This is a genomic window from Streptomyces sp. NPDC020597, from assembly GCF_044335095.1.
GTDB lineage: Bacteria > Actinomycetota > Actinomycetes > Streptomycetales > Streptomycetaceae > Streptomyces.
This window is the reverse complement of sequence record NZ_JBIRUL010000001.1, coordinates 391,751-447,665: the sequence shown is the minus strand read 5'-3', so window position 1 is coordinate 447,665 and position 55,915 is coordinate 391,751. Positions and strand designations below refer to the sequence as shown.

The following is a 55,915-nucleotide window of genomic DNA, read 5'->3' as shown; positions in this document are numbered from 1 at the left end:
GCTGATCTGGGCGTACACGATCTCCTGCCACTCCTGTCGGCACATCGTCGGCGGCAAGCTGAAGCACTTCTCCCGGCACCCCGTGCGCTACCGGGCGTGGCAGTTCGTGGGCAGGCTCAACGCCCGTCACATGCAGCTGGCCTGGGCGTCGCTGGTGAGCGTGGCGCTCGCCGACTTCTACGTGTATCTCGTCGCGTCCGGTGTCTTCGACGATCCGAGGTTTTTCTAGATGCTGCCGAACCTGATGAGTGGGGCCTGCTGATGTCCGTGGTCGACCGCCAGGAGTGGGACGTCGTCGTGGTGGGCGCGGGAGGCGCCGGGCTGCGGGCCGCCATCGAGGCCCGTGAACGCGGCGCCCGTACCGCCGTCATCTGCAAGTCGCTGTTCGGCAAGGCGCACACCGTCATGGCCGAGGGCGGCATCGCGGCGGCGATGGCCAACGCCAACGAGCACGACAACTGGCAGGTCCACTTCCGCGACACCCTGCGCGGCGGCAAGTTCCTCAACCAGTGGCGGATGGCCGAGCTGCACGCCCGGGAGGCCCCGGACCGGGTCTGGGAGCTGGAGACCTGGGGCGCCCTCTTCGACCGCACGAAGGACGGCCGGATCTCCCAGCGCAACTTCGGCGGCCACGAGTACCCGCGCCTCGCCCACGTCGGCGACCGGACGGGCCTGGAGCTGATCCGCACCCTCCAGCAGAAGATCGTCTCGCTGCAGCAGGAGGACCACAGAGAGACCGGCGACCACGAGTCACGGCTGAAGGTCTTCCAGGAGTGCACGGTCACCCGGATCCTCAAGGACGGGTCGCGGGTGAGCGGCGTCTTCGCCTACGAGCGCGAGACCGGCCGCTTCTTCGTCCTTCAGGCGCCCGCCGTGGTCATCGCGACCGGCGGCATCGGCAAGTCCTTCAAGGTGACGTCGAACTCGTGGGAGTACACCGGCGACGGCCACGCACTGGCCCTGCTCGCCGGGGCGCCCCTGCTCAACATGGAGTTCGTGCAGTTCCACCCGACGGGCATGGTCTGGCCGCCGTCGGTGAAGGGCATCCTCGTCACCGAGTCGGTGCGCGGCGACGGCGGGGTGCTGCGCAACTCCGAGGGCAAGCGGTTCATGTTCGACTACGTCCCCGACGTCTTCAAGGAGAAGTACGCCGAGTCCGAGGAGGAGGGCGACCGCTGGTACGAGGACCCGGACCACAACCGGCGTCCGCCGGAGCTGCTCCCCCGTGACGAGGTGGCCCGCGCCATCAACTCCGAGGTGAAGGCGGGCCGCGGCTCCCCCCACGGCGGGGTCTTCCTGGACGTGTCGACGCGGATGCCCGCCGAGGTCATCAAGCGCCGGCTGCCCTCGATGTACCACCAGTTCAAGGAACTCGCGGACGTCGACATCACCGCCGAGGCCATGGAGGTCGGGCCGACCTGCCACTACGTGATGGGCGGCATCGCGGTCGACTCCGACACGGCCGCCGCACGGGGGGTGCCGGGACTGTACGCGTCCGGCGAGGTGGCCGGCGGCATGCACGGCTCCAACCGGCTCGGCGGCAACTCCCTCTCCGACCTGCTGGTGTTCGGCCGGCGGGCGGGCCTGCACGCCGCCGAGTACGCGGCGGCGACGGCGTACGAACGCCCTGCGGTGGACGACGCGCAGGTGGACGCGGCGGCCGCCGAGGCGCTGCGCCCCTTCTCCGCCGAGACGGCCGACGCGGGGCCCGCGAGCGGCCCCGCGGAGAACCCGTACACCCTCCACCAGGAACTCCAGCAGACCATGAACGACCTGGTGGGCATCATCCGCCGGCAGGCCGAGATGGAGGAGGCCCTGAACCGGCTGTCGCAGCTGCGGGTCCGGGCCCGGCGGGCCGGCGTCGAGGGCCATCGCCAGTTCAACCCGGGCTGGCACCTGGCGCTCGACCTGCGGAACATGCTGCTGGTCAGCGAGTGCGTGGCACGGGCGGCCCTGGAGCGCACCGAGTCGCGCGGCGGCCACACCCGCGAGGACTGTCCGGCGATGGAGCGGACGTGGCGCAACGTCAACCTGATCTGCCGGCTCGCCGAGCCCGCCGAGGACGCGGCGTCCGACGACCCGCAGCGCGGCCGGATCCAGCTCGTCCGCGAGACCACCGAACCGGTCCGCCCCGACCTGCTCGCCCTCTTCGAGAAGGAGGAGCTGGTCAAGTACCTCACCGAAGAGGAGCTGTGCGATTGACTTCCTCCACCGCCTGGGGGCGGGGGAGTCCAGCGGTCGCCCGCTGGGGTTCCTGCTTCACCGACGACCGCCCCGTCCGGGAGGACTCCCGTTGAGGTCTTACACCGTCTCCACAGGCAGACGCCGCCAGCCCGGCGGCCAGGATGTTGCGCGCCGCGTTCACGTCGCGGTCGTGCACGGCGCCGCAGACACGGCGCTGCTCGCCGTACCACGCGCGAGTGCGTTCCTCCAGCGCCTTGTTGTAGACGGGCCGGGCGCAGCCGAACGTGCGCGGTCCGCCTTGGCGGCGAAACGGCTCCCCATGCCCTGCTCCGCAGGACCCTCGTTCCTCCCCCGCACGCGGGAGGTACCCCCACCCCTGCCTGAAGGCAGGGGTGTCCACGAAGGAGAGACCCGATGAGCGGCTACGAGGCACGGTTCCGGGTCTGGCGCGGCGACACGGAGGGCGGCGGTCTGGAGGACTTCGCGGTCGAGGTCAACGACGGCGAGGTGGTGCTGGACATCATCCACCGGCTCCAGTCCACCCAGGCGCCCGACCTCGCCGTGCGCTGGAACTGCAAGGCGGGCAAGTGCGGTTCCTGCTCGGCGGAGATCAACGGGCGGCCCCGGCTGATGTGCATGACGCGCATGTCGGTGTTCACCCCGGACGAGACGATCACCGTGACCCCGCTGCGGGCCTTCCCGGTGATCCGCGACCTGGTCACGGACGTCGGGTTCAACTACCGGAAGGCGAGGGAGATCCCGGCGTTCGTGCCGCCCGAAGGGGTCGGGCCGGGCGAGTACCGGATGTTCCAGGAGGACGTGGACCGTTCGCAGGAGTTCCGCAAGTGCATCGAGTGCTTCCTGTGCCAGGACACCTGCCAATGTCGTGCGCGACCACGAGGAGAACAAGGCGGCGTTCGCCGGCCCCCGCTTCCTCATGCGGATCGCCGAGCTGGACATGCACCCGCTGGACGGGGCCGAGGCGAGCGGCCTGGACCGCAAGCGCACGGCCCAGGACGAGCACGGCCTCGGCTACTGCAACATCAACCAAGTGCTGCACGGAGGTCTGCCCCGAAGGCATCAAGATCACGGACAACGCGCTGATCCCGCTGAAGGAACGCGCGGTCGACCGCAAGTACGACCCGCTGGTGTGGCTGGGCTCGAAGATCAGGAAACGGTCGTCGTAGGCGGGGGCAGCCGGGGGACGCGGCCGGGGCGCCGGGCACGGAGCTGGACCAGCAGCCCCGCCATGAACACGACCCACCCGGTCCACGCGACGTAGACCGACGCGCCGTGCGGCGGACCCTTCAGCGGGCCGACGAAAGCCCACACCGTCGCTCCGGCCGCGGTGACCAGCGATCCGTACCCCCACAGCCGCGGCCTGAGAATCCTGGACCTGCCCCACGGCGGGACCCAGCCGGTCGTGACTCCGGCCGCACCGCCCACGGCCAGAACCATGACGGCGAGTGCGGTCGCCCCCACCAGAATCGCGTGCATGGCGCTCATGCTCCCAAGATCTCCGCCGCCCGCAAGAGTCTTGACCCGACCCCTGCCGACCCGTGGCCGGGTCTTGGGACACGTCGCCCCCCGGGTCCGCCCCTACCGGACCCAGCCGTCCTGGTACGACGTCCAGTCGGTCTCCGACGCCGCGAAGTCCACGTACGCCGCCACGCCGAAGTTCTCGCGGTCGGCGTCTGTGCGGGACAGGCCCAGCCGGACGCCCCGGACGGCGGCGGCGACCGTCTCCGCGTGCGCCCAGTGGCCGAAGCGGTTCTCCCGGTAGAAGGGCAGGCCCATCAGCAGGTCGGTGGAGGGCGGAGTGACCTCCAGGGCGAGGGACGTCTGCTGGGCGACGTAACCGCCGTAGGTGCTCTGCAGCGGCTGCATGGTGTCGTACGACATCACGGCGATCTGGTCGACGCGTCGGGCGACCTGGCCGAAGAACCTCTGCGACCACCACTTGGGGTGCCCGGTGGTCGTGCCCCAGAAGGAGTGGAATCCGGGCACCGGGTCGATCTGGTGGGCGGCGACGGAGAGCTGGGCGTGGTGCGCCCGGGTGACGGCGCGCAGGGAGTCGAGCAGGGTGAGGTAGTCGGCGTCGTCGGAGTGGAGGGGTTCGAGGTCGAAGTGGGCGCCCTCGAAACCGGCCGCGAGGATCTCACGGGTCGACCGCACGACGGCGGCACGGGTCTCCGGCCGCTCCAGCCGCATGCCGTCCGGGGTCTCCGTGGCGAGCACGTCGCCGAGCCAGGCCTGGACGCGCAGCTTCGGCGCCTCCCGGTGCACCGCGGCTATGAACCACCGCGCGTTCGCGTAGGCGGACTTCGGCAGCGTGCCGTCGTGCTCCAGGGGCCCCGCGTGCACATAGAGGTCCCGCATGCCGGTGTCGGCGAGGCGGCGGGTCAGGGTCTGGACGTCGGCCTCGGTCTTGCGGCCGTCCACCCATGCGTGGCCCAGCCAGATGGCGTCCTTGCCTCGGGTGTACGTGCCGTCGCCCGGATCGCCCAGGTAGTTCACGCGCAGTGCGGCCTCGGCGACGAGGATCGGCGCCAGGAGCAGCAGGACGAGGACGAGGGCGGCGCGGCGGACCGTGCGCAGCCGGCGTCGGCCCGGCCCGCGGCCGTCGGCGCCGCCCTCCGCGTCGGACGCGGGCGGCTCGGGCGGGGCGTCAGCAGGCTCGGGCTGGGCGTCACCGGGCTCGGCGGCGGTCGCGGGGGGCGCGGGGGGCGCGGGTGCGAGAGCCTGATCGGCGGTCTCCGCGGCGGGGGACGCGGGTTCGACGGCAGCAGCGTCCGTTTCCGTGTCCGTATCTGTTTCTGTGTCCTTGTCGGCGGTGGGGGCAGGACCGGGCCGTTGCCTGGGCGTCGGTTCGGCCCGCAGGGCCCTGTCCTCCGTCGGCTCAGGGCTCGGCTCCGACTCCGGCTCCGTCTTCAGCGGCTCTTGCGGTTGCGGCTCCGTGCGTTCCGGCGATCGGTCCATCCCGGTCGTCCCTCCCGTGTCGTTGCGCCCCACCGCACCCGCCCCGGGTGCATCCCGCTCGCGTGACCGGATACACGGCCATACGCTCCCAAATGTGACCTCTTCCCTGCCTCGAGGCCGGCCGCGGCGTCCCGGGCCGCACATATCCGTGCGGGTGGCGCACGCCCTGCTGGGCTGTGCGATCGGGCTCGTGTGGCTGGTGTTGCCAGGGATGACGTCCGGCGACGACGCTCCGGTTGCGATCAAGGAGCCGGCGTCCGCACCGAGCTCCGTCGCGGCCGCCGTGGAGGAAGAGGACGAGACGTCCGCCGCCGACCTGGTGCTGCCGCTCGTGGCCGTCGCCGCGGTCGGCGCGCTCGCCGGATACGGGTATGTGCGCCGGGTCCGGCGGGCCCGCAGCCGGACCACCCCCGGCGGATCGGCCGCCGGTCCCCCGCCGCCGCGATCGGCGCAGGCCCTCGCGGCCCTCGACGAGCGGGCCTGCGCCGCGCTGGTCGAGGCCGACGACCGCATCCGCGCGACCCGCACCGAACTCGACTACGCCGAAGCCCTGTTCGGCGGGGGGTCCGTGGCGCCCCTCCGCCGGGCCGTCCAGGAGGCCGGTGCCGAACTCGCCGCGGCGTTCCGGATGCGCCGGCGGTACGACGAGGGCACGCCGGCCGAGGAAGCGGCACGGGCGCACGCGCTCGCGGGGATCGTCGGACGGTGCGAGGAGACGACACGGCGGCTGGACTCGGTGGCCGCCGCCCTGGAGCGGCTGCGGGGCCCCGGCCGCGGGACGGACGCGGCGCTGCTCCTCGCCGAGGGCCGGTTCCGGGAGCTGACCGGGCTCGTGGCGGCCTCGGAGACCGTCCTCGCGGGCCTGCGGACACGGTACGCGCCCACCGCCACCGCCTCCGTCATCGGGAACGTCGAACAGGCCAAGGACCGGCTGCTGTTCGCCACCGTACGGCTGAACGAGGCCCGTCAGGCCTCCGATTCGGGACAATCCGGGACGGCGGCGGCGCATCTGCGGGCCGCCGAGGCCGCGGTCGCCCAGGCCGCGGTCCTGCTCGGCGGGGTCGACCGGCTCGCCGCGCTGCTGAAGGCGGCCGAGCAGACGGTGCCGGCCGCCCTGACCGGTGCGGAGGCGGAGCTGTCCGCGGCCCGGGCGGATCCGGCGGCGGCCACGGCCCCCGGCGCGTCGCAGGCGCAGCTGCGGCACGCGGACGCCGTGCTCGCCTCCGTGCGGATGGAGCTGACGGCGGGCCGGCCCGGGGACCCGGCCGACATGCTGCGCCGGATCGTGCGGGCCACGGAGCCGTTCGCCCCCGTACGGGGCGGGGTGCTGCCGGCCGCCGCCCTGATCACCGCCCGCGCCGCCACGGGCATGGCGGCGGACTTCGTCGAGACGCATCGCGGCGCGGTGGGCGCCGCCGCGCGCACCCGGCTGGCCGAGGCGGAACGTCTCCTCGCCGCGGACGATCCCGCCGACCGCCGGGCCGCCGACGACCTCGCCCTGGAGTCCTGGGAGCTGGCCGGGCAGGACGTGCGCACGCACGGCAATCCCGGCCCCGCACCGGAGGAGGCGACCGGTGAGACCGGCGCCGCCGGCGCCGTGCTGGGCGGCATCGTCCCACCCGGACCCGCCGCCGACGCCACGCACTCGGGCCCCGCCGCCCCACCGCCCGACGGCACCGACCCCCCGCCCGACCCCGCCGCCCCGCCCGGCGGCGCATGACCACACGGGCGGCGACGAAGCCCGCCGGAACGCAGGCGACGCGGACCACGCCGGCCACGCACGGGTGGGCGCGGGCCGCACGGGCGCGACGGTGCGACCGGCGGCCGTCCTGCCCGCTCCCCTCGTGTCCGAGCGGGAGTCAGAACAGGCTCAGCAGTGCCTCCGCCGGGTCCGTCAGACCCGTCTCGCCGTCCGGCAGCGGCAGTTCGAACCACACCGTCTTCCCGCGCGGCGTCCGGCGGGATCCCCAGGCCGCCGCCAGCAGACCGACGAGCTGGAGGCCACGGCCCCCCTCGTCGGTGTCCCGGGCGCGGCGCCTGCGCGGCTGGACCAGGCCGGCGTCCCAGACCTCGCACACCAGGGTGCGGTCCAGCAGCAGCCGTAGCCTGATCTCTCCCTCGCCGTACCGCAGCGCGTTGGTGACGAGTTCGCTGACCAGCAGCTCCGTCGTGTCGACGAGGGGTTCGAGGCCCCAGGCCAGCAGTCGGCCGCGGGCGTACTCGCGGGCCCGGCCCACACTGCGCGGCTCGCGGGGCAGGGTCCAGTCGCCGACCGAGTCGGCGGGCAGGCCCTGCACCCGGGCCATGAGCAGCGCGATGTCGTCCTCGCCGTGGTGCGAGTCGAGGGTGCTCAGGACGTGGTCGCAGACGTCCTCGAGGGGAGCGGAGGGATCGGTGAGAGCTCCCACGAACGCGTTGAGGCCCTCGTCCAGCGGATGGTCGCGGGATTCGACCAGGCCGTCCGTGTAGAGCGCCAGCAGCGCGCCCTCGGGCAGTTCGACCTCGACCTCCTCGAAGGGCTCGCCGCCCACGCCGAGCGGCATGCCGGGCGGCACGTCGAGCATCAGCGCCGGCTCACCGGGCTCGACGAGGACCGGAGGCAGATGGCCCGCGTTGGCGAACGTGCAACGGCGGGTCACCGAGTCGTAGACCGCGTAGACGCAGGTCGCGAGGTACACCTCCGACAGGTCGGCCTCGCGGGGGCGGCGGGCGGCCCGGGTCGCCTGCTGGACGCCTCCGGGGGTGCCGAGACCGCGCGCGATCTCGTCCAGCGCGGAGAGCACCTCCGCCGGTTCGAGGTCCAGCAGGGCCAGCGTGCGGACGGCCGTGCGCAGTTCGCCCATCGCGACCGCCGCCCGCAGGCCGCGGCCCATCACGTCCCCCACCACCAACGCGGTGCGGTGACCGGGCAGTTCGATGACGTCGAACCAGTCGCCGCCGACCTCGCTGGGACGGCCGGTGGAGACGTTGCCGGGCAGGTAGCGGCAGGCGATGTCCAGGCCGGACGCCACCGGGTCGCCGGGCGGGAGCAGCGACCGCTGCAGTATCAGCGCCCGTTCGTGCTCGCGCCGGTACAGCCGGGCGTTGTCGATGCAGACCGCCGCCCGCGCCGCGAGCTCCACCGCCAGATCGCGGTCCCGGTCCCCGAACGGCTCGCTGCCCTTGGTCCGCGAGAACTGCGCCAGGCCGACGACGGTGTCGTGGGCGACCATCGGGACGGCGAGCGTGCCCTGCACGAGGCCGCCCTCGTCGCCGGGGATGGTCCGTGGACGGGCGGTGCGCAGGGCGTCGGCGCAGGGCGAGTTGAACGGGAAGTGGTGGACCGCGCCGACCGCGACGGGCGCGCCCGCCCCGGGGAAGGGCGCGTCGGAGACGGCGGACGAGAAGGCGACCCTGCGCAGTTCCGCGCTGCCGTCGGCGAGGCCGGGCGGGGTCTCGTCGCCGGCCAGGAGTCCTTGGTAGAGGTCGACGGTAGCGAGGTCGCAGAAGCCGGGCACGACGACGTCGAGCAGTTCGCGCGCGGTCGTCTCCAGCTCGAGGGAGTTCCCGATGCGGGCTCCCGCGTCGTTCAGCAGGGCGAGATTGCGCCGCGCGGCGGCGGCCTCGCGGGCGGCGGCGCGACGGGCGGTGATGTCGGTGCCCAGCCAGGCGACGCCGATCGGGCGGCCGCTGCCGCTGTGCACGCGGTAGAGGTTGATCGACCAGTGCCGGCGCTCGTCGGAGCCCGGCACGAAGCCGGTGACGTGCATGTCCGTGATGGAGTCGCCGGTCTGCAGCACCCGGCGCAGGGTCGCGCTGACCCGGTCGGCCTCGGACCGGGGCAGATAGTCGTGCACGCCCTTGCCGCGGTGGTCGTCGGGGGTGCCGCCGAAGACGGAGGCGAAGCGCTCGTTGGCGCGGCGGACCCGCAGGTCGGGGTCGATCAGCAGGAAGCCGAAGGGGGATTGGCCGAAAATGGCCTGCGAGGCGGCGAGGTCCGTCTCGATGCTGCGGAGCGTGCGGACGTCGACGACGATGCACACGGCGGCCTTCTCGCCGTCCAGGCTGCGCGTCGGCATGACGTACACCTCGGCCAGGCCCTGCTCGCCGCGCCCTCCGCCGCGCACCGGGTCCGGCATCCGGAACGGGACCACACCGGTCCACTCGCGCCCGTCCAGGATCTCGGCCATCTTGCGCTGGCCGCGCTCGCGCAGGTCCGGGTCGATGAACGCGTCGATGGGGTCCATGCCCACGGCCCGGTCGGCGGGAATGCCGAAGATCTGCTCGGCGCGCAGGCTCCACTGGTCGACGAGACCGTCGGGGCCGATGGAGAACGAGGCGACCTTGATGTAGTCGTAGATCGAGCCGGGCGGGCTGCTCTGCCATATGGCGTCGCCGGGCGCCTCGCCGTCCGGGAGATCGCCGGGCACGGCGGCCTCGGCCCTCGCGCCGCCCGACGGGTCCTCGAACTCCGTGGACTTCGCTGGTATCTCGCTCACGCGAACCGTCCCCTCCAGCTCACCGCGCCCGGCACCGGTCACCGGCGGCGGCTGCCCGCAGTATCCAGCACTACGGGGCCGCACGACACGGTGTTCACGATCACAGCACGGTCCAGGCTTTTTCCGGCCCGTCCTGCGACGACACTTCCCGTCTTCTAACCAGCGGACACGTCGTCGAACCACACGTTCCGGCCCCGGTCGGCGACCGGATCCCGACGGCGACAGCGTCGCCCCCGCTGTACACCGGCTCATCCCCGCACCGGGGCGGGTCAATCCGGCACGACGAGTTCGAACCACACCGTCTTGCCGGTGTCCCCCGGACGGGTACCCCAGCGGCGCGAGGAGGAGGCCACCAGTTGCAGTCCGCGTCCGCTCTCGTCGTCGGGCCGGGCGATCCGCTCGCGGGGCGGATCCGGCAGCGGGTCGGAGACCTCGACCAGGAGCACGCCCTTCAGCCCGGCGGGGCGGACCAGGCGGACGCCGATGGGACCGGTGGCGTGCCGCAGGGCGTTGGTGACGAGTTCGCTGACCAACAGGGCGGCGAGGTCGCCCACACTGTCGACGCCCCAGTCGCGCAGCTGCTCGCGCACGGCGCGGCGGGCGGTGCGCACCGCGCCGGGGTCCGCGGGGAACGTCCACTCGGCGCGGTCGCCTTCGGTGTCGATCACGCCGATCACTTCCCGGGCCAGCGAGTACACCCCTGTCCGATTTCATGGGGTTAATGGGCACATACCCGATATCGGGGAGGCAGTACCGCCGCACGGGGCGTGCTGTGGCGCGAACGGCGTACGACGGCGGCCCCGCCGCCGGTCAGCCGGTCCCCGGAACCCCCGGAGCCCTCAAAGTCCCCGGCACCCTCGAGAGGGTCTCGCGGACCGCGGGCACGTCCTGGTCGAGCCAGTCGACCTGCCAGACCTCGTCCGGGGCGAGCCAGCGCAGCGCGTCGTGGTCCTGGAGGGGCCGGGGGGCGGCGGAGCCGGGGTGCAGCCGGGCGCTCCACACCTGCAGCACATAGGGCGGTCTCAGTGGCCACTCGCCGGGGACGCGCTCGACGACGTCCGCGGCGACGCCGAGTTCCTCGCGCAGTTCACGCGTGAGGGCCGCCTCCGGCGTCTCGCCCCGCTCGACCTTGCCGCCGGGCAGCTCCCAGCGTCCGGCGAGCTCCGGCGGCGCGCTGCGGCGGGCGGCGAGCAGACGACCGCCGTCGAACAGGGCGGCTCCCACCACCACGATCCGTTCCGTCATGCGGCGGAGCCTACGGGAGCCGGGCAACTCGGCCGGAGGGCGGTTCGTTTCCGCGGGGCGGTCCGGGCGCCGGAGGCGGTTCAGTTCCGGGTGCCCTCGCCGTTGTGCGCCTGAACCTGCGGCTGCGCGTGGCCCGACGCCGGGGACTGCGCCGGGACCTGGCCCTGGCTGTGCCCGTGGCCCTGCCCCTGACCGACGCGCTCGACCCAGTACAGCTGCTTGTGGCCGCGACCGTCGAGGCTGTCCGCGATCTTCTGGGCCTCGGCCCTGGTCGCGTACCGGCCCACGCGATAGCGGTTGCCGTTGTCGTCCTGCCGTATCACGTGCCAAGGCAGAGAGATGGTGCTGTCGTTCATCGCGCCGCACGCCCCCTTCCCGCCCCCGACCGCCGCCCGGATCCCGTCCGCGGCACGCCGTGCGCCCCGCCTTCCAAGGAATCCGCAATCCGCATATGCCCGAGCGTACGCCTTACCTTTACTCAGCGAACACGGATTTACACAAAGAGGTACGCAACCAGCCAGGACGCAGGGGGCGCACGAGGCCGGACGCGCCGTGCGCGCACCACGATGTGTCCGGTCGGCGGGGGTCTGGGCACCTAGGGGGCGACCTGCGGGAACGCCCGGAAACGACCGGATTCCGACGGCGCGCGGGCAGGCCCGGGCCGTGGGGTTCCCGGAGGCAACTGCCGGAAGGGTGTGCGCCGTCGATGCGCATGCGCTACCGCCCCGAAGTCGACGCGCATGCGCCACCGCCCCGTCGGCCCGGCGACTACTTCACCGGCAGGTGGTACGCGACCCGGTACCGGTCGGCCGGGATCACCACGTCGGCCGTCTCGACGGGGCGGCCCGAGGCGTAGTACGTGCGCTGCACGACCAGGACGACATGCCCGGGGACGCCGCCGAGGGCGAGCAGCTCCTCCGCGAGACCGGGGCGCGCGCCGACCTCCTCCGTGACGTTGTCGACGATGACGTCGATCGCGCGCATCCGCTCCACGACGCCCATGCCGCCGAGCGGCCCCTCCTCGGGCAGCATGACGGGCGTGCGCCCGGTGAGCGCGAGGGGCTCCCACGAGGTGGAGAGCATCATCGCCTCGCCCGCCTCGCGGAAGACGTAGCGGGTGCGCATCACGCGGTCGCCGGCCTGGATGCCGAGCCGCTCCGCGACGGCGGCCCCCGCCTCGGTCTGCTCGCTGCTGGACTCCCACGTGCCGCGCGTGTGCGCCTCGGCCTGCTCCTGCCGGAAGGGCGTCGCACCGCTGACCGGGCGGTAGCCGGAGCGGGCGATCCGCCGGGGCACGGGCCGCTCGCGCACATACGTGCCCGAGCCGGAACGGCCCTCGACCAGCCCCTCGGCCATCAGCACCTTGCGCGCCTCGAGGGCGACGGTGTCGGAGACGCCGTACTCCTCGCGGATTCTCGCCTGGGAGGGGAGCCGGGTGTGCGGCGGCAGCGACCCGTCGGTGATCTTCTTCCGAAGATCACCCGCGACGCGCAGATACGCCGGCTGCTCACCGAATGTCACTGGCCACTCCCATCAGGTTGTACAGACAGCTACAGCCTGGCAACCGTGGGTTGAGCCGTGCAAGTAAAGGCCAGAGAATCACTCGATGTGATGACATCTGTCGGCGAAACGCTTCACCCAGGCACTTTCTCCCCGCTGACGACGCGATCACACATTGAGGCCGCTGTCGCCGTCGTCCCCGCCCGTGCCGTCGACCGAGCCGCCTGAGTCGTCTTCGTAGTCGGGCGGGGTGGTGGCCAGGCCCAGAGCCTCGCGGGCGGTGACGGTCGTGTCGCCGTCCACCACGCCGTAGGCGATCTCGTAGTGCCGGTAGTAGGCGTCCGCGTCGGAGGCCTTCTCCGCCGCCGCCCACTCCTTGCCGGACCGCCGCATGTCCCTCACCAGGGCGGCCATCGGCGCCCTCGCCGTCACGGACCAGGTGTGGCCGCCCAGCACGGCAGCCTGCGCGACGGTGACGTCGCCGGCGTCGCCGGCCCAGGCCCGGTTGCCCGCCAGATCCTCCTCGGGGAGGTCGTCCGGCTCCTCGAAGAGCGTCTCGTCGACGGCGGCCATGGCCTTGAGGAAGGTCAGTTGGTCGGCGTCGAGGGTGGTCTCGTCGGCGCGCAGCGAGCCGGTGAGGGTGCCCTTCTCGTCCACGTTGCCGAAGACGCACGTGATCTCATGGTCACCCCAGCTCCAGCTCTCGGAGGTGGGCGTGAGGTAGTAGACGTCGACCTCCTCGGTCAGCGCCCAGGGATCCATCGCGTAGGCGTGCTGGAGCGTGAAGCACTTGTCGTCGGCCACCTCCACGACCTCGTCCTCGCCCGGGTAGTCGCGGCCGGACAGCGGGATCGTGGCGAACACCTCGGCGTCGTGCTCGCCGGAGCAGGGCACTTCGTCGACGTCGTGGACGTCGCTGCCGAAGGAGTCGCCGGGCACGTCGAAGCAGTCGCCCTTGGCGAGCGAGAAACTGGAGCCCGGGCCCGCGCCCGCCCTGAACCCCTCCCAGAAGTCGGCGGCTCCGCCGGTGGCCAGCATCAGGACCCACAGCGCCAGCCCGACGGAGGACAGGACGGCGCCCGCGACCGCCATTCCCCTGCCGCGCTCCCCCCGCTTCCTGATCTGCGCCAGCGCGACGATCCCGAGCACCAGACCCACGCCCGGCAGGAAGCAGAGGATGCCGAGCACGAGGGCGGCGATGGCCACGCCGTTGATGACCGAGGGCCGCCCGTAGGGGCTGTACCCCTGCCCCCACGCCGGGTACGACGACGCCCCGTAGGGGGCCTGCGGGTACGGCCCCTGAGCGTACGGGTACGGCTGCCCGCCGTACGGGGAGGGCTGCTGGGGCGGGGCGAACGGGTCCTGGGGAGACGGGCCTTGGAGAGACGGGCCTTGGGGGTGGGGACCCTGCGGGTGGGAACCCTGGGCGTACGGGCCCGGCGGGGGCGGAGGCTGGTACGGGTCCTGGGGCTGGTGGGGCCCCGGGGGCGGAGGTATGGACACGAGTACCGTGCTCCTGCTTCAGACGGGTCGGGCTGTCGGGCTGTCGGGCTGGGTTGTCGGGCGGCGGGTCTGTCGGACGTCGGGGCGGTCGTGCGGTGCGGCGTGCACCCGGGGCGCCGTCGCGGTCGCCGGGGGACGGCCGCCGAGCACGGAACCGACGTGCGACCGGCGCGGTCGCCATACGGCTGGGCGCATCGTAAGCCCGGGACGAGTCCGCGCTACCGGGCGTCCCGCGGCTCACCGGCGAGCCTGCGCTGTTCGTCCTCCACGATCCGGCGGGCGAGGCCGTCGTCGGAGACGTCGACCGCGTCCGGCGTCGCCTCCGCCGTGTCGCTGCGGCGGGCGTAGGCGTCGAAGAGCCGGGTCTTGCTCTCGAGGATGCGCAGCAGCCGGTCGTCCACGCTGTCCGTGACGAGCAGGCGGTGCACCTGGACCGCCCGCACCTGGCCCATGCGGTGCGCCCGCGCCACGGCCTGGTGCTCCAGGGTCGGCTTGGTCTGCGGCTCGCACAGGACGACCACCGACGCGGCCTGGAGGTTGAGCCCGACGCCGCCCGACTCGATCTGGCAGAGCAGCACCGCGGGCCCCTCGGCGGCCGTGAAGTCGTCCACGAGCCGTTGCCGTCGGACGGCCGGGACGTCGCCGGCGATCGGCCCGAACACGGCGTCGCCCAGCGCGTCCCGGACCGTGGTGAGGACGTCGCGGAAGTACGAGAACACGACGGTCTTCAGGCCGTTCTCCGTGGCCTCCCCGACCAGTTCGCGCAGCCGCTGGAGCTTGGCGGACTTCGCCGGATCGGCATAGGCGGCACGGCGCATCGCCATGAAGTTCCCCGCCGCGACCGCCGTCCGGTACGCGTCCTCGTCGGCGGCGCTGAACTCCTCCCACTCGTCGACGTGGATCAGCGCGGGCAGTTCGGTGAGCACGTCCTTCTGGTTGCGGCGCAGATAGGCGGGGGCGACCGCCTTGCGGAAGACCTGCGGGCCGGCGACCGCATAGCTGTCGTAAACCCCTGGGACGAGTTCGGGCTGGAGGAAGCGCACCAGGGCGCGGAACTCCTCGACACGGTTCTCCATCGGCGTGCCGGTGAGGAACAGGACGCGATCGCACAGCCCGGTCCACACCGCGACCGAGCGGGCGCGCCGGGTCGCCGGGTTCTTGACGTAGTGCGCCTCGTCGACGACGAGCAGTCCGGGCGGCGGTCCGCCGTCCGGTTCGGGCAGGGTGTGCAGCACGTCGAAGGTGGTGACCGCGACCCCGCCGCGCTCGCGCCACTCGGCGTACGCGTCCCGCCGGTCCGGTCCGTGCACGGGCACCGCCCTGAGCGTGCTGCGCGCGCGGATCTCCCGGGTCCAGTTGATGAGCACGCCGGCCGGGCACACCACCAGGAAGTGGGCGTGGCCCTCGGCCGCCAGGTGGGCGAGCACGGCGATCGCCTGGACCGTCTTGCCGAGACCCATCTCGTCCCCGAGGACGACCCTCCGCCGGGCCAGCGCGAACCGTGCCCCGAAGGCCTGGTAGCCGCGCAGGGAGACCCGGCGGTGGGTGTCGTCGAGCCGCTGGGCGTGCACCTGCTCGGCCACCTCCGACGGCACGAAGCCCTCGGCGGCCGCGGTGTCCGACGGGTGGGCGCAGATCTCCGCCAGCAGGCTGTAGTACTCGGCCGAGCGCACCTCGAAGTCGACCCACGGCTCGATGTCGGAGGCCGGTTCGCGCAGCAGGTCGGCGGTGGCCTGCGCGAGGTGCAGCGCCACACCGGCCTCGGCGGCCTCCGCCGTCAGCGCGGTCAGTTCGGTGACGGCGGTGCGCGCGGCCTCCCGGCGGGGCCGTCCGGCGAGGGCCAGCCGCAGCCGGCCGGTGGCCGGGCGGACCGCGGGCAGCAGCTCGCCGAGCCGCTTCTCGTACCGCTCGGCGGCGGCCACCGCACGGGGCAGTTCGGGACCCGCCTCGACGAGCCGGTACAGCGCGCCGACCAGGGCCGCGGTACCGGGCTCGGGACGGTCGACGTCGATCCGCACGGAGACGGTCTCCCCGACCGCGCGGGCGATCTGCCGTGCGGCGGCGAGGACTTGGTCGGCGGTCTGCGCACCGACTCCGGGGATCAGCCGGAGCTGGTGGCGGCCGGCCTCGTACACCTCCCGGACGGAGCCGAAGCCGGCCCCTTCGACGGCCGCGAGCCGCAGCCGTCCCTCGGTGACGTCCTTCAGCCGGGTGAGCGCGATGGACCCGAGCTCCGCTGCGACGAGCGCGTCCCTGAGCGGCGCGTGAGCGGCTCGGACGGCGTCCACTGCACGGGCGTGGTCGGTGCGCAGCGCGACAGCGGCGTCGTACAGCCGCGTACCTTGCGCGTACAGCTCCCCCACCCGTGTCACGCCGCCCCCTCACCCACGCACTCGAACACCTCCCATGCTCGCACCGAACGGGAGGTCCCGGACGCGGCGAGGGTCCGGCAGCGGACGACACACGCCCGGCATATCCGCATGTTCGCGCCGACGGCCGCCGGAAGAGGCCGGTCCGCATCCGGTGACGATCTCGTGGCCCGCGCCGCACCGAGTCGCTACCGTTGAGCCATGACCGCACTGCCCGACTGGATGCGCCCACCGCGTGCGGAAGGCTGGTTCGCGGAGGACTTGGACCGCCTCCCCGAGGCGCCACGCCACACCGAGCTCATCGACGGAGCCCTCGTCTTCATGATGTCGCCGCAGCGAGCCTGGCACAGCCGCCTCGTCACCGCTCTCACCACCACGCTCATGGCGCAGGCGCCGGCCGGCATCGAGGTCGAGCGGGAGATGACGATCCGCCTCGATGACCGGAACCGCCCCGAGCCGGACCTCCTGCTGACGAACGTGCCCTACGACCCCGACCGCACCTGGTACGCCCCGGAGGACGTGAAACTCCTCATCGAGGTCGTCTCGCCCGAGTCCGCGCACCGGGATCGCACGGTCAAGCTCCGCAAGTACGCGGAGGCGGGCATCCCGCACTACTGGCGCATCGAGGACGAGGACGGGGATCCCGTCGTACACGTCTACGAACTCGACGAGCCGACCGGTGCCTACGCGCCCGCGGGCATCTTCCGAGGGGCACTCCGGCGGCCGGTGCCCTTCGAGATCAGCCTGGACCTGGACAAGCTCACCCCGCCCCGGCGCGCCTGACTAGAGCGTGTTTCGGGCCGCGGCGGCACGCAGGCGGAACAGGACGGTCCCGATGAGCTTGTCCTCGGGGCAGTAGCCCAGCTGCTTGGAGTCCCTCGAGCCCGGCTGCTCGCCCAGCAGGACGAGCATCCCCGGCGGCACGTGCGTGCCGGGGCACCGGCCTGCCCAGCGCGGCACGGGCTCACCGGCGACGGCGGCGACGCGTTTGACGTACCACCCGTCCCACGCGTCGCTCGACTCGGGCGCGGTGCCTGTCGGGGTGCGCCAACCGTGTTCGGGGTGGGGCGCGACGACGACGGCCACCCGGCCCGTCGCGACCCGGCGTCTGCCGCGGAGCAGGAGGATCCGGTCGCCGGGCATGAGGGTCGGCGACATGCTGTACCCGCGGACGGTCACGGCCACCAGCCGCCCGCGCGCCAGCGTCAGGGCCGCGGCGAGGAGCGCGGCGAGGGTGAGGAGCGCCGACGCCGCGACCGTCACCGGACGGTCTCCTCGTAGCCCTGCGCCTGCGTGGTGAAGAGCTCGGCGTAGGCGCCCTGGGCGGCCATGAGCTGACCGTGGGTGCCCGCCTCCCGCACGGTTCCGTCGGCGATGACGACGATGGCGTCCGCGGCGCGGACGGTGTTGAGACGGTGGGAGACGAGGATGCTCGTCGCGCCCTTCCGGAGCGAGGTGAGCCGGTCGTGGACATGTCGTTCGGCGACCGCGTCGAGGCCGGTGCCGGGTTCGTCCAGGATCATGAGATCGCGTTCGGAACGCATCAGGGCGCGGGCGAGCGCGAGGCGCTGCCACTGGCCGCCCGACAACTGGACGCCGGGGCTGGTGTCCTCCGTGTCGTCGGGGAAGAACATGCGGCTGAGCATGGTGTCGTACCCCTGGGGGAGGCGGGTGAGGGCCGTGTGGATGTCCGCGTCGTCGGCGGCAGCACGGATGCGCCCGTGGTCGTGGAGGGACGCGAGGTCGCCGAGGCCGATGTTCTCCCCGGCGGTGAGGTCGTACTCCATCGGGTCCTGGAAGACGACGCTGACCCGCTCGCGCAGCTGGTCCGCGGCGAACTCCCTGATGTCGACGCCGTCCCAGTGGATGCTGCCCCGCTGCGGGTCGTAGAGCCGGCACAGCAGTTTGACGAGGGTGCTCTTGCCGGCCCCGTTGAGTCCGACGACGGCCAGGCTGGTGCCGTGCGGGACGAACAGGCTGATGCCGCGGAGGATCCACGGTCCGTCGTCGCTGTAGCGGAACCAGACGTCCCGCAGTTCGAGGCCCCGGCTCAGGGGCGGTGGGGCGAGGGGGGCGGCCGGGGCGGGGAGGTCGTCGCGGACCTGGACGACATGCAGGTAGTGGCTGAACAGCAGCGCCGTCTGGTGGCTCTGCGCGATGCACCCCACCAGGCCGACGAGCGCCGTCTGCATGCCCGCGAGGGCCGCCACCAGGAGGGACACGTCACCGGCGGTGAGGACGTGGGCGGCTGCCCGGTGCACCCCCCAGACGAGCGCGGCGGTGGAGACGGCCGCTCCGAGGACCGCGAGGGCCGTCTCGTAGGCGACGAGGCGGCGGTCGAGGCGTTCCTCCTGCCGGTTGATGCTGTCGAGGTCGGTGCGCAGCCGCTGCGCGAAGTAGTCGCCGAGGCCGTAGAGACGGATCTCCTTCGCCGCCTGGGAGTCCGTGAGCAGCCCTCGGTAGAAGATCTGGCGGCGGGCGAGGCTGCTGGTGCGCCAGAACATGTCCGCGCGATGCCGGCTGTTGGCGAGATGGGCGAAGAGGGCCGGAACGGCCGCGACGACGAGCACGGCGGCCAGGGTGGGGCTGACGAGCAGCAGACTCGTCAGGAAACCCGCCAGGGTGAGGAGGCTCTGGGCGCCCTGAAGGGCGGCGCCGACCAGTCGCTCGGCCCCCTGCGCACTCTGGACGGCCAGTTGGACGCGGTCGTGGAAGGCGGGCTGTTCGAGCTTGGACAGACCACTGAGCCGGTTGACGGCCGTGAGCAGCTCGCTCTGCGCCCGGGTGGAGGTGGCGCGGCGGATACGGCCGTCGGCGTAGGAGGAGAGCGCCGACGAAGCGGCGAGGAGGACCGTGAACAGGCCGATGCCGGCCGCCGCCCAGTTGAGGTCCGAGGCGCGCAACCCCTGCGCGGTGAGGCTGTCGACCACGTACCTGAGCAGCCAGGACGCCGCCACGGGGGCCGTGCCCGCGATGACGACGGTGGCGACGCGGGCGGCGAGCGCCCCTGGGCAGGACCGCACCGTGAGGGCGAGGACGGCGCCGAGGCCCCGCAGGACGTCGGCGGGGCGGGAGGCGGACCGCCCGCTCATGCGGACAGAAGGTCGAGCGCGGGCAGGGAGCCTTGGCCGATGCCCGTCCCGGTGACGGTGCCGTCGGCGTCGAGGAGGACGAACGACGGGTGGTGGCGGACGCCGAAGGCTCCGGCGACGGGCCCGTCCAGGGGGTCGGTGGCGGTGAGTGCGGTGAGCGGGCCGACCGCTTCGAGCAAGGGGCCCGCATCGGCGGGCGAGCCGCTGACGACGGCGACCAGCCGCGCGCCTGACGGGGTGTTCGCCTCGGCCCAGCGCCGGATCCCGGGAAGGCTGTCCCGGGTGGGGCCGCAGTCGGGGCGGAGGAAGCAGATGAGGGCGGGCTGCCCGGCCAGGGCGGACGCGCCGACGTCGCCCGCCGGGGTGCGCAGAGTGAACGCGGGGGCGCGGTCGCCCTCCTGGACGGCGAGCGCCGGCGGCCCCGGGGCGGCGGCGGGCGGGGCCGGGGCCATCGTGGTCCGCCACCGTTTGCTGACCGCGACGGTGAGGAGGGCGTTGACGAGGGTGACCGCGGCGAGAAGGGCGAGGCCGGCGATGGCGTAGCTCACTGTGTGATCGTCCTTTCAGCGTTGGCCGGTGCGGGCGGAGAAGAAGAACGCGAGGTCGTCGGTGAAGACGGCGAGCGTGGTGAGGTAGCCGGCCACCGCGACGGCGAGCACGAGTGCCGGGGCGTCGTAGGAGGCGGTGGCGCCCTGGTCGAGGGCGATGACACCGCCGAGGAGCGCGAGCCCGGTGAGGACGGCGTTGCGTGCGACATGCCAGGGGCCCATGGGCACGGTGGTCCTGCTGCCGAAGCAGGGGCAGCCGGCCGAGCTGCGACGACGCATGGCGGTGACGGCGACGACGCTGAATCCCGCGCACAGCGCGGCGGCGACGGCCAGTCCCGCGGTGAGGGTCCGGGGCACGGCGAGGAGCACGGCGGCGAGGAGCTCGGCCGCGGGCACCAGGACGGCGAGCGCCGGCCGGGCGGCGGCGGGCAGCCGGGTGAGGTCGCCCAGCGCCGCGGCGAACCGGCGGCGGTCGCGCAGCTTGGCGACGCCGGCCACGGCCAGCACGCAGATCAGGGTCAGGCGGCAGACGAGCAGCAGGTCGGACAAGGGGGACTCCGGGTGAAGGGGTGCTGGGCCGGCGGGCACGGGGCGGGCCGCACGCGGCCCGCCCCGCGGTGGTTCAGCAGTAGTCCCAGCTTCCGCAGCTGACCTTGCACGCGCCGGTGTAGCAGCAGCGACGGCAGCGCTGGGCGCTGGTGCTCCACTCGGTCCAGCAGTCCGGCGGGCAGCCCGCGTCGGCGACGGCCTTGGGCAGGATCCGCTCGATCAGACGGCCCGCACCGGCCTTGAGTGTGCGCATGGTTCTCCTCTTCCTGTGGGGATGGGATGTGCGTACTCCGCGGTGCGACCGCGATCCGCGGTCGCACCGGGGCTCAGGAGGCCGCCGGTACCGGTTCGCGGTCGGCGGCGGAGGGGGCGACGACGCCGTCCCGGTATCCGAGAATCGTGGGGAAGGCGGGGACCCGCAGGGCGCGGAACAGCGGTGACGCCTCGGGCTCCGGCACCACCTCGTCCGCCGGCCCGACGAGTCGGGCGGTCAGACTGCTCTCGCCTGCTTCGGCGCCGATCACCAGGGCCAGCACCCGGCCGCCCGCTGCCCGGGTCCGGTCGGCCCGTTCGGCGAAGTCGGGGAGGGCGTCGGTGCAGGACGGGCAGTCGTGGGAGAAGACGCCCAGCAGCAGTTCCCCGGAGCGGAATTCGTCCTGGGTCAGCGTCCGCCCGCTGAGCGCGGTGGCGGTGAAGTCCGGGAGTCCGTCCCCGGGTTGGGGCCCCTGGGCCGCGAAGTCACCGCGTCGGCGGACGGCTTCGAGCTCCTGCCAGCGGCGCAGGATGACCAGGAGCAGGACGAGGTTGAGCAGGGCGACGGCTCCGACGAGCACCAGACCGGCTATGACGTATGGCACGTTTCGACCCCCTGGGCGCGGTTGCACTTGGGAGCAGTGTGAGAGGTGGGGCCTGCCAGGAGGATGCCAACACCTTGCCAGGACCATGACGGGCTGAGCACCATGACCGCATGCATGCCACGGGGTCATATTTTCGAGTGCTCGGCAGAGTTGAATGGACCGTCGACGGACACCCCAGAGCCATCGGGCGCCGCCGCGAGCGTCTGCTGCTGGGCTTACTTCTGCTGGAGATCGGCCGCCCGCTCCCGATGGACCGCCTGTCCGATCTGCTCTCCGACGAGGACGAACGACCGAGGTCCCGGGCCGACCTGTACGTGAACGTCTGCCGGCTGCGGGCGAGCCTGCGCCGGGGCGGGGCCGACGGGGCGGTACGGCTGGCGCGGAGCGGTTCGACGTACATGCTGACCGGTGATCCGCAGCTGGTGGACCTGCACCGCTTCACCCAGCTGGTCGACCGGGCCCAGCGGGGCACCGAGCCCCGGGAGGTGTCACGACTCGCCTCGGCCGCGCTGGCCGAGTGGCGGGGGGCGGTGCTGGAGGACGTCGCATCCGAGCGGACCCGGCGAGGCGTCGCCACCGCTTTCGACGAGCTGCTGATCTCGGCGCAACTGCTGCGCGTCGCGGCGGAGTTCAAGCTGGGCAACTACTCGTCGCTCGCCGCGGAGCTCGCGCGGCTCACCGTCGAGCACCCCGAGCACGAGATGCTCCTGGCCTTCCAGGCCGCCACGCTCTACGAATGCGGCCGCCGCGCGGACGCGCTGCGCGTGCTGTCGTCGGCACGAGCCCGTATGACCGCCCGGCTGGGGCTGGACCTGAGCCGGGAGCTGCAGGACCTGCGCGGGGCGATCCTGCGGGACGACCCCGTGGACCGCCACATCTTCCGCTGCGGCGCCCTGGGCGCCGCCTGACACCCGGCCGCACCTCCCGCCGCGGCGCCGTGTGCGCGGTGTGCGCGGTGTGCGCGGTGTGCGCCGTCGATCCGGACGGTCCTGTTGCCCCGCCCCGTCGATCTCGTGGTCGGCGGGGCGGGCGGGGCGCTGCTGGTGGCTCCCCACCTTCTGGCGCCGGGACCGCCCGTGACCGCCCGCGCCGAAGCCGAAGGCCTCCGCAAGGACCCGACCCCGAAGGGCCGGACCCTCTACGACCTGTACATCCGCTACTACACGTTGAAGCGGGAACGTTCATAGAACTCCCTCCTGCCCAGTGTTCCCAAGGGTTTCCGCCCCTCGAAGGGGCACAGGGTCAGCACCAAGTCAGCACCGTGTCGCCGAGTCAGCACGTCATACCGCCACGGCAACGGCGCGTACCGGCGGCGGTCGAAGCGCCTGCTGTATCACGTCCCGGCACCGGTCCCACGCCTCCGGCACCAGGTGCCCGTACGTGTCGACGGTGTTCTTGATGTTCCGGTGACCGAGCCAGCGGCTCACTTCGTGGATCGGAACGCCGTTCGCGAGGGCCGTCGAGGCGAAGAACGACGATTGGAAGCCGCGTACTCATCCGCAATGGTGAAGACGCCGGCACAGCGCGGGCATTCTGCATGGCCGAAGAGATGGGCGATACCGTCGGCGAGCACGGCTTCGCCATCGCGGACGGCAGTCTCGTGCATCCATCGACCGATGCCGGAGAGGCCCTCGGGGGACGCCGGCCGCAGTCCCCGTCGGTCCACGTCGCCCAGGTTTCAGTCCCGGATCGCTGAGTAGCGCCCGTAGCCGCCTATAGCAATCGTCACCTCGACAGCGCAGTGAGGGCAGGCGACCTCATAGAAGTCATCCGAGAAGTCCCCCAGGGCCGCACTCCAGTGGTACCGCTCTTCGGCCGCGAGCGAGTCGAGGAAGGTCGCGAAGTAGTCGTCCGGCCGCGACCGCAGGTGCCGATCCAGCAGCTCACGGAACGCCGCGATCGCATCGGCACAGCCCGCCAGCAGTTCGTCGCCCCCGTGGCCCCCTGCGGCGCACCGCACGCGCCTCTACGATCCGCGCATGATCAAGCTGACCTGGGGCCCTAGATTTGGGGAGCGGTCGCGGAGTGTCACCGGAGTAACAGCATGTGTTGGGGCGGACCACAGGACGGTTTGCCGAGGCAGTCCGAATCGCAAGGCTGTCTCGCGAGCCGCGCTGGCATCGTATGAACCATGGCAGCGATAGACGAGACATTCGAGCCTGACAGCCCTGTCCACGGCACTTGTCCGCCCCTGGTGGAGGCAGCGTGGCTGTATCAGGCGGATCAGTTGTGTCTGGAAGACCTACCGATGACCGCTGCCCAGTCACTCGCAGGGGGAATGGACACGCCGACCCTGTGCGAGCTCGCCGGCCTGCCGCGTCACGCGGACCCCCGGGACATCCGCGACACGTTCGAGCAGGCTCTTGAAGAATTGGGGATCAATCTGCCCGATCGCCACCTTGCCCGTCGGTACGCGCTGCGCAGGCTGGCCGCTCGATTCACTGCCGGGGAGGTGGATCTCGCCGAGTTGGCATCGGACGATTGGTCGGAGATGGAGGTCGAGACCACTGAGGAGCAAGCATTCCTGGCGCTACTCCCGCCATGCGCGTGCTGCATCGAGTACACATCGGGGCTCGACGAGGCGGCGTGGGAAGCGCAACTGCAGATCGCTGCCTGCGCGTTGGTCTCGCATCCCACTGTCGGGCCGCGCTTCTGACGGGTGAGGTCCGAAGATTGGACGGCAGATGTCGACCACTTCGGGAGGCACGAGCGTCTGGAGCTGTTCGATTGCCAGACGGCTAGAGGAGGTGGGCCGAGGTGCGCTGCGTGAGGTTCTCGACGATCGTGTGCAGCCACGGGCTGCGCACGGCTGGCAGCCGGACCAAGGTGTGCAGGAACGTTTCCCGGTCGGCCCGGAACAGATAGTTGGGGAGCAGCGGGAGAGGGTCGTCGCGGAGTACGTCTTGGGGTATGCGACCTGACGCAGGCACCGGCAAGTAGGGCTGGGGAGAGACCAGCCACAGCCACACCCCCAGCGGCAGGGGCACCAGGTATGCCGACGCAGTGGGGCCGGCGGGCGTCCAGGTCTGACCTGTCTGGGGATGGACCGGTACGAGAAGGATGTCGACGGCCGCGTCCGGGGAGGGCTGTCCCGGTCCAGCCAGGACGGCGCGCCGCTTCGGAGGGCCTGCGGGCAGCAGGGCGTCGAGCGCGCGTTGGAACACGTCCGCGGTCAGACCGCCCGGAACCTTCACCGGCTGCCCTTGGGAGGCAACCAGCAGGTGGGCGAGCGCCTGGCCCGCCGCCGCCTCCCACTGCGGGCTCCACGACCAGTAATGGTTCGACCCCATCCGTCCTCCCCACGTGGCAATCGGCTCGAACGGGGGCGTCTTGTCCCCCTTCTCTGCGAGCTCCGACCAAGAGCGGGGCGCAACGTGGATGCCGTCAACGGGGACGCGGTGCACGGCGTCCGGGCTGAGACGCACTGCCTGCCAGAGCGAGCAGTCGTCGACCCTGGTCGCCACGGGGAGGTCGCATGTCTCACAGGCCGTGTTGGGCCCGTCGGCTCCGTCGAGACCGCAGCAGGCACCGCCGCGTTTCTCGGGGATCAGCCGGGTTCCACGGATATCACCCGGCGCGATGACACTCGCCCCGGGCGGGCTGTCGGACAGGGCGTAGACCGGCGCGTAGACGCCTCGTGCCTCCGCCTCGCCCGGATCGATCTCGTCCCACATCCGCCACGGCCCTCCCCAGGGGTCCGGGTCCACGGCAAACGTCAAGGACTCCATGAGCACCGGAAGCTGGGCCCCGTTCCCGTACTTCTGACGTGCGTGGACTGGCAGTGAGACCTGGGACAGCAGGGTGGTCAACTCGGCGCCGCATCCCGCACACACGAAAAAGAACAATGTCCTCCGCCTGGGAAACAGACACATTGTCGCAACTCGCCGACAGCCCTCCAACATGCTTTCTCATCCGTTGCGGGAACGGCACCACAGGGTCAGCGATGCATGCCCGCGGCAGCATGTCGGCGACGCTCCTACTGAGGCTTGCGCTCCGCCCGCGGCCTACGGAACTCGCCAAGAGGCGGAAGAGCGGCAACATAGCGGCGGATCGCCGGTTACCGAAACCGGTGATCGGCCCGATACTTGCAGCTCCACCGCCACTCACTGACCAACCGCCGAAAAGCAGAAAGCGAACCAGGGGAAATCACACCGCCACAAGCCGGACCCGCTCGCCGCAGAGCTTGGCCATGTCGTCGATATCAGAAGTCAGCATGACCACGGGTCGGTGCTGTCGCAGCGCGGCCTCGGCGACCGCCGCATCGATCGCGTATTCATGCCCGTGCAACCCGGCATTCATCAGCAACTTCGAGGCCGCCCTCGCCTCCTCGTCGCCCACCGGGACGACCCGCAGCCCGGACAGCACCCAGTTCAGGCGGGACTTGTTCGTACGGGCATGGACGGCCTCGATAATGGTGAGCGCACTGATCGCGACCTCCATGCCGCGCGAGCGCGCCTCAGCGATCAGAGCCACCACCTGCTCGTCGTCGCCGAGCAGCTTCGAGAGTCCCTCGCTGTCGAGGACCAGCGTCCCCTCGTGACTCAGCCTGCGGCGGGCCACTCGGCCTCCTCGGCGAACACCTCGTCGAAGACCTGCCGCGCCCGCTGACGGGCCGGCTCGGAGACAGGCCCCCTGCGGCTCTCGTAGTCCGCAAGGTACTCGTCCAGAACCTGCCCCCGTAGCTCACGCTCGACCGCCTCGGCGATGAACGCGGAGAACTCCCGCTTGCCCACCCGCGCCCGGATTGCCTCTGCGGTCCCCTCCGGCAGCGACAGGCTCACCCGCGTCGCCGGGCCTTCCCCGATGCTGTACGTCGTCTCACCCATACCCCGAGTGTGTCAAACGAGTAGGAAAAGTGCCACGCCCGAATCCTCGTGGCATCCCAGGCTCGCGAAGAAGGCGTGTGGATGAAACCTCTCCCGCCCACCCTGCGCACCCAGCTCACCGAGCAGATCTGCCCAAGACTCAGCACGGGCTTTTCATCCCATCCCAGCACGATCCCAGCACGGTACGGATGACCAGGGATGACGACAGGTGACGAGGGGTCAGCTATCCCAGCACCATCCCAGCACGGGAAAAAACCAAGGGCCCGACCCCGAAGAGTCGGACCCTCCCTGACCTGCATGTTTGCCAGATCAGCGACGTGGTGATGGATCAGCCGCTACACGTTGAAGCGGAACTCCACCACGTCGCCGTCCTGCATCACGTACTCCTTGCCCTCCATGCGGGCCTTGCCCTTCGCGCGGGCCTCGGCGACCGAGCCGGTCTCCACCAGGTCGGCGAAGGAGATGACCTCCGCCTTGATGAAGCCCTTCTGGAAGTCGGTGTGGATCACGCCGGCCGCCTCGGGGGCGGTGGCGCCCTTCTTGATGGTCCAGGCGCGGGATTCCTTCGGGCCGGCCGTGAGGTACGTCTGCAGGCCGAGGGTGTCGAATCCGACGCGGGCGAGGGTGGCGAGGCCGGGCTCCTCGGCGCCGACGGACTCCAGGAGCTCCATCGCGTCGTCCTCGTCGAGCTCGGCGAGGTCCTGCTCCAGCTTGGCGTTGAGGAAGATCGCCTCGGCGGGGGCGACGAGGGCGCGCTGCTCGTCCTTGAAGGCGTCGTCGGTCAGCTCGTCCTCGTCCACGTTGAAGACGTAGAGGAAGGGCTTGGTGGTGAGCAGGTGCAGGTCGTGCAGGAGCTCGGCCCGCTCGCTGCCCTGGAGGACGCCCTGCGAGAAGAGCGTGTCGCCCTTCTCCAGGATCTCCTTCGCCTCCTCGACGGCCTTCACCTTCGGGGCGACGTCCTTCTTGATCCGCGACTCCTTCTGCAGCCGCGGCAGGACCTTCTCGATGGTCTGCAGGTCCGCGAGGATCAGCTCGGTGTTGATGGTCTCGATGTCGTCCTTCGGCGAGACCTTGCCGTCGACGTGGACCACGTTCTCGTCCTTGAAGGCACGGATGACCTGGCAGATCGCGTCGGACTCGCGGATGTTCGCGAGGAACTTGTTGCCCAGGCCCTCGCCTTCGCTCGCGCCGCGGACGATGCCCGCGATGTCGACGAAGTCGACCGTCGCCGGGAGGACGCGCTGGGAGGAGAAGATCTCCGCCAGCTTCGTGAGCCGGGCGTCGGGGACGCCGACCACGCCGACGTTGGGCTCGATCGTGGCGAACGGGTAGTTGGCCGCCAGCACGTCGTTCTTGGTCAGGGCGTTGAACAGGGTCGACTTGCCGACATTCGGCAGACCGACGATTCCGATCGTGAGCGACACGTTGCGACTTCCCGTGGTGAGAGGGCCGAGGGGCCAGCCCCGGAGTGAGAGGGCCAGGGGCCAGAGAGCTGACCGGTCCACCAGTTTACGGCGTGTCCCGGTGCGGCCCCGCTGGCCGGTCGAACGCTTGGCCAGGCCGCGCCGCACGGCGTGTCCGACACCTGATTCGGCACATAAACAGACCAAAGTTGGTCCGGTGGAGCAACACAGGACACGGGCACCGGACCGGGACGCCCGTCGGGACGCACGGAACGCCCGACGGGACACGGCTCCCCTGCCGCCCCAGCCGGGCCCGGAGCGCAGCCGCCGCGAACCCCGCCCGGCCCCGGCCGGACACGGACCCGCACCGCTGCCGCGGCGGAGAGTGCCGAACCCCCGGCTGACCGGGCTGGGCGCGGGGCTGTTCGGCTCGGTGCTGATGTGCGTGCTCGGCGGCCTGGACGGCCTGCTGTTCGGCGCCTCGCTCACGGTGTACGGCGTGCTGTTCCTGCCGGTGTGCGTGCTGACCGCGCTCTGGGTGCGCGACGCCGACCTGCTGTCCGCGCCGGTGGTCGCGCCGATCGCCTTCTTCGTCGGGCTGCTGGCGGTGGCCGACGGCGGCAACGGCGTCGGAGCGCGTCTGATGGGGCTGGTCACGGCACTGGCCACCCAGGTCGGCTGGCTGTACGGCGGGACGCTGCTGGCGACGCTGACCGTCCTGACCCGCGGTCTGCGCCGGGCGGCGGCCCGCCGCAGGAACCCGGCCCGCCGTCCACCGGCCCGCCGGGACCCGTCGTAGTCGTGTCACGGTCGCGGCCCTCTCGGTGGTCGGGGCCGCGAGCGCCGCGCCTCAGTCGGTCTTCGCCGCGTGCATCGCCGCGCCCACGATTCCCGCGTTGTTCTGGAGCTGGGCCGGCACGATCTCCGCCTTGACGCCCTCGATGAAGTGCAGGAACTTGTCTGCCTTGCGGCTGACCCCGCCGCCGATGATGAACAGCTCCGGCGAGAAGAGCATCTCGACGTGGGCGAGGTACTTCTGGACCCGGTGCGCCCAGTGCTCCCACGTCAGCTCGTGGTCCTCCCTGGCCTTGCTGCTGGCGCGCTTCTCGGCGTCGTGGCCGTGCAGCTCCAGATGGCCGAGCTCGGTGTTGGGGACGAGGGCGCCGTCCACGAACAGGGCGCTGCCGATGCCCGTGCCGAAGGTCAGCAGGATCACCGTGCCCCCGCGGCCGCGGCCCGCGCCGAAGGACATCTCGGCGACGCCCGCCGCGTCCGCGTCGTTGACGACGGTGACCGGCAGGCCGCCCAGCCGCTCGCTGAACAGGGCGCGCGCGTCGGTGTCGATCCAGCCCTTGTCTACGTTGGCCGCGGTACGGATCGTGGCGCCGCCGGTGACCACGCCCGGGAAGGTCAGTCCCACGGGCCCCGTCCACCCGAAGTGCTCCACGACCTGCTGCACGCCGTCGGCGACGCCTTCGGGCGTCGCCGGCTGCGGGGTGAGCACTTTGAGTCGTTCCTGAGCCAGGTCGCCCCTGTCGAGGTCCACCGGGGCGCCCTTGATCCCGGATCCGCCGATGTCCACGCCGAAGATCTGCATGGCTCCACGTTACGACGGCCGACGGACCGTCACTCGGCCGAGGTACCCGTCGTACCGGACGTCGCGCCGCTCCTGCCCCGCCCGGCCGCCAGCGCCGCCGCCTCCTCGCGCAGGTCGCGGCGGAGTTCCTTGGGCAGCGAGAAGGTGATGTGCTCCTCCGCGGCCTTGACGAGCTCGACGTCCCCGTAACCGCGCTCGGTGAGCCAGGCCAGCACCTCCTCGACGAGGATCTCCGGGACGGAGGCGCCGGAGGTGACGCCCACCGTCGTCACGCCGTCCAGCCAGGCCTGGTCGATCTCGCTCGCGAAGTCCACCAGGTAGGCCTCGCGGGCGCCGGCGAGCTTGGCGACCTCGACCAGCCGCTTGGAGTTGGAGGAGTTGCGGGAACCGACCACGATGACGAGTTCCGCCTCCGCGCCCATCTGCTTCACCGCGAGCTGACGGTTCTGCGTGGCGTAGCAGATGTCGTCGCTGGGCGGGGAGACGAGCAGCGGGAACTTCTCCTTCAGCGCGTCGACCGTCTCCATCGTCTCGTCGACGGAGAGGGTGGTCTGGGAGAGCCATACGATCTTCGACGGGTCGCGGACCTCGACCTTGGCGACGTCCGCGGGGCCGTCGACCAGCTGGATGTGGTCCGGGGCCTCGCCGGAGGTGCCGATGACCTCCTCGTGGCCCTCGTGCCCGATCAGGAGGATGTCGTAGTCCTCCTGGGCGAAGCGGACCGCTTCCTTGTGGACCTTGGTGACCAGCGGGCAGGTCGCGTCGATGGTGGCGAGGCGCCCGCGCGCGGCCTCCTCGTGGACGACGGGGGCGACGCCGTGCGCCGAGAACATCACGATGTTGCCCGGCGGCACCTCCTCCGTCCGCTCGACGAAGATCGCGCCCTTCTTCTCCAGGGTCTGCACGACGTACTTGTTGTGGACGATCTCGTGCCGGACGTAGACCGGGGCCCCGTACTGCTCCAGGGCCTTCTCCACGGCGATCACGGCGCGGTCGACGCCCGCGCAGTAGCCCCGGGGAGCGGCGAGCAGGACACGGCGGCGGCCAGGCGAAGCAGTCATGCGTCCCATCGTAAGGCCGCGTCCCGGCCCCGCCGGCGCTCCCGGGGGCCCCGCCGGCGCTCCCCGGTCCCCGGCCCGCGCTCCCGGGGCCGGTGACCGGCGGCGGCACGTCCCTGCGTCCGGTCCCGGTCCGGTCCCGGTCCCGGTCCCGGTTCCGCCCGGCGGCGTGTGCGCGGAGCGGGGTTGTCAGTCGTGGCCGATACTCTCGTCGGCATGGCTGTGAACACGTCCGCGGACGCCCCGCTGCCCGTCGGTCAGGTGTCGCGGCTCATCGGGGGCTGGATCGACCGGCTCGGCGCGGTGTGGGTCGAGGGGCAGATCACCCAGTTGTCGCGGCGACCGGGCGCGGGCGTCGTCTTCCTGACGCTGCGCGACCCCTCGCACGACATCTCGGTGGGCGTGACCTGCTACCGGCAGGTCTTCGACGCGGTCGCGGACGTCGTGGGCGAGGGCGCGCGGGTCGTCGTCCACGCGAAGCCGGAGTGGTACGCGCCGCGCGGGCAGTTGTCGCTGCGGGCCGTGGAGATCAAGCCGGTGGGCGTCGGGGAGTTGCTGGCGCGACTGGAGATGCTGAAGAAGTCCCTGGCGGCGGAGGGGCTGTTCGCCCCCGAGCGGAAGAGACCGCTGCCGTTCCTGCCGCAGCTGGTCGGCCTCGTGTGCGGGCGGGCCTCCGCCGCCGAGCGGGACGTCCTGGAGAACGCCCGGCACCGCTGGCCCGCGGTCCGTTTCGAGGTCCGCAACGTCGCCGTCCAGGGTGTGCACGCGGTGACGCAGGTCGTCCAGGCCGTGAAGGAGCTGGACGCGCTGGACGAGGTGGACGTGATCGTCGTCGCGCGGGGCGGCGGCAGCGTGGAGGACCTGCTGCCGTTCTCCGACGAGCAGCTGGTCCGGGCGGTCGCCGCCTGCCGTACGCCGGTCGTCTCGGCGATCGGGCACGAGCCGGACAACCCGCTGCTGGACCACGTGGCCGACCTGCGCGCCTCGACGCCGACCGACGCCGCCAAGAAGGTCGTGCCGGACGTCGGCGAGGAGCTGGAGCGGGTGCGGATGCTGCGCGGGCGCGCGCGGCGCTGCGTGCAGGCGTATGTGGAGCGGGAGGAGCGCGGGTTGGCCCACGCGCTGGCGCGGCCCGCGATACAGGATCCGCACAGGATGATCGACGAGCGGGCCGATCACGTGGCCTCGCTCACCGACCGTGCCCGGCGCACGCTCGGCCATCTCCTCGACCGCGCGGACTCCGAGTTGGGTCACACGCACGCGCGCGTGGTGGCCCTCTCGCCGGCCGCGACGCTGCAGCGCGGGTACGCGGTGCTGCAGAAGGCCGACGGGCACGTGGTGCGGGACCCCGGCGAGGCGGCCGCGGGCGAGGCGTTGCGCGCACGGGTGGCCGGGGGCGAGTTCACCGTTCGAGTCGACGAGCAGACGAGTAGGAACACAGGGACATGACGAGCAGGACGGACGAGGCGCTCGGGTACGAGCAGGCCCGCGACGAGCTGATCGAGGTCGTACGGCGTCTGGAGGCGGGGGGCACGACGCTGGAGGAGTCCCTCGCCCTCTGGGAACGCGGGGAGGAGCTGGCCAAGGTGTGCCGGCGCTGGCTGGAGGGCGCCCGGGAGCGGCTGGACGCGGCGCTGGCCGAGGAGGAGGGGACCCCGGACGAGGAGTGACCCCGGCCGGGGGGGGCGGCTCGGCGTCGGACGGCCCGGCGTCGGACGGCCCTGCGCGGGGCGGGCCCGGGCCGGGCGGGAGCGGCCCGCAGCCGGGCGGGAGCGGATCCGGTGGATGTGAAGAGGATCACCCCCGCCCCATCTTTGTTGAAGGTTGAACTTCCCTCGCGTACTGTCGGTCCCGTCAGCCGATCCGGACCACGGTCCGGTACCGGACCCGGACGCCACCCGAAGGAGAAGTCCACGCATGTCTCTCGTTCTTGACGCCGCCGCCCAGGACCTGCTGTTCCGCGAGGCTCGCACCGCGAACACCTTCACCGACGAGCCGGTGACCGACGAGCAGGTCCAGGCGATCTACGACCTCGTCAAGTACGGCCCGACGGCGTTCAACCAGACCCCGCTGCGCGTCACCCTGGTCCGCTCCCCCGAGGCCCGCGAGCGCCTGGTGCAGCACATGGCCGAGGGCAACCAGGCCAAGACCGCCACAGCCCCGCTGGTCGCGATCCTCTCCGCGGACAACGAGTTCCACGAGGAGCTGCCCACCCTCTTCCCGGCGTTCCCGCAGGCCAAGGAGCTGTTCTTCAGCGAGCGTCCGGCCCGTGAGGGCGCCGCCGCCCTGAACGCCGCGCTTCAGGCCGCCTACTTCATCATCGGCGTCCGCGCCGCCGGCCTCGCCGCCGGCCCGATGACCGGCGTGAACCTCGAGGGCGTCCGCAAGGAGTTCCTCGACGACGACCACACCCCGCTGATGGTCGTCAACATCGGCAAGCCGGGCGAGGACGCCTGGTACCCGCGCTCCCCGCGCCTCGCCTACGACGAGGTCGTCACCACCGTCTGAGACCGCTGACACACGAGGAGGGCCCCCGGCGACGCCGGGGGCCCTCCTCGCATGCGCCGGGCGCTCACGCCAGCTTCAGCGCACCGGCCATCGTCGAGAGCTGGGCGAAGCCGGCCGTGCCCGCGACCACCGTGGTGGAGCCGCCGGTGTCCTTCAGCACGAGCGCGTCGTAACGGCCGCCGGTGTAGCGGGTCCAGGTGCGACCGCCGATCTGCTCGGTGACCTTGGTCTCGGTCGCCCCTTGGCTGGCCTGCTCGATGAACTGCGAGCGCCGCTGAGTGGACTGCTCGATGGTCACGTACTCCCCGTCGGGGGTGTGGAAACCGAGGTGCCAGGCGTCGAACTCGTCGCCCCGGAAACGCACCGAGGTGGCCTTCCAGGAGCTCGGCAGGCCCTCGGGCGCGGCCACCGGGTACGACGCCGCGCGGCGCGCCGTGAGGAGTTCGACGCGGTAGTCGACCCGCTTGACGTCGGGAGCGCGATCGTCGTGGGGGATGAAGAGATAGATCACCCACGCCGCGATCATGATGAGCCCCAGGGAGAGGATCATGTCCCGGGCCGTCTTCTGCCTGCCGTTCGCACCTGCCACGCCCCTATCGTCGCAGGTGCCCGGTGCGCTCATCCGTGGGGTCCCCTGCTCATTTTGTCGGACTGACGATAGAGTCGATGACCGAACCCTCATCCGGCCGTCGTCGTATCAGTCAGAAAGGTGCGCTCCGATGACCGAGCACCATCACTTGCCGTCCGAACTCGATGTCCCCTCCGAGGCCCCGGACCGCAACCTCGCCCTGGAGCTCGTCCGGGTGACCGAGGCGGCCGCGATGGCCGCCGGCCGCTGGGTGGGACGCGGCGACAAGAACGGCGCCGACGGGGCCGCGGTGCGCGCGATGCGGACGCTCGTCTCCACCGTGTCGATGAACGGCGTGGTCGTCATCGGCGAGGGCGAGAAGGACGAAGCCCCGATGCTCTTCAACGGCGAGCGCGTCGGCGACCAGACCGGTCCCGAGGTCGACATCGCCGTCGACCCCATCGACGGCACCACGCTGACCGCCAAGGGCATGCCCAACGCGATCGCCGTCCTCGCGGCCACCGAGCGGGGCGCGATGTTCGACCCGTCCGCCGTGTTCTACATGGACAAGCTGGTCACCGGCCCCGAGGCCGCCGAGTTCGTCGACATCGACGCACCCGTCGAGGTCAACATCCGCCGGGTCGCCAAGGCCAAGCGGGCCACCCCGGAGGACGTCACCGTCGTCATCCTGGACCGGCCGCGGCACGCGGGCATCATCGAGGAGATCCGGGCCACCGGGGCGCGCATCAAGCTGATCTCCGACGGCGACGTGGCCGGCTCGATCCTCGCGCTGCGCGAGGGCACCGGCGTCGACCTGCTGCTCGGCATCGGCGGCACCCCCGAGGGCATCATCTCGGCGTGCGCCGTGAAGTGCCTGGGCGGCGTCATCCAGGGCAAGCTGTGGCCCAAGGACGACGAGGAGCGTCAGCGGGCGATCGACGCGGGGCACGACCTGGACCGGGTGCTGACCACCGAGGACCTGGTGACGGGCGAGAACGTGTTCTTCGTCGCCACCGGCATCACCGACGGCGAACTGCTGCGGGGCGTCCGGTACCGGTCGGAGACGGCGACCACCGACTCGATCGTGATGCGGTCGAAGTCCGGCACGGTCCGGCGGATCGACTCCGAGCACCGGCTGAGCAAGCTGCGGGCCTACAGCGCGATCGACTTCGACCGGGCCAAGTAGCCGCCGGCCCGGCAGGGCCGGAAAGCGGCAGAGGAGGGCGCCCCCGGTGCGGAGGGGGCGCCCTGCGTTCAGCCCGCCTGGGCTATGCGGTCCGCGGCGCGCACCGTCTTCTGCAGCTCCACGTCACGGCGGCGGCGCCGGGCGAGGACCACCCGGCGCTCGGCGGCGGTCAGACCGCCCCAGACGCCGTAGGGCTCGGGCTGCAGCAGCGCGTGCTCGCGGCACTCGACCATGACGGGACAGCGCGCGCAGACGCGCTTCGCCGCCTCCTCCCGGGAGAGCCGGGCGGCCGTGGGCTCCTTGGAAGGCGCGAAGAACAGGCCCGCCTCGTCGCGCCGGCACACCGCGTCGGTGTGCCAGGGGTCGTCCTGGTCCCTGTCGCGCCCTGGCGCCTGCCGGGCCGGGACGGCGGCGACCTGCAGGGGCGAATGCGGCGGTTGCAGCACGGGTCTTCTCCTGACGACGGCTTCGCGAGCGAGAGACGATGCAGCAGGCCTACCCGCTGTGCGCGTGCCTATGCACTGAGTTCCGGACCGTCGCCGCCGGGACCGCTCGCGCCGCCGGACGACCGTCAGCGGTCCAGGTGTCTGCGCAGACTCCGGTCGACCTTGTCCTGAACCCGATCGAGAATGTCCGCCACGATCTTGCCCCGCTTGGGCCTGCCCTCCACGTTGCCCAGCACCGCCCAGCCGTCCACGTAGACCACCGGGGCGTCGGACTGCGGGGAGTCGAGCGAGTCCACCTCGAAGTTGCCGAGCACCGCGCCTCCGGTGCCGCGCAGCGACACGTTCTCCGGGACGCGGACCTCCACGTTGCCGAAGACCGAGAACGCCTTGATCACCACCTGCTGGTACTCGAAGAGCGCCTCGGTGAGGTCGATCTCGACGGTGCCGAAGACCGCGTACGCGTGGATGCGGCGGCCGGCGCGCCAGCGGCCCCGGCGGACGGCGCTGCTGAAGACCGCCACCACGTTGTCGTCGGGGTCGGCGGGGATCGCGCCCGCCGGCGGCCGGCCGGGGGCGGCGGCCGGGGCGGCCCGCCGCTCGTGCGCGGCGGGCAGGTCCCGGACGAACGCCTGCAGCTCGCCGACCGTCTTGGCGGCCAGCACGCCCTCGACGCGTTCGGCGTGCTCGTCGGCGGTCAGCCGCCCTTCCGCGAGGGCCTCGCGGAGCATGTCGGCGATACGGTCCCGGTCGGCGTCCGAGGCGCGCAGCTCGGCGGCCGGCGCAGGTGCGGCGGTCTGCTTCTGAAGGTCCACGACAGCAGCGTACCGAAACACGATAGATCGCGATACCCCGCCCGGCCGCCGGACCCCGACCACTGAGCCTTACCTCACAGGCTCGCCGCCGGGGGCAGGTTCTACGCTGGTGGGCGCCCGCCAATGGAGGCGGTCGCCGTCTGTCGAGTGAGGAATGGGCGAGATGCCTGAGTTCGCGTACACCGATCTGCTCCCCCAGGGAGAGGACACCACCCCCTACCGGCTGGTGACCTCCGAGGGTGTCTCCACCTTCGAGGCCGACGGACGGACGTTCCTCAAGGTCGAGCCGGAGGCGCTGCGCAAGCTCGCCGCCGAGGCGATCCACGACATCCAGCACTACCTGCGCCCCGCCCACCTCGCGCAGCTGCGCCGGATCATCGACGACCCGGAGGCCTCCGCCAACGACAAGTTCGTCGCGCTGGACCTGCTGAAGAACGCGAACATCGCGGCCGCCGGGGTGCTCCCGATGTGCCAGGACACCGGCACGGCGATCGTCATGGGCAAGCGCGGACAGAACGTGCTCACCGAGGGCGGCGACGAGGCGGCGCTGAGCCGCGGCATCTACGACGCCTACCTGAACCTCAACCTGCGCTACTCGCAGATGGCCCCGCTGACCATGTGGGAGGAGAAGAACACCGGCTCCAACCTCCCCGCCCAGATCGAGCTGTACGCCACCGACGGCGGCGCGTACAAGTTCCTGTTCATGGCCAAGGGCGGCGGCTCCGCCAACAAGAGCTTCCTCTACCAGGAGACCAAGGCCGTCCTGAACGAGGCCTCCATGATGAAGTTCCTGGAGGAGAAGATCCGTTCGCTGGGCACGGCCGCCTGCCCGCCGTACCACCTGGCGATCGTCGTCGGCGGTACGTCCGCCGAGTACGCGCTGAAGACCGCCAAGTACGCCTCCGCGCACTACCTGGACGAGATCCCGGCCGAGGGCTCCCCGCTCGGGCACGGCTTCCGGGACAAGGACCTGGAAGAGAAGGTCTTCGAGCTGACGCAGCGGATCGGGATCGGCGCGCAGTTCGGCGGCAAGTACTTCTGCCACGACGTGCGGGTGGTCCGTCTGCCGCGGCACGGCGCGTCCTGCCCCGTCGCGATCGCCGTGTCCTGCTCGGCCGACCGCCAGGCCGTGGCGAAGATCACCGCCGAGGGCGTCTTCCTCGAGCAGCTCGAGACCGACCCGGCGCGGTTCCTGCCCGACACCACGGACGAGCACCTGGACGAGTCCGGCGACGTCGTGCGGATCGACCTGAACCAGCCGATGGACGCCATCCTCGCCGAGCTGACGAAGTATCCGGTCAAGACCCGCCTGTCGCTGTCCGGTCCGCTGGTGGTGGCCCGCGACATCGCGCACGCCAAGATCAAGGAGCGGCTGGACGCGGGCGAGGAGATGCCCCAGTACCTCAAGGACCACCCGGTGTACTACGCCGGCCCCGCGAAGACCCCCGAGGGGTACGCGTCCGGCTCGTTCGGCCCGACCACGGCCGGCCGTATGGACTCCTACGTCGAGCAGTTCCAGGCGGCGGGCGGCTCCAAGGTGATGCTGGCCAAGGGCAACCGCTCCCAGCAGGTCACCGACGCCTGCGGCAGCCACGGCGGCTTCTACCTCGGCTCGATCGGCGGCCCGGCCGCGCGCCTCGCGCAGGACTGCATCAAGAAGGTCGAGGTCGTCGAGTACGAGGAGCTCGGCATGGAGGCCGTCTGGAAGATCGAGGTCGAGGACTTCCCGGCGTTCGTCGTCGTCGACGACAAGGGCAACGACTTCTTCAAAAACCCGGCCCCCGCGCCGACGTTCACCTCGATCCCGGTGCGGGGACCGGGACTGGGCTGACGCCCCGGCGCGCCGCCGCCCGGCGCAGTGGCCCGAACGGCCCTGCGCCAGGAACAAGCGGGGCGGCCCGCACGCTGTACCGGTCATGAGCGACTACCGCATCGAGCACGACTCCATGGGCGAGGTCCGGGTGCCCGCCGAGGCCAAGTGGCGGGCGCAGACCCAGCGTGCCGTCGAGAACTTCCCCGTCTCCGGGCAGCGCCTCGAGCGGGCGCACATCGAGGCGCTCGCCCGGATCAAGGGGGCCGCGGCCAAGGTCAACGCGGGGCTCGGGGTGCTCGACAAGGACATCGCCGAGGCGATCCAGGAGGCGGCCCGCGAGGTGGCGGACGGGAAGTGGGACGAGCACTTCCCCGTGGACGTGTTCCAGACCGGCTCCGGCACCTCGTCCAACATGAACGCCAACGAGGTGCTCGCCACCCTGGCCGGCGAGCGGCTCGGCCGGCAGGTGCACCCCAACGACCACGTGAACGCCTCGCAGTCCTCCAACGACGTCTTCCCCTCCTCGATCCACATCGCCGCCACCGCCGCCGTCACGCGTGACCTGATCCCCGCCCTGGAGCACCTGGCCGACGCCCTCGGCCGCAAGGCGCAGGAGTTCGCCGACGTCGTGAAGTCGGGGCGGACCCACCTCATGGACGCCACGCCCGTCACCCTCGGCCAGGAGTTCGGCGGTTACGCGGCCCAGGTGCGGTACGGCGTCGAGCGGCTCACCGCCTCCCTCCCCCGGCTCGCCGAGCTCCCGCTGGGCGGCACGGCCGTCGGCACCGGCATCAACACGCCGCCCGGTTTCTCCGCCGCGGTCATCGAGGAGGTCGCCCGCAGCACCGGGCTGCCACTGACCGAGGCGCGCGACCACTTCGAGGCCCAGGGCGCGCGGGACGGGATCGTCGAGACCAGCGGGCAGCTGCGGACCGTCGCCGTCGGCCTGACGAAGATCGCCAACGATCTGCGGTGGATGGCCTCCGGGCCGCGCACCGGACTGGCCGAGATCAGCCTCCCCGACCTCCAGCCCGGGTCCTCGATCATGCCCGGCAAGGTCAACCCGGTGATCCCGGAGGCCGTCCTCATGGTGGCCGCACAGGTCGTCGGCAACGACGCGACGGTCGCCACGGCGGGCGCCGCGGGCAACTTCGAGCTGAACGTCATGCTGCCGGTCATCGCGAAGAACGTGCTGGAGTCGATCCGGCTGCTCGCCAACGTGTCGCGGCTGCTCGCCGACCGGACCGTCGACGGGATCGTCGCCCACCGTGAACGGGCCCGCGAGTACGCCGAGTCCTCGCCCTCCGTCGTCACCCCGCTGAACAAGTACATCGGGTACGAGGAGGCCGCGAAGGTGGCCAAGAAGGCGCTGGCGGAGCGCAGGACGATCCGTGAGACGGTCCTCGCGGGCGGATACGTGGAGCGCGGCGACCTGACGGTCCAGCAGCTCGACGAGGCCCTGGATGTCCTGCGGATGACGCGCCCGTGACCTTTCGCGCCCCGGCGTGAGAACCGTGTCACGCGCCGCAGCGTCATATGGCCATGGCACCTAATATCTCTCCATGGCAGACGGTGAAGCGGTGAGACGCGTGGGATCGGGCGATGCGGCGGCCTTCTGGGAGCCCGGGGACCGGATCCTGTGGCGCTACCGGGAGAACGGCGGCGCGGGCTTCCACATCGCCCGCCCGGTCACCGTGGTGCGCGACGACGCGGAGGTGCTGGCGGTCTGGCTCGCTCCGGGCACGGAGTGCGTCAAGCCGGTGCTCGCGGACGGCACGCCGCCGCACCGGGAGCCGCTGCGCACCCGTTACACCAAGCCGCGCACGGTGCAGCGCGACCGCTGGTTCGGCACGGGCGTGCTGAAGCTGGCCCGGCCGGGCGAGCCCTGGTCGGTGTGGCTCTTCTGGGAGCCGGGCTGGAAGTTCAAGAACTGGTACGTCAACCTGGAGCAGCCGCTTGCCCGTTGGGGCGGCGGAGTGGACTCCGAGGACCACTTTCTGGACATCTGCGTCTACCCCGATCACAGTTGGGGCTGGCGCGACGAGGACGAGTTCGCGCAGGCCCAGCAGGACGGACTGATGGATCGGACGGTCGCCGAACAGGTGCTGCTGGCGGGCCGCAGGGCGCTGGAAACCATCCGCGCCTGGGGGCCGCCGTTCGACGAGGGGTGGCAGCACTGGCGCCCGGATCCGTCCTGGGCCGTACCGTTGCTGCCGGAGGACTGGGACCGTACGCCCGCGCACATGTCCACATGAGACCCTTGATGCGCCCCCGGGCAACAAACGTAGGATCGTCCTCCGCAAGGCACGCTGGCAGTAACTCCCGGAGCAGTCGCCGGGTCTGATCGAACGTCACCGAGGGGCGGCAGGACGTGAGCGAGGGGTACGAGGGCAACACCGGCGGCACGCGCGGCGTCGGCCACCCGGGCCGCGAGCGGTCCCCGGGCGACACAGGAACAACCTCTGACCACGCGGGAATTCCGTTCCAGGGACACGCATTCCGGGTATCGGGTTTCCTGCGGGACCAACTGCGCGCGCGGCGCGCAGCCCCGGACGGACGGATTCGACACGCGTGACGGAGCAGCCCACCTCCTACGAACGCCCCCAGGGCGTCGACCCCACGGACCCCCGTGGGGCACTCCTGCATACTCCGGCGTCCGCGCCGGGCCCGTCCGCCTTACCGCCCGACGCCTCGGGTACGACGACGTGCGGCAAGGGCGGAAAGGGCGACATGGGCGGCCAGGGAGCCACGGGCAAGGACGCGGCCGGCGCGGAGGCGGGTGCGGGCGCCGAGCACTCCCAGCCTTCGGCGACCGCGGAGTCGGACACGCACCGGCCACGCCCGGCGCCCGAGTCCATCCCGGCCCAGCCGGGCGGTGACGGACACCAGGAACGCGGTCCCGGCGGCCAGGAGCGGCGCGCCGGCGCAGGGCTGACGCCCGGCCGGCCCACGCCCATGCGGCGGGAGGGCGACCGCCTGCGGTTCGTGGGCGCCGCCACCCGGCGGATCGCCCGCGGGCTGGACCTCGACGAGATCGTGATGGGGCTGTGCCGGGCCACCGTGCCGACCTTCTCCGACGCGATCCTCGTCTATCTGCGCGACCCGCTGCCGGTCGGCGACGAGCGGCCCGCGGCGGACCGCATCATGCTGCGGCTGCGCCGCACCGACCGGATCCCGGAGGAGCGGGACACCGAGACCGGCTTCGCGGCGCTGGCCCTGCCGCCCCCGGAGCCGGCGGAGCTGACCGCGGAGCTGTCCGCCTCGGTGGGCGACATGTGCGAGGTGCGGCCCGGCGGGGCGCTCGCGGAGGTGCTGCGCGGGGTGCGTCCGGTGTTCGCCGACCATCCGGCCGCACGCGCCGCGCTGCCCGAACTCCTGGGGTCGGACAGCACCTTGGCCGTCCCGGGCGGTCAGCGGGCGATCCTGGCCCCGTTGCGGGGTCGTCGCCGGGTGATCGGCGCCGCGGTGTTCCTGCGCCGTCCGGAGCGCATCCCGTTCGAGAACGACGACCTGCTGGTGGCCGCCCAGCTCGCCACCCACAGCGCCCTGGGCATCGACAAGGCGGTGCTGTACGACCGTGAGGCGTACATCGCCGACGAGTTGCAGCGCACGATGCTGCCGGAGACCCTGCCGCGTCCCACGGGTGTGCGGCTGGCCTCGCGGTATCTGCCCGCGGCGGAGACCGCGCGGGTCGGCGGCGACTGGTACGACGCCATCCCGCTGCCCGGCAGCCGGGTGGCGCTGGTGGTGGGCGACGTGATGGGGCACTCCATGACGTCGGCGGCCATCATGGGTCAGCTGCGCACCACGGCGCAGACCCTCGCCGGTCTCGACCTGCCGCCGCAGGAGGTCCTGCACCACCTCGACGAGCAGGCCCAGCGGCTGGGCACCGACCGTATGGCGACCTGTCTGTACGCCGTGTACGACCCGGTCGCGCACCGCATCACCATCGCCAACGCCGGCCACCCGCCGCCCATCCTGTTGCATCTGGGCGGCCGTGCGGAAGTGCTGCGGGTTCCGCCGGGCGCGCCGATCGGCGTGGGCGGGGTCGACTTCGAGGCGGTGGAGCTCGACGCGCCGGCCGGGGCGACGCTGCTGTTGTACACCGACGGCCTGGTGGAGTCCCGGCTGAGGGACGTGGCGACCGGCATAGAGCAGCTGCGGGAGAAGCTCGCGGCCACCGCGCAGCTCACCGGGCCGGATCACCCGCCGCCGCTGGAGGCGCTGTGCGACGAGGTGCTCGACATGCTCGGCCCGGGCGACCGGGACGACGACATCGCGCTGCTCGCCGCCCGCTTCGACGGGATCGCGCCGAGTGACGTGGCGTACTGGCTCCTGGAACCGGAGGACGCGGCGCCGGGCCGGGCCCGTCGGCTGGCCCGGCGGGCGCTGTCCCGGTGGGGTCTCGAGGACATGTCCGACTCGGTGGAGCTGCTGGTCAGCGAGGTCGTCACCAATGCGGTGCGGTACGCGTCGCGGCCGGTGACGCTGCGGCTGCTGCGCACCGACGTGCTGCGCTGCGAGGTCGGGGACGACGTGCCGCAGCTGCCCCGGCTGCGGCAGGCCCGGGCGACCGACGAGGGCGGTCGCGGCCTGTACCTGGTCAACCGGCTGGCCCGGCGCTGGGGTGCCACGCGGCTCAGCACCGGCAAGGTGGTCTGGTTCGAGCTGAACAGGGGTTAGGGCGTCCCTCTCGCCGCATCGAGAGGACCCCGCCCAGGAACGCCGCAGAGGGGCGTCCGGAGATCTCCGGACGCCCCTCTGCGGTGTTCTCGCGCCGTCCCGCTACTGGCCCAGGAGCGGGTTGTCGGGATCCCCCGGCCCGGGCGGATCGTCCGGCTTCGGCGACGGGGACGGCGACGACGACGGCGACGAGGACGGCTTCGGCGACGACGACGGGGACGAGGACGGCGACGAGGACGGCTTCGGCGACGACGACGGCGACGTGCTCGGCTTGGACGAGGACGACGGCGAGGCACTCGGCGACGGCGAAGCGGACGGGGACGGCGACGTCGTGCGGACGGCCGCGCCCTGGTCGGTCTCCAGGTCGAACTTGCTGACCTTGGTCGAGACGCCGAAGGTGTACGTCGCCCAGATCTGCGCCGGGAAGCCACCGCCGTTGATGCGGCCCTTGACCGACATCACGCCGGTCGTCGCGCCGGTCAGCGGCACCTGGGCGTGGGTCTTGGCGTCCTCGCCGAACAGGCCGACCGACGTCACCAGGTCGGGGGTGTACCCGGTGAACCAGGCGGACCTGTTGTAGTCGGAGGTGCCCGTCTTGCCGGCCACCTTCTGGCCCTTGCGCAGCGGGTTGTCGCGCACGGACTTCTTGGCGGTTCCGTCGTCGACCACTCCGGTGAGGACCGAGGTGACGGAGTCGGCGGCCTCCCGGTCGATCACCTGGCCGCCGATGGCCTTGGCGAGCTTGAACGACGGGTGGGCGCTGTTCTCCGCCGACTTGATGAGCGCCGGCGTGACCTTCTTGCCGTGGTTGTCGAGGGTGGCGTAGACACCGGCCATCTGCAGGGGGCTCGCGCCCATGGTGCCCAGGGTCTGGGCGGGCACGGCCTTCAGGCCCTTGATGTCCATGCCGAGGTTGCCCGCGACCTTCAGCACCTCGGGCATGCCGACGTCGACGCCCATCTGCGCGAAGACGGAGTTGATCGACTGGTTCAGCGCCGTCTGGACGGTGACGTCGCCGTAGTCCTGCTCGTCCTCGTTCTCCGGCGCGAAGCCGATGTCGCTGCCGACGACGGGGCGCTTGCTGGTGCCGTCGTAGACGGTGTCGGCGGTGATCTGCTCGCCCTTCTGCGTCTTGGCGTTCTCGTCGAAGGCCGCGGCGAGGATCACGGGCTTGAAGGTGGAGGCCGGCTGGTAGTCGGTGCGGGTGGCGTTGTTGACGAAGTGCTCGGTGTAGCCGACGCCGCCGTACATGGCCACCACCGCGCCGGTCTTCGGGTCCACGGACACCGCGCCGGCCTGGACGTTCCCGTCGACCTTGCGCTTGTCCTTGTCGAGCTTGCTGGTCAGCTGTTCCTTGACCGTCTCTTCGAGCTTCTTCTGCTTGGCCTTGTCGATGTTCAGCTCGATGTTCCAGCCGCCCTTCCTGACCAGGGCGTTGGCGGACTCGAGATCGTCGGCGGCGCCCTGGGCGACGAGCTGGCGGGCGAGCTCGGCGTTGGCCGCGTCCACCAGGTAGCCGACCTGGCCCTCCTTGCCGGGGGCGGCCTTGGGCTCCTTGGGCTTCGGGAACGTCATGGCGTCGCGTTCCGACTTCTTCAGCCAGTCCTGCCCGACCATGTTGTCCAGGACGTAGTTCCAGCGGGCGGTGACCAGGCGCTTGCCGGTGTCGGAGGCGGCGGCCCAGTCGTACTGGCTGGGGGCCTGCAGGAGGGCTGCGAGGTAGGCGCCCTGCGCGACGCTCAGCTTGTCGGCGTCGACGCCGTAGTAGGCCTGGGCGGCGGCCTGGATGCCGTAGGCGCCGCGGCCGTAGTAGCTGGTGTTGATGTAGCCGGCCAGGATGTAGTCCTTGGACTCCTCCCGGTCCAGCTTGAGGGAGATGACCAGTTCCTTCAGCTTGCGCGTGACGGTCTGTTCCTGGCTCAGGTAGTAGTTCTTGACGTACTGCTGGGTGATCGTCGAACCGCCTTGCGCGCCCTTGCCCATGAGCGTGTTGAGGACACCGCGGGCGGTGCCCTTCAGGTCGACGCCGGCGTCGCCGTAGAAGGTCTTGTTCTCGGCGGCGACGAAGGTGTGCTGGACGGCCTTGGGCACCTGGGCGAGGTCGACGTTCTCGCGGTTGAGTTCGCCGTCGCGGGCGAGGATGGCGCCGTTGCCGTACTTGTAGACGTTGCTCTGCAGGTCGGCGTCGGGGTTGCCCTTAGGGATCGGCGTGCTCACGTACAGCCAGACGAAGGCGCCGATCACGGCGACGGTCAGACCGAGGAACGTGCCCAGTATCTTCTTCCAGGTGAAGATCCGGCGTATGAGGCTCTTGTCCTTCTTGCCGGCCTTCCCCCTGCCGCCCCTGGCGTTCTTCTTCGCGCCTCTGCGGGCGGCCGCGCGACCGCCGGTCGCGGCGCCGGTCCCGCCGGTTGCCGAGGGGGCGGGGGGCGCCACCGGCTCCGTCTCCGTCGAGCGGTTCCTGGGCGCCGCGCGGCGGCCACCGCGCTGTCGCGCTCGTCTCTCTTCCGCTCGTCCCATGAGTCCGCTCGCTCCGCTTCCTACTCGGCAGTCACACCAGTGCCCGGGGCAGGGCCAGGTCAGCTCAGAAAGCTAACACCGCTCTCTATGACGAAGCGCTCCCGTTCCGGCCTTCGCAGGGCGTGAGAATGCGCACCCCCTACGGCGGAACCGGTAGAGCGTCCCCACCGATTCGACGTTCGAGAGGGACTCAGGGTTGCCATCCCGGGGTAAAGTGATATCACTTAGCTAGACAGCCGATCGCTGAATCAGCTGCTGACGAGAGACGGGGGACCCCACCATGTCCGCACACGACCCTTCGGCCACCGCCGAGCCCGCCCACGCCGTCGACATCGCCGACGCGCCCGACATGCCCGCCCCGCGCGTGCACGAGTTCCCCGCGCACAGCGTGGGGGGCGGGGTCGCGCTGCTGCTCGGACTGCTCGGACTGCTGGCCGGCGGCGGGCTGATCGCCGCGGGCGCCGTGATGACCGCGGCCGGCCCCAAGGCGGCGCTCATCGTCGTCGGCATACTGGTCGCCGTGGCCGCGTTCCTCGCCATGTGCGGGCTGAACACGGTCGCGCCGGGCGAGGCCCGCGTGGTGCAGCTCTTCGGCCGCTACCGCGGCACCATCCGCGAGGACGGACTGCGCTGGGTGAACCCGTTCACCTCCCGGGAGAAGATCTCCACCCGGGTCCGCAACCACGAGACGGCCGTGCTCAAGGTCAACGACGCGTACGGCAACCCGATCGAGCTCGCCGCGGTCGTGGTGTGGAAGGTGAAGGACACGGCGCAGGCCTCCTTCGAGGTCGACGACTTCCTGGAGTTCGTCTCCACCCAGACCGAGGCGGCCGTGCGGCACATCGCCATCGAGTACCCCTACGACTCGCACGACGAGAACGGGCTCTCGTTGCGCGGCAACGCCGAGGAGATCACCGAGAAGCTGGCCGTGGAGCTCCACGCGCGCGTGGAGGCGGCAGGCGTGCAGATCATCGAGTCCCGCTTCACCCACCTCGCGTACGCTCCCGAGATCGCCTCGGCGATGCTCCAGCGCCAGCAGGCGGGCGCGGTGGTCGCGGCCCGGCGGGAGATCGTGGACGGTGCGGTGGGGATGGTCGAGGCCGCGCTCGGCCGGATCGCCGAGCAGGGCATCGTGGAACTGGACGAGGAGCGGAAGGCTGCGATGGTGTCCAACCTGATGGTGGTGCTGTGCGGGGACCGGGCCCCCCAGCCGGTGCTGAACACCGGAACCCTCTACCAGTGACGGTCCCCTCCGGGGGGACGGCCCCTCAGGGCCGGCCGCAGCGCAAGCAGGTGCTGCTGCGGCTGGACCCCGCGGTGTACGAGGCGCTCGCCAGGTGGGCCGGGGAGGACCTGCGGTCCGCCAACGCCCAGATCGAGTTCCTGCTGCGGCGGGCGCTGCGGGAGGCGGGGCGTCTGCCCGGCGACGCCGGCCCCATGCCCCGCCGTGGCCGTCCCCCCGGGGGAAGCCCGCCCGGGGGAGGCCCCGCGGGCGGCCCCCCGGCCGGGCCGCCGTCGGCCTGAGCGTCACGCCCGGCCGCCCGAGCGGATGCGCGGCTGTTGCGAAACGGTGACAACCGTCCCTCACCTGCGCACTCCCACCCCCCGCTGCCACCTGCGCACTCCGCGTATACACGCCGGGTATACACCGCATGTACAGTCCTTGGCATGTCCATCGGTCACACCCTTCTGGGACTCCTGGAGTCCGGACCCCGCCACGGTTACGACCTCAAGCGGGCCTTCGACGAGAAGTTCGGTCATGACCGGCCGCTCCACTATGGCCAGGTCTATTCGACGATGTCGCGCCTGCTGAAGAACGGGCTCGTCGAGGTCGACGGCATGGAGGCAGGCGGCGGGCCCGAGCGCAAGCGGTACGCGATCACCGACGCCGGGATCACCGACGTCGAGCGATGGCTCGCCACGCCCGAGAAGCCCGAGCCGTACCTGCAGTCCACGCTCTACACGAAGATCGTCCTCGCGCTGCTCACCGGTCGCGACGCCGCCGACATCCTCGACGAGCAGCGTGCGGAGCACCTGCGGAGCATGCGCATCCTGACCGACCGCAAGCGCAGGGGCGACCTGGCCGACCAGCTGATCTGCGACCACGCCCTGTTCCACCTCGAGGCCGACCTGCGCTGGCTGGAACTGACCGCCGCGCGCCTCGACAAACTGAAGGCCACGGTGACCGCATGAACGCCCCCGGGGGATCCCTCCTCGTCGCGGAAGGCCTGCGCAAGGCCTACGGCCCGACGATGGCGCTGGACGGCGCCGAGTTCTCCATCCACCCCGGCGAGGTCGTCGCGGTGATGGGCCCGTCCGGCTCCGGCAAGTCGACCCTGCTGCACTGCCTCGCCGGCATCGTGACGCCCGACTCCGGATCGATCATGTACGACGGCCACGACCTCGCCACGATGAACGACGCGCAGCGCAGCCGGCTGCGGCGCACGGAGTTCGGGTTCGTGTTCCAGTTCGGCCAGCTCGTGCCCGAGCTGACCTGCGTGGAGAACGTGGCCCTGCCCCTGCGGCTGAACGGCACCCCGCGCAAGCAGGCCGAGCGCACCGCCCTGACCTGGATGGAACGGCTCGAGGTCGACGACCTAGGCCGGAAGCGGCCCGGCGAGGTCTCCGGCGGACAGGGGCAGCGGGTCGCCGTGGCGCGCTCGCTCGTCACCGGCCCCCGCGTGCTGTTCGCCGACGAGCCGACCGGCGCGCTGGACTCGCTCAACGGCGAGCGCGTGATGGAGCTGCTCACCGAGGCCGCCCGGACGGCCAACGCTGCCGTCGTCCTCGTCACGCACGAGGCCCGGGTCGCCGCCTACTCGGACCGCGAGATCGTCGTCCGGGACGGCAAGTCGCGCGACATGGAGCGCGTCGTATGAGTCCTGGTCAGTGGTCCAGGGATCTGGGCCTGGGGATCCGGTTCGCCTTCTCCGGCGGACGGGAGGGCTGGATCCGGGCCGTTCTGACGGCCGTCGGCGTCGGGCTCGGCGTCGCCGTGCTGCTGCTGACGACAGCGGTGCCGAACGTGATCTCCGTGCGGCACGAACGCGAAGAGGCCCGGCTGGACTGGGCGTTCGTCGACCCGCCGCCGGCCAAGGGCGACGACACCCTGGTCATCGCGCAGGTCGACACGACGTTCCGCGACAAGGACGTCCGCGGCCGGCTGGTGGAGCCGGAGGGGCCGCGCGCGCCGCTGCCGCCCGGCGTGAGCCGGTTCCCGGCCAAGGGCGACATGGTGGTCTCGCCCGCCCTGAAGAAGCTGCTCGCCGCGGACGGCTCGGCGCTGCTGCGGGAACGGCTGCCGTACCGCGTCGTCGGGACCATCGGCGAGAGCGGGCTGGTCGGTTCGCAGGAACTCGCCTACTACGCGGGGGGCTCCGGGCTCGCCGCGCACGTCGACGGCTACGGGGCGAGCCGGCTCAAGACGTTCGGCAACCCGCAGCGGACCTCCGAGAAGGCCGACCCGGTGCTGCTCCTGCTGATCCTCGTGGTCATCGTGGTGCTGCTGATGCCCGTCGCCGTGTTCATCGCCGCCGCGGTGCGGTTCGGCGGCGAACGACGCGACCGCAGGCTCGCCGCGCTCCGGCTGATCGGCTCGGACGGCGGGATGACCCGGCGCATCGCCGCCGGCGAGGCCATGGCGGGCGCGCTGCTCGGACTGGTCCTCGGCACGGTGTTCTTCCTGATCGGCCGCCAGGTGGCCGGCACCGTCGAGGTGATGGGCGTGAGCGTGTGGCCCAGCTACCTCAACCCCTCCCCCGCGCTGGCCGCGCTGGTCGCGCTGGCGGTGCCCTCGGCCGCGGTGCTGGTCACCCTGTTCGCGCTGCGCGGCGTGGTCATCGAACCGCTCGGCGTGGTCCGCTCGGCGAAGCCGGCGCGGCGCCGGCTGTGGTGGCGGCTGCTGCTGCCGGTGGCCGGCCTCGCGCTGCTCTACCCCATGATCGGACAGGGCCGCGGCAACGGCGAGTTCAACGAGTACCTGGTGGTCGGCGGCGTGCTGCTGCTGCTCGTCGGGATCACCGCCCTGCTGCCGTGGCTCGTCGAGAAGGTCGTCGCCCGGCTCGGCGCGGGCGGAGTCGCCTGGCAACTGGCCGTACGGCGCCTTCAGTTGAGCAGCGGTACGGCGGCCCGCATGGTCAACGGCATCGCGGTCGCGGTGGCCGGGGCCATCGCCCTGCAGATGCTGTTCGCCGGAGTGGAGAGCGACTACACCAAGTCCACGGGCAAGGACGTGCACCTCGCCCAGATGCAGGTGACGGTGCCGCGCGGCCCGTCGCTGGCCCACACCCGGCAGGAGTTCGCCGAGACCGAGGGCGTCGGCAAGGTCACCGCCCTGTGGGAGGAGTACCTGGGCGACAGGTCCTGGCAGTCGAAGGACGGCCCGAACCTCTCCACCGAGCTGACCGTCGGCGACTGCACGGCCCTGCGCGAGCTGGCTCAGCTGCCGTCGTGCAAGGACGGCGACCTGTTCGTCCTCGACGGCAGCGAGTACTCCACCGACGGCCCGAAGCTGAACCAGCCCGGCAGGAAGCTGTACATGGAGACGGGCGGCTCCTTCCCGGGGAAGACCACGGAGACCGTCTGGACCGTGCCCGCGGGCGTGCGGCACGCGCAGGCGATCGCGGACATGACCGGTCAGCGGCGCGGCGGCTTCCTGCTGACGCCCGGCGCGCTGCCCAAGGAGGCCACGACGCTGCTCCGCGGCCAGCTGTACCTCTCGTTCGACGAGTCGGTGCCGGACGCCTACGACCGCGCCCGCAACACGGCGGCGCGGCTGGACCCGCTGTCCCAGCCGATGAACTGGTCGGCCACCCGGCAGGACACGAAGTACTCCTCCATCCGCAACGGGCTGTTCGTCGGGTCCGCGTGTGTGCTGCTGCTGATCGGGGCGAGTCTGCTGGTCTCGCAGCTGGAACAGCTGCGCGAGCGCAAGAAGCTCCTGTCGGCGCTGGTCGCCTTCGGCACCCGGCGGCGCACGCTGGGCCTGTCGGTGCTGTGGCAGACGGCCGTCCCGATCGCGCTGGGACTGCTGCTGGCCCTGGCGGTGGGTCTCACGCTGGGCGCGATCCTGCTGAAGATGACGAGCACGACCGTCCGCGTCGACTGGGGCAGCGTGCTGGCGATGACCGGCTTCGGCGCGGTGATCGTGCTGCTGGTGACGCTGCTGAGCCTGCCGCCGCTGCTGCGGCTGATGCGGCCGGAGGGTCTGCGCACGGAATGACGTACGGCCCGCGCACGGAATGAGCCGGGCAGACGACGGTCCCTCCCCGCCCGGGGAGGGACCGTCCGCGTTCACGGCCGCCACGCCGCGTTCACAGCTGGTACTCCCGCACCACCCTTCGCACCTGCGCGAACAGCATGCCGACGTTCACGGACTTACGGCAGACGACCACCGCGACGACGTCCTGCTGCTCGGTCATCCTCACGAACAGGTGGGTGAGGTTCTCGCTGTTGACGAGGATCTCCTGGAAGAAGTGGTTGTCGCTCTGCATGCCGCGACGCTCCTTGAAGACGTCCTCGATCATCACGACCGTGCGTCCCTGGAACAGGTCGAGCGTCGCTCCCGCCAGCAGGTCCAGCACCTCCGGCGGGTGGTTGTCGACGGTCTCGTAGGACAGCAGCATGCCGGTGGCCATGTCGACGACGCCCGAGGCGACGCAGTCGGGGGCATCCGTACGCAGTGACTTGACCAGGCCCATCACCTGGTCGGAGAAACCCGGGGTCATACGCTTCGTCGCCATCCCTTCAGACTCCTTCGGCGGTCTTCACGGTCGTCCCGTCCGCCGCGGTCCGCGCGGTCGTCCGGTCGGTGAGGATCAGGTCGATCCGGCGCAGGGCCGGCTGGGTCGCCCGGTGCAGGCGCTCCACGTCCATGCCCTCGTCGCCGAGGACGACCATCAGCGCGGTGTCTCCGACCGCGTAGAACGCGGCGCAGCCGTGGCTGCCGTAGGCCACCGTGCGGTGCAGTGCGCCGCGGGCGGTCGCCTCGGCGGTGCGGCGGGCCAGGCCGAGGCCGGCCGCGGCGAGGGCGGCCAGGCCCTCGGGGTCGATCGAGTCGGCCGTGTCGGCGGCGATGAGCAGTCCGTCGGCCGCCGCGACCGCCGTGTCGGTGATCCCGGCCACCTGCTCGCGCAGGCCGCGCATCTCCCGCGCGAGGGCTTTGTGGTCCATGAGTGCAACTCCCCTGATTCTGATGGCATGTGACCGTCTGTTCTCTGTGGGGGTGTCCGCGTGCCGTGGGCCCCGGCGTGGGCGTGGGGTGGTGGCGGGGCCGTCATTTCGCCGTCGGGTTGCGCAGGCGGAAGAACTCCTTCCAGCCGGGGCCGTTCCGTTCCGGCGTGAGGGCGTCGTGGATGCCGCTGGCGCCGGGCCTGCGGCGGGGCAGGGCCGTCGCCTCCGGGGCCGGCGGCGGCTGCGGCGGGGGCGGCGCCGGCTCGCGGGGGCGCACTCCGTGTCCGTCGGGCGGCAGCCGGACGGGGATCGGATGGGGCGACTCCGCGCACTCCAGAAGCCCCTCGCCCAGCATCCGGGCCACCTCGACGGTGACGGTGTACACCCCGCGACCGGTGCGGAAGGCGAGGTCGCGGGCGGTGCGCCGGCCGTCCGCGTGGGCGAGCAGCTCGCGCTGCAGGGCGCCCAGGCGAGCCGCCGCCAGGGAGAGCGGCGCGGGCACGGGACGCTCCCGGTCCGGGCGCACGGGGCACGGCATCGCCAGCAGCGCGGCCAGCTTGCGGGAGGCGACCTGGAGCAGCCGGGTGGGCGGTTCGCCGACGGGGACGGAGGCCGGCGAGGGGCCCGTCGCCGGACCGCGTTCGCAGCCGTCGACGCTGCCCGCGACGACCGCGAACGCGGCGTCCTGGAGGGCCATCGCGCACACCACCCGAAGCTGGGCGGCGCCCGTGTAGCCGTGGGCGACCAGCCCGGCGGCCGGCCAGCGCGCGCCGCCCGACTCGCGCACCAGCGCGGTCCACTCCTCGCCGCCGATCCTGCCGGAGCGCAACAGCAGCGCCTCGGGGGCGGGTGCGCCCGGCGACTCGACGGCGACGACCAGGCCGCCGTCCAGATGGAAGACGCCGCCGGGCGAGCCGGTCGCGCACAGTTCTCCGGTGAAGCCTTCCCGGCCGCACGCGGCCAGGTCGCGTGCCAGCAGCTCGTAACCCGACATCAGCCCGACATCACTCCCCTGCGGCCTCTCGCACACACGCCTGACGCGTAGCGCTGAGGAGGGAAGGTGTATCAGTCGGGGCGCACCGCCCAGCGGGGGATTTCCGACCTGCCCCCAGCTGACGGAAGTTGCTCCGCCGATGGACCCAAATCGCTTTGTTCGGAGCTCATTTGACCGATTGGCAGACCTCGGTCGTCGTCGCCGAGCACCCGGACCGGCAGGGGGCGCAGCGCGCCGCGCAGCGCGCCCGCCAGCTCCTCGTACTCCGCCCCGCGCGCCGCGCCGACGCGCATCGCGAAGGCGATCCGGCGGGCGGGCGCGGGGTCGGCGAAGGAGCCGGTGAGCAGCCGGGTGCTGCGGCTGGTCTCGACGGTGACGGCGGTGCGCGGCAGCAGGGTGCAGCCCAGGCCGCCGGCGACCAGCTGGACGAGGGTCGACAGGCCGGCGGCCGTGGTGGTCACGGGCGCGTCGCCGCGGCCCGCCTCCCGGCAGATGTCGAGGGCCTGGTCGCGCAGGCAGTGGCCCTCGTCCAGGAGCAGCAGGTTGAGCTCCCTGAGCGCCTCGCGCGCGATGCCCTGCCGTCCGCCGAGCTCGTGGCCGAGCGGCGTCACGAGGACGAAGTCCTCGTCGAACAGCGGCAGTTCGCGTACCCCGGGGACGCCGAGGGGCACGGCCAGCAGCAGGAGTTCCAGACGGCCGGTGTGCAGGCCGTCGAGGAGGCCCGCGGTCTGCTCCTCGTGGACCTGGAGGTCGAGGTGCGGATAGCGCTCGTGGACCAGGTGCAGCACGGTCGGCAGCAGGTAGGGCGCGACGGTCGGGATGACGCCGAGCCGCAGCGTCCCGGTGAAGGGTGCCCGCACCGCGTCGGCCTCCTCGATCAGCGCCTCCATCTCGTCCAGCACCGCCCTGGCCCGGACGACGAGCCGTTCGCCGGCGGGCGAGAGCAGGACCTTGCGGGTCGTACGCTCCAGGAGGGTGACCCCGAGGGAGTCCTCAAGGGCCGAGACGGCGCCGGACAGCGCGGGCTGGCTCATGCCGATGGCGGCGGCCGCGTCCCGGAAGTGCAGGTGCTCCGCGACGGCCACGAAGGCCCGCAGCTGGGCCGGGCTGGGGGACCGTCGCTTGGCGGGCGCACCCCTGCCGGCCACCGCTCGATCGGCCGGCGCCCGGCCGACGAACACTCCACCGGCCCGCGTTCCGTCGCCGGCCGGTCCACCGCGCCCGATCCTGCCGCCCACACCCTTGGCGTTCACATTACCCTCTGTAACTGATAAAGATCTTCGATCAACCCAATCGAGTGTAGCCATTTCCCGAATCAATGCACCCTGTGCCACGATCTGAGCCGTCCAACCCACGAGGAGTGTCCGCAATCCGGACATCCCTTCGCTGCAAGGAGAGCGTGTGCTCACTGTCGGTGACAAGTTCCCCGAGTTCGAACTGACCGCCTGCGTCTCGCTGGAGAAGGGTGCGGAGTTCGAGCAGATCCACCACAAGTCCTACGAGGGCAAGTGGCTCGTGGTCTTCGCGTGGCCCAAGGACTTCACCTTCGTCTGCCCCACCGAGATCGCCGCGTTCGGCAGGCTGAACGAGGAGTTCGCCGACCGTGACGCGCAGATCCTCGGCTTCTCCGGCGACTCCGAGTTCGTCCACCACGCCTGGCGCAAGGACCACCCGGACCTGACCGACCTGCCGTTCCCGATGATGGCCGACTCGCGGCACGAGCTGATGCGCGACCTCGGCATCGAGGGCGAGGACGGCTTCGCCCAGCGCGCCGTGTTCGTCGTCGACCCGAACCGCGAGATCCAGTTCACGATGGTCACCGCGGGCTCCGTCGGCCGCAACCCCAAGGAGGTCCTGCGGGTCCTGGACGCCCTGCAGACCGACGAACTGTGCCCCTGCAACTGGACCAAGGGCGAGAGCACCCTCGACCCGGTCGCGCTGCTGGCCGGGGAGTGAGCTGAGATGTCCCTCGACGCCCTGAAGTCCGCGATACCGGACTACGCCAAGGACCTCAAGCTCAACCTGGGCTCGGTCATCGGCAACTCCGACCTTCCCGCACAGCAGTTGTGGGGCACGGTCCTGGCGACCGCGATCGCCTCCCGCTCCCCGATCGTGCTGCGCGAGCTCGCGCCGGAGGCGAAGGCGAACCTGTCGCCGGAGGCCTACAAGGCGGCGCGCTCGGCCGCGGCCGTCATGGCCATGAACAACGTGTTCTACCGCACCCGCCACCTGCTGTCGGACCACGAGTACGGCAACCTCCGGGCCGGTCTGCGGATGAACGTCATCGGCAACCCCGGCGTCGACAAGGTCGACTTCGAGCTGTGGTCGTTCGCCGTCTCCGCGATCAACGGCTGCGGACTGTGCCTCGACTCCCACGAGCAGGTGCTGCGCAAGGCGGGCGTCGAGCGCGAGGTCGTCCAGGAGGCCTTCAAGATCGCCTCGGTGATCCAGGCGGTCGGAGTGACGCTGGACGCGGAAGCGGTCCTGGCCGACGTCTGATCGGCCCGCGCCGCCCCTGCCTCCCGCCTCTTCTCCCACCTCACCGCAACGCGGCAGGGCCCGTCGGTCGCCGACGGGCCCTGCCGCGTTCGTGCACGCCCTGGGTGACGACTATCCGGGCGGCGGCGCGACCGGCGCCTCGTCGGCCGGAGGTTCGGGCTCCCGGCTCTGCTGCGCAGCCGTCACGGGCGCCACGCGCGAGGCCGTCGCTCCTCTCGGCCGGGGCGCGTGCCGCAGGGCCTGCTCCCTGGAGAAGGCGTGCAGATAGCCCACCACCGTGTTGGTGACGGCCACCAGCGGCACGGCCACGATCGCGCCGCCGATGCCCGCGATCATGCCGCCCGCCGCGACCGACAGGACCACCGCCAGCGGATGGACGCGCACCGCGCGCCCCAGGATGAACGGCTGGAGGATGTGCCCCTCGATCTGCTGGACCGCGAGCACGACGGCCAGGGTCATCACCGCCGTGAACACGCCCTGGGTGACCAGCGCGACCACGACCGCCAGCGCGCCGGACGCGACCGCGCCGACGAGCGGGATGAACGAGAACAGGAAGATGAAGACGGCGAGCGGGACGGCCATCGGCACATCGAGGAAGTAGATGCCCAGGCCGATGAAGATGGCGTCGATCAACGCGACGACCACCGTGCCGCGCACATACGCCGTGAGCGTGGCCCAGGCCCTCGGGCCGGCGCCCGCCACGCCCGGCCGGGCCGCGGCCGGGACCAGCTTGAGGGTCCACTCCCAGATGCGCTTGCCGTCGTAGAGCAGGAAGAGCGTCGAGAAGAACGCCAGCAGGATGCCGGTCAGCGCCTCGACGACGACGGTGACGCCCTCCAGCCCCGCCGAGGTGATCGCGTCCGTGTTGTCGCCGATCGCGTCCCGCAGGTTCTTCGCGATGCCGTTGATCTGCTTGTCGGTGACGTGGAAGGGGCTGTTGAGCAGCCAGCGGCGCAGATCGTCGATCCCGTCCTGGACCTGGTCGGAGAGGTTGTCGATGTTCGCCATGACCTGCCAGGTCACGAACCAGCCCATCAGGCCGATGACGACGAACCCGAGGATCGCGGTCAGCGCGGTGGCGGCGCCGCCGGGCACCCCGGCCCGCTTCAACCGGGCCACGGTGGGCTGCAGCAGCGCCGTGAGGAGCAGCGAGACCACGAAGGCCATCACGACCAGCTGGATCGCGGTGATGACCTTCATCAGCACCCAGACGGTCCCCGCGAGCACCAGCAGTCGCCAGCCCGCCTCGGCGGCCACCCGGACCCCCCACGGCACGGCCTGTGCGGGATCAGGACGCGGGGCGGGCTCGAGCGGCTCGGGGTACTCCTCCGGGGACGGCGCCGCGAGGGGCGCCGGGTCGCGTTCGGCCGCCCCCTCCCGCTCGACCTCGGCGCGCCGCTCGTCGAGCCGCTCGCTCATCTCGCTGAGACCGGCGCCGAGCCGGCCCAGCCACCGTGGCACTCTCGACATGATCCGTCCTCTTCCCCCGTCTCTCCCCACCACTCCCCCTGGAGTCGTCGGTCCCGG

Annotated in this window: 53 protein-coding genes and 4 pseudogenes (1 of these 57 only partly in view); 24 read left to right on the top strand and 33 right to left on the bottom strand. The window is 71.9% G+C overall.

Annotation, left to right across the window (positions count from 1 at the left end):
* A protein-coding gene (locus ACH4ZA_RS02135) for a hypothetical protein (RefSeq protein WP_398427621.1) crosses the window boundary here: on the top strand, window positions 1–229 show its 3' portion. 605 nt of this gene lie to the left of the window's left edge; only the last 229 of its 834 coding nucleotides appear in the window; its start codon lies beyond the left edge, outside the window; its stop codon occupies window positions 227–229.
* A gap of 32 nt (window positions 230–261) precedes the next feature.
* The gene (locus ACH4ZA_RS02130; protein WP_398427620.1) at window positions 262–2,202 is read left to right on the top strand and encodes a fumarate reductase/succinate dehydrogenase flavoprotein subunit; all 1,941 of its coding nucleotides are present in this window, start codon (window positions 262–264) and stop codon (window positions 2,200–2,202) included.
* Here ACH4ZA_RS02130 and ACH4ZA_RS02125 read toward each other — a convergent pair.
* Window positions 2,177–2,389 (bottom strand): annotated as a pseudogene (locus ACH4ZA_RS02125) (RNA-guided endonuclease TnpB family protein); the annotation flags it as partial. The gene ACH4ZA_RS02130 and the pseudogene ACH4ZA_RS02125 overlap by 26 nt on opposite strands.
* A gap of 21 nt (window positions 2,390–2,410) precedes the next feature.
* Window positions 2,411–2,584: pseudogene (locus ACH4ZA_RS02120) on the bottom strand (helix-turn-helix domain-containing protein); the annotation flags it as partial.
* Window positions 2,585–2,598: 14 nt separating this feature from the next.
* Here ACH4ZA_RS02120 and ACH4ZA_RS02115 point away from each other — a divergent pair.
* Window positions 2,599–3,371, top strand: a pseudogene (locus tag ACH4ZA_RS02115) (succinate dehydrogenase/fumarate reductase iron-sulfur subunit).
* Here ACH4ZA_RS02115 and ACH4ZA_RS02110 read toward each other — a convergent pair.
* Together ACH4ZA_RS02110 and ACH4ZA_RS02105 are read right to left on the bottom strand one after the other, a co-directional pair.
* On the bottom strand, window positions 3,352–3,690 hold the full coding sequence (locus tag ACH4ZA_RS02110; protein WP_398427619.1) for a hypothetical protein: 339 nt from the start codon (window positions 3,688–3,690) through the stop codon (window positions 3,352–3,354). The pseudogene ACH4ZA_RS02115 and the gene ACH4ZA_RS02110 sit on opposite strands and share 20 nt — an antisense overlap.
* Before the next feature lie 93 nt (window positions 3,691–3,783).
* The gene (locus tag ACH4ZA_RS02105) at window positions 3,784–5,163 is read right to left on the bottom strand and encodes a hypothetical protein (RefSeq protein ID WP_398427617.1); all 1,380 of its coding nucleotides are present in this window, start codon (window positions 5,161–5,163) and stop codon (window positions 3,784–3,786) included.
* 94 nt (window positions 5,164–5,257) lie between these two features.
* On the opposite strand from ACH4ZA_RS02105, the gene ACH4ZA_RS02100 reads away from it, so the two are divergent.
* On the top strand, window positions 5,258–6,883 hold the full coding sequence (locus tag ACH4ZA_RS02100) for a hypothetical protein (protein ID WP_398427616.1): 1,626 nt from the start codon (window positions 5,258–5,260) through the stop codon (window positions 6,881–6,883).
* 139 nt (window positions 6,884–7,022) lie between these two features.
* Here the strand turns inward: ACH4ZA_RS02100 and ACH4ZA_RS02095 are convergent, their stop codons facing one another.
* The 7 genes and pseudogenes from ACH4ZA_RS02095 to ACH4ZA_RS02065 all read right to left on the bottom strand — a co-directional run bounded on the left by ACH4ZA_RS02095 (window position 7,023) and on the right by ACH4ZA_RS02065 (window position 16,261).
* Window positions 7,023–9,641, bottom strand: coding sequence for a SpoIIE family protein phosphatase (locus ACH4ZA_RS02095; protein ID WP_319280526.1), 2,619 nt, complete (start codon window positions 9,639–9,641; stop codon window positions 7,023–7,025).
* Window positions 9,642–9,910: 269 nt separating this feature from the next.
* Window positions 9,911–10,339 carry an ATP-binding protein gene (locus ACH4ZA_RS02090; protein ID WP_319280528.1) on the bottom strand — a complete coding sequence of 143 codons (429 nt, stop codon included), beginning with the start codon at window positions 10,337–10,339 and terminating at the stop codon, window positions 9,911–9,913.
* A gap of 112 nt (window positions 10,340–10,451) precedes the next feature.
* Window positions 10,452–10,886, bottom strand: a complete 435-nt coding sequence (locus tag ACH4ZA_RS02085; RefSeq protein ID WP_319280530.1) for a (deoxy)nucleoside triphosphate pyrophosphohydrolase — start codon at window positions 10,884–10,886, stop codon at window positions 10,452–10,454.
* Between the two features lie 185 nt (window positions 10,887–11,071).
* Window positions 11,072–11,242 (bottom strand): annotated as a pseudogene (locus ACH4ZA_RS02080) (SPOR domain-containing protein); the annotation flags it as partial.
* Between the two features lie 412 nt (window positions 11,243–11,654).
* Window positions 11,655–12,407 carry a GntR family transcriptional regulator gene (locus ACH4ZA_RS02075; RefSeq protein ID WP_319280533.1) on the bottom strand — a complete coding sequence of 251 codons (753 nt, stop codon included), beginning with the start codon at window positions 12,405–12,407 and terminating at the stop codon, window positions 11,655–11,657.
* Window positions 12,408–12,554: 147 nt separating this feature from the next.
* Window positions 12,555–13,889: a DUF4190 domain-containing protein gene (locus ACH4ZA_RS02070; protein ID WP_398427614.1), complete on the bottom strand. Its 1,335-nt coding sequence runs from the start codon at window positions 13,887–13,889 to the stop codon at window positions 12,555–12,557.
* A gap of 218 nt (window positions 13,890–14,107) precedes the next feature.
* A complete protein-coding gene (locus ACH4ZA_RS02065) occupies window positions 14,108–16,261 on the bottom strand; it encodes a DEAD/DEAH box helicase (RefSeq protein WP_398427613.1) in 2,154 nt (717 codons plus the stop codon).
* Between the two features lie 198 nt (window positions 16,262–16,459).
* Here ACH4ZA_RS02065 and ACH4ZA_RS02060 point away from each other — a divergent pair, with 198 nt between their 5' ends.
* Window positions 16,460–17,041, top strand: coding sequence for a Uma2 family endonuclease (locus ACH4ZA_RS02060; RefSeq protein ID WP_398427612.1), 582 nt, complete (start codon window positions 16,460–16,462; stop codon window positions 17,039–17,041).
* Here the strand turns inward: ACH4ZA_RS02060 and ACH4ZA_RS02055 are convergent, their stop codons facing one another.
* From ACH4ZA_RS02055 to ACH4ZA_RS02030, 6 genes are all read right to left on the bottom strand, one after another.
* Window positions 17,042–17,521, bottom strand: coding sequence for a S26 family signal peptidase (locus ACH4ZA_RS02055; RefSeq protein ID WP_398427611.1), 480 nt, complete (start codon window positions 17,519–17,521; stop codon window positions 17,042–17,044).
* Window positions 17,518–19,350 (bottom strand): ABC transporter ATP-binding protein, encoded by a 1,833-nt coding sequence (locus ACH4ZA_RS02050; protein ID WP_398427610.1) that lies wholly within the window; start codon window positions 19,348–19,350, stop codon window positions 17,518–17,520. Before ACH4ZA_RS02050 ends, ACH4ZA_RS02055 begins: the two co-directional genes overlap by 4 nt.
* Window positions 19,347–19,898: a TlpA family protein disulfide reductase gene (locus tag ACH4ZA_RS02045; RefSeq protein ID WP_398427609.1), complete on the bottom strand. Its 552-nt coding sequence runs from the start codon at window positions 19,896–19,898 to the stop codon at window positions 19,347–19,349. Before ACH4ZA_RS02045 ends, ACH4ZA_RS02050 begins: the two co-directional genes overlap by 4 nt.
* Window positions 19,899–19,913: 15 nt before the next feature.
* Window positions 19,914–20,447 (bottom strand): MauE/DoxX family redox-associated membrane protein, encoded by a 534-nt coding sequence (locus ACH4ZA_RS02040; RefSeq protein ID WP_319280544.1) that lies wholly within the window; start codon window positions 20,445–20,447, stop codon window positions 19,914–19,916.
* Window positions 20,448–20,520: 73 nt separating this feature from the next.
* The gene (locus tag ACH4ZA_RS02035; protein WP_107442103.1) at window positions 20,521–20,700 is read right to left on the bottom strand and encodes a hypothetical protein; all 180 of its coding nucleotides are present in this window, start codon (window positions 20,698–20,700) and stop codon (window positions 20,521–20,523) included.
* A 73-nt stretch (window positions 20,701–20,773) separates the two neighbouring features.
* On the bottom strand, window positions 20,774–21,304 hold the full coding sequence (locus tag ACH4ZA_RS02030; RefSeq protein WP_319280547.1) for a redoxin domain-containing protein: 531 nt from the start codon (window positions 21,302–21,304) through the stop codon (window positions 20,774–20,776).
* Between the two features lie 137 nt (window positions 21,305–21,441).
* On the opposite strand from ACH4ZA_RS02030, the gene ACH4ZA_RS02025 reads away from it, so the two are divergent.
* A complete protein-coding gene (locus ACH4ZA_RS02025) occupies window positions 21,442–22,212 on the top strand; it encodes a BTAD domain-containing putative transcriptional regulator (protein ID WP_398427608.1) in 771 nt (256 codons plus the stop codon).
* A gap of 84 nt (window positions 22,213–22,296) precedes the next feature.
* The gene (locus ACH4ZA_RS02020; RefSeq protein ID WP_319280551.1) at window positions 22,297–22,491 is read left to right on the top strand and encodes a hypothetical protein; all 195 of its coding nucleotides are present in this window, start codon (window positions 22,297–22,299) and stop codon (window positions 22,489–22,491) included.
* A gap of 491 nt (window positions 22,492–22,982) precedes the next feature.
* Here ACH4ZA_RS02020 and ACH4ZA_RS02015 read toward each other — a convergent pair whose 3' ends face one another.
* A complete protein-coding gene (locus tag ACH4ZA_RS02015; protein WP_398427607.1) occupies window positions 22,983–23,264 on the bottom strand; it encodes a hypothetical protein in 282 nt (93 codons plus the stop codon).
* 171 nt (window positions 23,265–23,435) lie between these two features.
* Between ACH4ZA_RS02015 and ACH4ZA_RS02010 the strand changes: the two genes are divergently transcribed.
* Entirely contained in the window at window positions 23,436–23,960 is a 525-nt protein-coding gene (locus ACH4ZA_RS02010; RefSeq protein ID WP_319280555.1) for a hypothetical protein, read from the top strand.
* An 82-nt stretch (window positions 23,961–24,042) separates the two neighbouring features.
* On the opposite strand, the gene ACH4ZA_RS02005 is transcribed toward ACH4ZA_RS02010, so the two are convergent.
* The 4 genes from ACH4ZA_RS02005 to ychF all read right to left on the bottom strand — a co-directional run bounded on the left by ACH4ZA_RS02005 (window position 24,043) and on the right by ychF (window position 27,554).
* On the bottom strand, window positions 24,043–25,149 hold the full coding sequence (locus tag ACH4ZA_RS02005; RefSeq protein ID WP_398427606.1) for a hypothetical protein: 1,107 nt from the start codon (window positions 25,147–25,149) through the stop codon (window positions 24,043–24,045).
* A 301-nt stretch (window positions 25,150–25,450) separates the two neighbouring features.
* Window positions 25,451–25,864, bottom strand: coding sequence for a DNA-binding protein (locus ACH4ZA_RS02000; RefSeq protein WP_319280557.1), 414 nt, complete (start codon window positions 25,862–25,864; stop codon window positions 25,451–25,453).
* Entirely contained in the window at window positions 25,846–26,130 is a 285-nt protein-coding gene (locus ACH4ZA_RS01995) for a hypothetical protein (protein ID WP_398427605.1), read from the bottom strand. The genes ACH4ZA_RS02000 and ACH4ZA_RS01995 overlap by 19 nt, the downstream gene beginning before the upstream one ends.
* Before the next feature lie 335 nt (window positions 26,131–26,465).
* Complete coding sequence (gene ychF / locus ACH4ZA_RS01990; protein WP_398427604.1) at window positions 26,466–27,554, bottom strand: redox-regulated ATPase YchF; 1,089 nt, start codon at window positions 27,552–27,554, stop codon at window positions 26,466–26,468.
* A gap of 364 nt (window positions 27,555–27,918) precedes the next feature.
* Between ychF and ACH4ZA_RS01985 the strand changes: the two genes are divergently transcribed.
* Entirely contained in the window at window positions 27,919–28,332 is a 414-nt protein-coding gene (locus ACH4ZA_RS01985) for a DUF6542 domain-containing protein (RefSeq protein ID WP_398427602.1), read from the top strand.
* 51 nt (window positions 28,333–28,383) lie between these two features.
* On the opposite strand, the gene ppgK is transcribed toward ACH4ZA_RS01985, so the two are convergent.
* Window positions 28,384–29,130, bottom strand: a complete 747-nt coding sequence (gene ppgK / locus ACH4ZA_RS01980; RefSeq protein ID WP_398427601.1) for a polyphosphate--glucose phosphotransferase — start codon at window positions 29,128–29,130, stop codon at window positions 28,384–28,386.
* A gap of 29 nt (window positions 29,131–29,159) precedes the next feature.
* A complete protein-coding gene (locus ACH4ZA_RS01975) occupies window positions 29,160–30,191 on the bottom strand; it encodes a 4-hydroxy-3-methylbut-2-enyl diphosphate reductase (RefSeq protein WP_398427600.1) in 1,032 nt (343 codons plus the stop codon).
* A 213-nt stretch (window positions 30,192–30,404) separates the two neighbouring features.
* Between ACH4ZA_RS01975 and xseA the strand changes: the two genes are divergently transcribed.
* From xseA to ACH4ZA_RS01960, 3 genes are all read left to right on the top strand, one after another.
* Window positions 30,405–31,637, top strand: a complete 1,233-nt coding sequence (gene xseA, locus ACH4ZA_RS01970; protein WP_398427599.1) for an exodeoxyribonuclease VII large subunit — start codon at window positions 30,405–30,407, stop codon at window positions 31,635–31,637.
* Window positions 31,634–31,858: an exodeoxyribonuclease VII small subunit gene (locus tag ACH4ZA_RS01965; RefSeq protein ID WP_351683982.1), complete on the top strand. Its 225-nt coding sequence runs from the start codon at window positions 31,634–31,636 to the stop codon at window positions 31,856–31,858. The genes xseA and ACH4ZA_RS01965 overlap by 4 nt, the downstream gene beginning before the upstream one ends.
* A 247-nt stretch (window positions 31,859–32,105) precedes the next feature.
* On the top strand, window positions 32,106–32,696 hold the full coding sequence (locus ACH4ZA_RS01960) for a malonic semialdehyde reductase (protein WP_398427598.1): 591 nt from the start codon (window positions 32,106–32,108) through the stop codon (window positions 32,694–32,696).
* Window positions 32,697–32,760: 64 nt separating this feature from the next.
* Here the strand turns inward: ACH4ZA_RS01960 and ACH4ZA_RS01955 are convergent, their stop codons facing one another.
* Complete coding sequence (locus ACH4ZA_RS01955) at window positions 32,761–33,285, bottom strand: DUF4245 domain-containing protein (RefSeq protein ID WP_398427597.1); 525 nt, start codon at window positions 33,283–33,285, stop codon at window positions 32,761–32,763.
* Between the two features lie 130 nt (window positions 33,286–33,415).
* Between ACH4ZA_RS01955 and glpX the strand changes: the two genes are divergently transcribed.
* Window positions 33,416–34,450, top strand: coding sequence for a class II fructose-bisphosphatase (gene glpX / locus ACH4ZA_RS01950; RefSeq protein ID WP_398427596.1), 1,035 nt, complete (start codon window positions 33,416–33,418; stop codon window positions 34,448–34,450).
* Between the two features lie 68 nt (window positions 34,451–34,518).
* Here the strand turns inward: glpX and ACH4ZA_RS01945 are convergent, their stop codons facing one another.
* Together ACH4ZA_RS01945 and ACH4ZA_RS01940 are read right to left on the bottom strand one after the other, a co-directional pair.
* Window positions 34,519–34,896, bottom strand: a complete 378-nt coding sequence (locus tag ACH4ZA_RS01945) for a WhiB family transcriptional regulator (protein ID WP_319278575.1) — start codon at window positions 34,894–34,896, stop codon at window positions 34,519–34,521.
* Between the two features lie 125 nt (window positions 34,897–35,021).
* The gene (locus ACH4ZA_RS01940; protein WP_398427593.1) at window positions 35,022–35,708 is read right to left on the bottom strand and encodes a DUF1707 domain-containing protein; all 687 of its coding nucleotides are present in this window, start codon (window positions 35,706–35,708) and stop codon (window positions 35,022–35,024) included.
* A gap of 163 nt (window positions 35,709–35,871) precedes the next feature.
* On the opposite strand from ACH4ZA_RS01940, the gene ACH4ZA_RS01935 reads away from it, so the two are divergent.
* From ACH4ZA_RS01935 to ACH4ZA_RS01920, 4 genes are all read left to right on the top strand, one after another.
* The gene (locus tag ACH4ZA_RS01935) at window positions 35,872–37,539 is read left to right on the top strand and encodes a fumarate hydratase (RefSeq protein ID WP_319278571.1); all 1,668 of its coding nucleotides are present in this window, start codon (window positions 35,872–35,874) and stop codon (window positions 37,537–37,539) included.
* 85 nt (window positions 37,540–37,624) lie between these two features.
* Window positions 37,625–39,010 (top strand): class II fumarate hydratase, encoded by a 1,386-nt coding sequence (locus tag ACH4ZA_RS01930; protein ID WP_319278569.1) that lies wholly within the window; start codon window positions 37,625–37,627, stop codon window positions 39,008–39,010.
* A gap of 73 nt (window positions 39,011–39,083) precedes the next feature.
* Complete coding sequence (locus ACH4ZA_RS01925) at window positions 39,084–39,776, top strand: DUF402 domain-containing protein (protein WP_398427592.1); 693 nt, start codon at window positions 39,084–39,086, stop codon at window positions 39,774–39,776.
* 316 nt (window positions 39,777–40,092) lie between these two features.
* Complete coding sequence (locus ACH4ZA_RS01920) at window positions 40,093–42,204, top strand: ATP-binding SpoIIE family protein phosphatase (RefSeq protein WP_319278566.1); 2,112 nt, start codon at window positions 40,093–40,095, stop codon at window positions 42,202–42,204.
* 102 nt (window positions 42,205–42,306) lie between these two features.
* On the opposite strand, the gene ACH4ZA_RS01915 is transcribed toward ACH4ZA_RS01920, so the two are convergent.
* Entirely contained in the window at window positions 42,307–44,724 is a 2,418-nt protein-coding gene (locus tag ACH4ZA_RS01915; protein WP_398427591.1) for a transglycosylase domain-containing protein, read from the bottom strand.
* Between the two features lie 280 nt (window positions 44,725–45,004).
* Here ACH4ZA_RS01915 and ACH4ZA_RS01910 point away from each other — a divergent pair, with 280 nt between their 5' ends.
* The 5 genes from ACH4ZA_RS01910 (at window position 45,005) to ACH4ZA_RS01890 (ending at window position 49,945) form a co-directional block, all read left to right on the top strand.
* Window positions 45,005–45,967, top strand: coding sequence for an SPFH domain-containing protein (locus ACH4ZA_RS01910; RefSeq protein WP_398427590.1), 963 nt, complete (start codon window positions 45,005–45,007; stop codon window positions 45,965–45,967).
* Window positions 45,964–46,248 (top strand): hypothetical protein, encoded by a 285-nt coding sequence (locus ACH4ZA_RS01905; RefSeq protein WP_398427589.1) that lies wholly within the window; start codon window positions 45,964–45,966, stop codon window positions 46,246–46,248. Before ACH4ZA_RS01910 ends, ACH4ZA_RS01905 begins: the two co-directional genes overlap by 4 nt.
* A 144-nt stretch (window positions 46,249–46,392) precedes the next feature.
* On the top strand, window positions 46,393–46,917 hold the full coding sequence (locus ACH4ZA_RS01900; protein WP_319278559.1) for a PadR family transcriptional regulator: 525 nt from the start codon (window positions 46,393–46,395) through the stop codon (window positions 46,915–46,917).
* On the top strand, window positions 46,914–47,603 hold the full coding sequence (locus tag ACH4ZA_RS01895) for an ABC transporter ATP-binding protein (protein WP_319278557.1): 690 nt from the start codon (window positions 46,914–46,916) through the stop codon (window positions 47,601–47,603). Before ACH4ZA_RS01900 ends, ACH4ZA_RS01895 begins: the two co-directional genes overlap by 4 nt.
* Window positions 47,600–49,945 carry an FtsX-like permease family protein gene (locus tag ACH4ZA_RS01890; protein ID WP_398427588.1) on the top strand — a complete coding sequence of 782 codons (2,346 nt, stop codon included), beginning with the start codon at window positions 47,600–47,602 and terminating at the stop codon, window positions 49,943–49,945. Before ACH4ZA_RS01895 ends, ACH4ZA_RS01890 begins: the two co-directional genes overlap by 4 nt.
* 91 nt (window positions 49,946–50,036) lie before the next feature.
* Here ACH4ZA_RS01890 and ACH4ZA_RS01885 read toward each other — a convergent pair whose 3' ends face one another.
* The 4 genes from ACH4ZA_RS01885 to ACH4ZA_RS01870 form a co-directional block, all read right to left on the bottom strand.
* Window positions 50,037–50,465, bottom strand: coding sequence for a hypothetical protein (locus tag ACH4ZA_RS01885; RefSeq protein ID WP_319278554.1), 429 nt, complete (start codon window positions 50,463–50,465; stop codon window positions 50,037–50,039).
* Window positions 50,466–50,469: 4 nt separating this feature from the next.
* Window positions 50,470–50,895, bottom strand: a complete 426-nt coding sequence (locus ACH4ZA_RS01880) for a roadblock/LC7 domain-containing protein (RefSeq protein WP_319278553.1) — start codon at window positions 50,893–50,895, stop codon at window positions 50,470–50,472.
* A gap of 103 nt (window positions 50,896–50,998) precedes the next feature.
* Window positions 50,999–51,889: a MarR family transcriptional regulator gene (locus tag ACH4ZA_RS01875; RefSeq protein WP_319278551.1), complete on the bottom strand. Its 891-nt coding sequence runs from the start codon at window positions 51,887–51,889 to the stop codon at window positions 50,999–51,001.
* 71 nt (window positions 51,890–51,960) lie between these two features.
* Window positions 51,961–53,037 (bottom strand): LysR substrate-binding domain-containing protein, encoded by a 1,077-nt coding sequence (locus ACH4ZA_RS01870; protein ID WP_319278587.1) that lies wholly within the window; start codon window positions 53,035–53,037, stop codon window positions 51,961–51,963.
* A gap of 253 nt (window positions 53,038–53,290) precedes the next feature.
* On the opposite strand from ACH4ZA_RS01870, the gene ACH4ZA_RS01865 reads away from it, so the two are divergent.
* Together ACH4ZA_RS01865 and ACH4ZA_RS01860 are read left to right on the top strand one after the other, a co-directional pair.
* The gene (locus ACH4ZA_RS01865) at window positions 53,291–53,845 is read left to right on the top strand and encodes a peroxiredoxin (RefSeq protein ID WP_319278550.1); all 555 of its coding nucleotides are present in this window, start codon (window positions 53,291–53,293) and stop codon (window positions 53,843–53,845) included.
* Window positions 53,846–53,851: 6 nt separating this feature from the next.
* Complete coding sequence (locus tag ACH4ZA_RS01860) at window positions 53,852–54,388, top strand: alkyl hydroperoxide reductase (protein ID WP_319278549.1); 537 nt, start codon at window positions 53,852–53,854, stop codon at window positions 54,386–54,388.
* Window positions 54,389–54,499: 111 nt separating this feature from the next.
* On the opposite strand, the gene ACH4ZA_RS01855 is transcribed toward ACH4ZA_RS01860, so the two are convergent.
* The gene (locus ACH4ZA_RS01855; RefSeq protein WP_319278548.1) at window positions 54,500–55,858 is read right to left on the bottom strand and encodes an AI-2E family transporter; all 1,359 of its coding nucleotides are present in this window, start codon (window positions 55,856–55,858) and stop codon (window positions 54,500–54,502) included.
* Window positions 55,859–55,915 lie beyond the last annotated feature (57 nt).

Bases quoted from the DNA above. Each gene is read 5' to 3' on its own strand.
- ACH4ZA_RS01925 (WP_398427592.1), top strand. From the start codon at position 39,084: ATGGCAGACGGTGAAGCGGTGAGACGCGTGGGATCGGGCGATGCGGCG.
- ACH4ZA_RS01900 (WP_319278559.1), top strand. From the start codon at position 46,393: ATGTCCATCGGTCACACCCTTCTGGGACTCCTGGAGTCCGGACCCCGC.
- ACH4ZA_RS01880 (WP_319278553.1), bottom strand. From the start codon at position 50,895: ATGGACCACAAAGCCCTCGCGCGGGAGATGCGCGGCCTGCGCGAGCAG.
- ACH4ZA_RS01995 (WP_398427605.1), bottom strand. From the start codon at position 26,130: ATGGGTGAGACGACGTACAGCATCGGGGAAGGCCCGGCGACGCGGGTG.
- ACH4ZA_RS02130 (WP_398427620.1), top strand. From the start codon at position 262: ATGTCCGTGGTCGACCGCCAGGAGTGGGACGTCGTCGTGGTGGGCGCG.
- ACH4ZA_RS01915 (WP_398427591.1), bottom strand. From the start codon at position 44,724: ATGGGACGAGCGGAAGAGAGACGAGCGCGACAGCGCGGTGGCCGCCGC.
- ACH4ZA_RS01965 (WP_351683982.1), top strand. From the start codon at position 31,634: ATGACGAGCAGGACGGACGAGGCGCTCGGGTACGAGCAGGCCCGCGAC.
- ACH4ZA_RS01855 (WP_319278548.1), bottom strand. From the start codon at position 55,858: ATGTCGAGAGTGCCACGGTGGCTGGGCCGGCTCGGCGCCGGTCTCAGC.
- ACH4ZA_RS01895 (WP_319278557.1), top strand. From the start codon at position 46,914: ATGAACGCCCCCGGGGGATCCCTCCTCGTCGCGGAAGGCCTGCGCAAG.
- ACH4ZA_RS01930 (WP_319278569.1), top strand. From the start codon at position 37,625: ATGAGCGACTACCGCATCGAGCACGACTCCATGGGCGAGGTCCGGGTG.
- ACH4ZA_RS01910 (WP_398427590.1), top strand. From the start codon at position 45,005: ATGTCCGCACACGACCCTTCGGCCACCGCCGAGCCCGCCCACGCCGTC.
- glpX (WP_398427596.1), top strand. From the start codon at position 33,416: ATGACCGAGCACCATCACTTGCCGTCCGAACTCGATGTCCCCTCCGAG.
- ACH4ZA_RS01935 (WP_319278571.1), top strand. From the start codon at position 35,872: ATGCCTGAGTTCGCGTACACCGATCTGCTCCCCCAGGGAGAGGACACC.
- ACH4ZA_RS01960 (WP_398427598.1), top strand. From the start codon at position 32,106: ATGTCTCTCGTTCTTGACGCCGCCGCCCAGGACCTGCTGTTCCGCGAG.
- ACH4ZA_RS02105 (WP_398427617.1), bottom strand. From the start codon at position 5,163: ATGGACCGATCGCCGGAACGCACGGAGCCGCAACCGCAAGAGCCGCTG.
- ACH4ZA_RS02110 (WP_398427619.1), bottom strand. From the start codon at position 3,690: ATGAGCGCCATGCACGCGATTCTGGTGGGGGCGACCGCACTCGCCGTC.
- xseA (WP_398427599.1), top strand. From the start codon at position 30,405: ATGGCTGTGAACACGTCCGCGGACGCCCCGCTGCCCGTCGGTCAGGTG.
- ACH4ZA_RS01875 (WP_319278551.1), bottom strand. From the start codon at position 51,889: ATGTCGGGTTACGAGCTGCTGGCACGCGACCTGGCCGCGTGCGGCCGG.
- ACH4ZA_RS01885 (WP_319278554.1), bottom strand. From the start codon at position 50,465: ATGGCGACGAAGCGTATGACCCCGGGTTTCTCCGACCAGGTGATGGGC.
- ACH4ZA_RS02085 (WP_319280530.1), bottom strand. From the start codon at position 10,886: ATGACGGAACGGATCGTGGTGGTGGGAGCCGCCCTGTTCGACGGCGGT.
- ACH4ZA_RS01975 (WP_398427600.1), bottom strand. From the start codon at position 30,191: ATGACTGCTTCGCCTGGCCGCCGCCGTGTCCTGCTCGCCGCTCCCCGG.
- ACH4ZA_RS02035 (WP_107442103.1), bottom strand. From the start codon at position 20,700: ATGCGCACACTCAAGGCCGGTGCGGGCCGTCTGATCGAGCGGATCCTG.
- ACH4ZA_RS02060 (WP_398427612.1), top strand. From the start codon at position 16,460: ATGACCGCACTGCCCGACTGGATGCGCCCACCGCGTGCGGAAGGCTGG.
- ACH4ZA_RS01890 (WP_398427588.1), top strand. From the start codon at position 47,600: ATGAGTCCTGGTCAGTGGTCCAGGGATCTGGGCCTGGGGATCCGGTTC.
- ACH4ZA_RS02010 (WP_319280555.1), top strand. From the start codon at position 23,436: ATGGCAGCGATAGACGAGACATTCGAGCCTGACAGCCCTGTCCACGGC.
- ACH4ZA_RS01860 (WP_319278549.1), top strand. From the start codon at position 53,852: ATGTCCCTCGACGCCCTGAAGTCCGCGATACCGGACTACGCCAAGGAC.
- ACH4ZA_RS02050 (WP_398427610.1), bottom strand. From the start codon at position 19,350: ATGAGCGGGCGGTCCGCCTCCCGCCCCGCCGACGTCCTGCGGGGCCTC.
- ppgK (WP_398427601.1), bottom strand. From the start codon at position 29,130: ATGCAGATCTTCGGCGTGGACATCGGCGGATCCGGGATCAAGGGCGCC.